Source organism: Jeotgalibacillus sp. R-1-5s-1 (genome assembly GCF_004405105.1).
Classification (GTDB): domain Bacteria; phylum Bacillota; class Bacilli; order Bacillales; family Jeotgalibacillaceae; genus Jeotgalibacillus.
The window spans coordinates 142,461-196,869 of the sequence record NZ_SORW01000053.1 but is presented as its reverse complement, the minus strand read 5'-3'; the positions used below and the strand labels follow the sequence as shown (position 1 = coordinate 196,869).

General features: G+C 43.7%; 57 protein-coding genes and 1 pseudogene. 53 read left to right on the top strand and 5 right to left on the bottom strand.

Annotated elements, in window-relative coordinates; genetic code table 11:
• Positions 1 to 88 precede the first annotated feature (88 nt).
• The 14 genes and pseudogenes from recD2 to E2491_RS16380 form a co-directional block, all read left to right on the top strand.
• Positions 89 to 2,185, top strand: a pseudogene (recD2, locus tag E2491_RS16445) (SF1B family DNA helicase RecD2); the annotation flags it as partial.
• 53 nt (positions 2,186 to 2,238) lie between these two features.
• Positions 2,239 to 2,418 (top strand): hypothetical protein, encoded by a 180-nt coding sequence (locus E2491_RS16440; protein ID WP_134376710.1) that lies wholly within the window; start codon positions 2,239 to 2,241, stop codon positions 2,416 to 2,418.
• Positions 2,415 to 3,482 (top strand): AI-2E family transporter, encoded by a 1,068-nt coding sequence (locus E2491_RS16435; protein ID WP_134376709.1) that lies wholly within the window; start codon positions 2,415 to 2,417, stop codon positions 3,480 to 3,482. The genes E2491_RS16440 and E2491_RS16435 overlap by 4 nt, the downstream gene beginning before the upstream one ends.
• Before the next feature lie 356 nt (positions 3,483 to 3,838).
• Positions 3,839 to 6,469, top strand: a complete 2,631-nt coding sequence (gene alaS, locus E2491_RS16430) for an alanine--tRNA ligase (protein WP_134376708.1) — start codon at positions 3,839 to 3,841, stop codon at positions 6,467 to 6,469.
• Between the two features lie 78 nt (positions 6,470 to 6,547).
• Positions 6,548 to 6,814 (top strand): IreB family regulatory phosphoprotein, encoded by a 267-nt coding sequence (locus E2491_RS16425; RefSeq protein ID WP_134376707.1) that lies wholly within the window; start codon positions 6,548 to 6,550, stop codon positions 6,812 to 6,814.
• A gap of 4 nt (positions 6,815 to 6,818) precedes the next feature.
• Positions 6,819 to 7,238: a Holliday junction resolvase RuvX gene (gene ruvX, locus E2491_RS16420; protein WP_134376706.1), complete on the top strand. Its 420-nt coding sequence runs from the start codon at positions 6,819 to 6,821 to the stop codon at positions 7,236 to 7,238.
• A gap of 10 nt (positions 7,239 to 7,248) precedes the next feature.
• Positions 7,249 to 7,530 carry a DUF1292 domain-containing protein gene (locus tag E2491_RS16415; protein ID WP_134376705.1) on the top strand — a complete coding sequence of 94 codons (282 nt, stop codon included), beginning with the start codon at positions 7,249 to 7,251 and terminating at the stop codon, positions 7,528 to 7,530.
• Positions 7,531 to 7,826: 296 nt separating this feature from the next.
• Positions 7,827 to 9,038, top strand: a complete 1,212-nt coding sequence (gene mltG, locus E2491_RS16410; RefSeq protein ID WP_134376704.1) for an endolytic transglycosylase MltG — start codon at positions 7,827 to 7,829, stop codon at positions 9,036 to 9,038.
• Positions 9,039 to 9,273: 235 nt separating this feature from the next.
• Positions 9,274 to 9,912 carry an O-methyltransferase gene (locus E2491_RS16405; RefSeq protein WP_134376703.1) on the top strand — a complete coding sequence of 213 codons (639 nt, stop codon included), beginning with the start codon at positions 9,274 to 9,276 and terminating at the stop codon, positions 9,910 to 9,912.
• 5 nt (positions 9,913 to 9,917) lie between these two features.
• The gene (locus E2491_RS16400) at positions 9,918 to 10,847 is read left to right on the top strand and encodes a peptidase U32 family protein (RefSeq protein ID WP_134376702.1); all 930 of its coding nucleotides are present in this window, start codon (positions 9,918 to 9,920) and stop codon (positions 10,845 to 10,847) included.
• 18 nt (positions 10,848 to 10,865) lie between these two features.
• Positions 10,866 to 12,143: a peptidase U32 family protein gene (locus E2491_RS16395; RefSeq protein ID WP_134376701.1), complete on the top strand. Its 1,278-nt coding sequence runs from the start codon at positions 10,866 to 10,868 to the stop codon at positions 12,141 to 12,143.
• Positions 12,143 to 12,778 (top strand): uridine kinase, encoded by a 636-nt coding sequence (gene udk, locus E2491_RS16390; protein WP_134376892.1) that lies wholly within the window; start codon positions 12,143 to 12,145, stop codon positions 12,776 to 12,778. The genes E2491_RS16395 and udk overlap by 1 nt, the downstream gene beginning before the upstream one ends.
• A gap of 127 nt (positions 12,779 to 12,905) precedes the next feature.
• Positions 12,906 to 13,382 (top strand): transcription elongation factor GreA, encoded by a 477-nt coding sequence (gene greA, locus E2491_RS16385; RefSeq protein ID WP_134376700.1) that lies wholly within the window; start codon positions 12,906 to 12,908, stop codon positions 13,380 to 13,382.
• Between the two features lie 238 nt (positions 13,383 to 13,620).
• A complete protein-coding gene (locus E2491_RS16380) occupies positions 13,621 to 14,298 on the top strand; it encodes a YrrS family protein (RefSeq protein ID WP_134376699.1) in 678 nt (225 codons plus the stop codon).
• Between the two features lie 391 nt (positions 14,299 to 14,689).
• Here the strand turns inward: E2491_RS16380 and E2491_RS16375 are convergent, their stop codons facing one another.
• Positions 14,690 to 14,893 (bottom strand): DUF2536 family protein, encoded by a 204-nt coding sequence (locus E2491_RS16375; protein WP_134376698.1) that lies wholly within the window; start codon positions 14,891 to 14,893, stop codon positions 14,690 to 14,692.
• 135 nt (positions 14,894 to 15,028) lie between these two features.
• On the opposite strand from E2491_RS16375, the gene mtnN reads away from it, so the two are divergent.
• Positions 15,029 to 15,724: a 5'-methylthioadenosine/S-adenosylhomocysteine nucleosidase gene (gene mtnN, locus E2491_RS16370; RefSeq protein ID WP_134376697.1), complete on the top strand. Its 696-nt coding sequence runs from the start codon at positions 15,029 to 15,031 to the stop codon at positions 15,722 to 15,724.
• 2 nt (positions 15,725 to 15,726) lie between these two features.
• Here mtnN and sigK read toward each other — a convergent pair whose 3' ends face one another.
• The gene (gene sigK, locus E2491_RS16365) at positions 15,727 to 16,410 is read right to left on the bottom strand and encodes an RNA polymerase sporulation sigma factor SigK (RefSeq protein ID WP_134376890.1); all 684 of its coding nucleotides are present in this window, start codon (positions 16,408 to 16,410) and stop codon (positions 15,727 to 15,729) included.
• Between the two features lie 357 nt (positions 16,411 to 16,767).
• Positions 16,768 to 16,887 (bottom strand): sporulation histidine kinase inhibitor Sda, encoded by a 120-nt coding sequence (gene sda, locus E2491_RS16360; protein ID WP_134376696.1) that lies wholly within the window; start codon positions 16,885 to 16,887, stop codon positions 16,768 to 16,770.
• A gap of 289 nt (positions 16,888 to 17,176) precedes the next feature.
• Between sda and E2491_RS16355 the strand changes: the two genes are divergently transcribed.
• The 11 genes from E2491_RS16355 to E2491_RS16305 all read left to right on the top strand — a co-directional run bounded on the left by E2491_RS16355 (position 17,177) and on the right by E2491_RS16305 (position 25,815).
• Complete coding sequence (locus E2491_RS16355; RefSeq protein WP_227396784.1) at positions 17,177 to 17,701, top strand: YqeG family HAD IIIA-type phosphatase; 525 nt, start codon at positions 17,177 to 17,179, stop codon at positions 17,699 to 17,701.
• Positions 17,698 to 18,804, top strand: coding sequence for a ribosome biogenesis GTPase YqeH (gene yqeH / locus E2491_RS16350; RefSeq protein WP_134376695.1), 1,107 nt, complete (start codon positions 17,698 to 17,700; stop codon positions 18,802 to 18,804). Before E2491_RS16355 ends, yqeH begins: the two co-directional genes overlap by 4 nt.
• Before the next feature lie 16 nt (positions 18,805 to 18,820).
• Positions 18,821 to 19,654 (top strand): shikimate dehydrogenase, encoded by an 834-nt coding sequence (gene aroE, locus E2491_RS16345; protein ID WP_166805918.1) that lies wholly within the window; start codon positions 18,821 to 18,823, stop codon positions 19,652 to 19,654.
• Entirely contained in the window at positions 19,654 to 19,953 is a 300-nt protein-coding gene (yhbY, locus tag E2491_RS16340) for a ribosome assembly RNA-binding protein YhbY (protein ID WP_134376693.1), read from the top strand. The genes aroE and yhbY overlap by 1 nt, the downstream gene beginning before the upstream one ends.
• Positions 19,953 to 20,528, top strand: coding sequence for a nicotinate-nucleotide adenylyltransferase (locus E2491_RS16335; RefSeq protein WP_134376692.1), 576 nt, complete (start codon positions 19,953 to 19,955; stop codon positions 20,526 to 20,528). Before yhbY ends, E2491_RS16335 begins: the two co-directional genes overlap by 1 nt.
• The gene (yqeK, locus tag E2491_RS16330; RefSeq protein WP_134376691.1) at positions 20,518 to 21,102 is read left to right on the top strand and encodes a bis(5'-nucleosyl)-tetraphosphatase (symmetrical) YqeK; all 585 of its coding nucleotides are present in this window, start codon (positions 20,518 to 20,520) and stop codon (positions 21,100 to 21,102) included. Before E2491_RS16335 ends, yqeK begins: the two co-directional genes overlap by 11 nt.
• Positions 21,089 to 21,442: a ribosome silencing factor gene (rsfS, locus tag E2491_RS16325; RefSeq protein WP_134376690.1), complete on the top strand. Its 354-nt coding sequence runs from the start codon at positions 21,089 to 21,091 to the stop codon at positions 21,440 to 21,442. Before yqeK ends, rsfS begins: the two co-directional genes overlap by 14 nt.
• Complete coding sequence (locus E2491_RS16320) at positions 21,442 to 22,185, top strand: class I SAM-dependent DNA methyltransferase (RefSeq protein ID WP_134376689.1); 744 nt, start codon at positions 21,442 to 21,444, stop codon at positions 22,183 to 22,185. Before rsfS ends, E2491_RS16320 begins: the two co-directional genes overlap by 1 nt.
• A gap of 191 nt (positions 22,186 to 22,376) precedes the next feature.
• Positions 22,377 to 22,997, top strand: coding sequence for a helix-hairpin-helix domain-containing protein (locus E2491_RS16315; RefSeq protein WP_134376688.1), 621 nt, complete (start codon positions 22,377 to 22,379; stop codon positions 22,995 to 22,997).
• A 32-nt stretch (positions 22,998 to 23,029) separates the two neighbouring features.
• Complete coding sequence (locus E2491_RS16310; protein WP_134376687.1) at positions 23,030 to 23,512, top strand: ComE operon protein 2; 483 nt, start codon at positions 23,030 to 23,032, stop codon at positions 23,510 to 23,512.
• Positions 23,509 to 25,815, top strand: a complete 2,307-nt coding sequence (locus tag E2491_RS16305) for a DNA internalization-related competence protein ComEC/Rec2 (protein WP_134376686.1) — start codon at positions 23,509 to 23,511, stop codon at positions 25,813 to 25,815. The genes E2491_RS16310 and E2491_RS16305 overlap by 4 nt, the downstream gene beginning before the upstream one ends.
• On the opposite strand, the gene E2491_RS16300 is transcribed toward E2491_RS16305, so the two are convergent.
• Positions 25,812 to 25,946 carry a YqzM family protein gene (locus tag E2491_RS16300; protein WP_134376685.1) on the bottom strand — a complete coding sequence of 45 codons (135 nt, stop codon included), beginning with the start codon at positions 25,944 to 25,946 and terminating at the stop codon, positions 25,812 to 25,814. The genes E2491_RS16305 and E2491_RS16300 overlap by 4 nt on opposite strands.
• Before the next feature lie 374 nt (positions 25,947 to 26,320).
• On the opposite strand from E2491_RS16300, the gene holA reads away from it, so the two are divergent.
• Positions 26,321 to 27,367, top strand: a complete 1,047-nt coding sequence (gene holA / locus E2491_RS16295; protein ID WP_134376684.1) for a DNA polymerase III subunit delta — start codon at positions 26,321 to 26,323, stop codon at positions 27,365 to 27,367.
• 46 nt (positions 27,368 to 27,413) lie between these two features.
• Here the strand turns inward: holA and rpsT are convergent, their stop codons facing one another.
• Positions 27,414 to 27,668, bottom strand: a complete 255-nt coding sequence (gene rpsT, locus E2491_RS16290) for a 30S ribosomal protein S20 (protein WP_134376683.1) — start codon at positions 27,666 to 27,668, stop codon at positions 27,414 to 27,416.
• A 286-nt stretch (positions 27,669 to 27,954) separates the two neighbouring features.
• Here rpsT and gpr point away from each other — a divergent pair, with 286 nt between their 5' ends.
• The 26 genes from gpr to recO all read left to right on the top strand — a co-directional run bounded on the left by gpr (position 27,955) and on the right by recO (position 54,238).
• On the top strand, positions 27,955 to 29,004 hold the full coding sequence (gpr, locus tag E2491_RS16285) for a GPR endopeptidase (RefSeq protein WP_134376682.1): 1,050 nt from the start codon (positions 27,955 to 27,957) through the stop codon (positions 29,002 to 29,004).
• Positions 29,005 to 29,066: 62 nt separating this feature from the next.
• On the top strand, positions 29,067 to 30,149 hold the full coding sequence (spoIIP, locus tag E2491_RS16280) for a stage II sporulation protein P (protein WP_134376681.1): 1,083 nt from the start codon (positions 29,067 to 29,069) through the stop codon (positions 30,147 to 30,149).
• A gap of 81 nt (positions 30,150 to 30,230) precedes the next feature.
• Positions 30,231 to 32,060, top strand: coding sequence for a translation elongation factor 4 (gene lepA / locus E2491_RS16275; RefSeq protein ID WP_134376680.1), 1,830 nt, complete (start codon positions 30,231 to 30,233; stop codon positions 32,058 to 32,060).
• Between the two features lie 78 nt (positions 32,061 to 32,138).
• Positions 32,139 to 33,272, top strand: a complete 1,134-nt coding sequence (gene hemW, locus E2491_RS16270; protein ID WP_134376679.1) for a radical SAM family heme chaperone HemW — start codon at positions 32,139 to 32,141, stop codon at positions 33,270 to 33,272.
• A gap of 91 nt (positions 33,273 to 33,363) precedes the next feature.
• Positions 33,364 to 34,404 (top strand): heat-inducible transcriptional repressor HrcA, encoded by a 1,041-nt coding sequence (hrcA, locus tag E2491_RS16265; protein WP_134376678.1) that lies wholly within the window; start codon positions 33,364 to 33,366, stop codon positions 34,402 to 34,404.
• 152 nt (positions 34,405 to 34,556) lie between these two features.
• Positions 34,557 to 35,123, top strand: a complete 567-nt coding sequence (grpE, locus tag E2491_RS16260; RefSeq protein WP_371414498.1) for a nucleotide exchange factor GrpE — start codon at positions 34,557 to 34,559, stop codon at positions 35,121 to 35,123.
• A 32-nt stretch (positions 35,124 to 35,155) separates the two neighbouring features.
• Positions 35,156 to 36,985, top strand: a complete 1,830-nt coding sequence (gene dnaK / locus E2491_RS16255) for a molecular chaperone DnaK (protein ID WP_134376676.1) — start codon at positions 35,156 to 35,158, stop codon at positions 36,983 to 36,985.
• A 124-nt stretch (positions 36,986 to 37,109) separates the two neighbouring features.
• The gene (gene dnaJ, locus E2491_RS16250; RefSeq protein ID WP_134376675.1) at positions 37,110 to 38,228 is read left to right on the top strand and encodes a molecular chaperone DnaJ; all 1,119 of its coding nucleotides are present in this window, start codon (positions 37,110 to 37,112) and stop codon (positions 38,226 to 38,228) included.
• A gap of 90 nt (positions 38,229 to 38,318) precedes the next feature.
• Positions 38,319 to 39,263: a 50S ribosomal protein L11 methyltransferase gene (gene prmA, locus E2491_RS16245; RefSeq protein ID WP_134376674.1), complete on the top strand. Its 945-nt coding sequence runs from the start codon at positions 38,319 to 38,321 to the stop codon at positions 39,261 to 39,263.
• A gap of 6 nt (positions 39,264 to 39,269) precedes the next feature.
• Positions 39,270 to 40,022 (top strand): 16S rRNA (uracil(1498)-N(3))-methyltransferase, encoded by a 753-nt coding sequence (locus E2491_RS16240; RefSeq protein ID WP_134376673.1) that lies wholly within the window; start codon positions 39,270 to 39,272, stop codon positions 40,020 to 40,022.
• Between the two features lie 5 nt (positions 40,023 to 40,027).
• Entirely contained in the window at positions 40,028 to 41,368 is a 1,341-nt protein-coding gene (gene mtaB, locus E2491_RS16235; RefSeq protein ID WP_134376672.1) for a tRNA (N(6)-L-threonylcarbamoyladenosine(37)-C(2))-methylthiotransferase MtaB, read from the top strand.
• Between the two features lie 384 nt (positions 41,369 to 41,752).
• Positions 41,753 to 42,424 (top strand): deoxyribose-phosphate aldolase, encoded by a 672-nt coding sequence (gene deoC, locus E2491_RS16230; protein ID WP_134376671.1) that lies wholly within the window; start codon positions 41,753 to 41,755, stop codon positions 42,422 to 42,424.
• A 237-nt stretch (positions 42,425 to 42,661) separates the two neighbouring features.
• Positions 42,662 to 42,835: a 30S ribosomal protein S21 gene (rpsU, locus tag E2491_RS16225; protein WP_039809800.1), complete on the top strand. Its 174-nt coding sequence runs from the start codon at positions 42,662 to 42,664 to the stop codon at positions 42,833 to 42,835.
• Positions 42,836 to 42,858: 23 nt separating this feature from the next.
• Complete coding sequence (locus tag E2491_RS16220; protein ID WP_134376670.1) at positions 42,859 to 43,305, top strand: GatB/YqeY domain-containing protein; 447 nt, start codon at positions 42,859 to 42,861, stop codon at positions 43,303 to 43,305.
• 183 nt (positions 43,306 to 43,488) lie between these two features.
• On the top strand, positions 43,489 to 44,796 hold the full coding sequence (locus tag E2491_RS16215) for an NfeD family protein (RefSeq protein WP_134376886.1): 1,308 nt from the start codon (positions 43,489 to 43,491) through the stop codon (positions 44,794 to 44,796).
• Positions 44,797 to 44,814: 18 nt separating this feature from the next.
• Entirely contained in the window at positions 44,815 to 45,807 is a 993-nt protein-coding gene (gene floA, locus E2491_RS16210; RefSeq protein WP_134376669.1) for a flotillin-like protein FloA, read from the top strand.
• Positions 45,808 to 45,834: 27 nt separating this feature from the next.
• The gene (locus E2491_RS16205; protein WP_134376668.1) at positions 45,835 to 46,305 is read left to right on the top strand and encodes a hypothetical protein; all 471 of its coding nucleotides are present in this window, start codon (positions 45,835 to 45,837) and stop codon (positions 46,303 to 46,305) included.
• Positions 46,306 to 46,362: 57 nt separating this feature from the next.
• Positions 46,363 to 46,650, top strand: a complete 288-nt coding sequence (locus E2491_RS16200; protein WP_134376667.1) for a YabP/YqfC family sporulation protein — start codon at positions 46,363 to 46,365, stop codon at positions 46,648 to 46,650.
• The gene (gene yqfD / locus E2491_RS16195) at positions 46,647 to 47,828 is read left to right on the top strand and encodes a sporulation protein YqfD (protein ID WP_134376666.1); all 1,182 of its coding nucleotides are present in this window, start codon (positions 46,647 to 46,649) and stop codon (positions 47,826 to 47,828) included. The genes E2491_RS16200 and yqfD overlap by 4 nt, the downstream gene beginning before the upstream one ends.
• Positions 47,825 to 48,787, top strand: a complete 963-nt coding sequence (locus E2491_RS16190; protein WP_134376665.1) for a PhoH family protein — start codon at positions 47,825 to 47,827, stop codon at positions 48,785 to 48,787. Before yqfD ends, E2491_RS16190 begins: the two co-directional genes overlap by 4 nt.
• A gap of 203 nt (positions 48,788 to 48,990) precedes the next feature.
• The gene (locus E2491_RS16185; RefSeq protein WP_134376664.1) at positions 48,991 to 51,147 is read left to right on the top strand and encodes an HD family phosphohydrolase; all 2,157 of its coding nucleotides are present in this window, start codon (positions 48,991 to 48,993) and stop codon (positions 51,145 to 51,147) included.
• A complete protein-coding gene (gene ybeY, locus E2491_RS16180) occupies positions 51,144 to 51,617 on the top strand; it encodes an rRNA maturation RNase YbeY (RefSeq protein ID WP_134376663.1) in 474 nt (157 codons plus the stop codon). The genes E2491_RS16185 and ybeY overlap by 4 nt, the downstream gene beginning before the upstream one ends.
• Positions 51,617 to 51,982, top strand: coding sequence for a diacylglycerol kinase family protein (locus E2491_RS16175; protein ID WP_371414497.1), 366 nt, complete (start codon positions 51,617 to 51,619; stop codon positions 51,980 to 51,982). The genes ybeY and E2491_RS16175 overlap by 1 nt, the downstream gene beginning before the upstream one ends.
• Before the next feature lie 128 nt (positions 51,983 to 52,110).
• On the top strand, positions 52,111 to 52,509 hold the full coding sequence (locus E2491_RS16170; protein ID WP_134376662.1) for a cytidine deaminase: 399 nt from the start codon (positions 52,111 to 52,113) through the stop codon (positions 52,507 to 52,509).
• Positions 52,502 to 53,410: a GTPase Era gene (gene era, locus E2491_RS16165; RefSeq protein WP_134376661.1), complete on the top strand. Its 909-nt coding sequence runs from the start codon at positions 52,502 to 52,504 to the stop codon at positions 53,408 to 53,410. Before E2491_RS16170 ends, era begins: the two co-directional genes overlap by 8 nt.
• Positions 53,411 to 53,446: 36 nt before the next feature.
• Positions 53,447 to 54,238, top strand: a complete 792-nt coding sequence (gene recO / locus E2491_RS16160; RefSeq protein WP_134376660.1) for a DNA repair protein RecO — start codon at positions 53,447 to 53,449, stop codon at positions 54,236 to 54,238.
• Positions 54,239 to 54,409: the final 171 nt, after the last annotated feature.

The following is a 54,409-nucleotide window of genomic DNA, read 5'->3' as shown; positions in this document are numbered from 1 at the left end:
CGCCCCCAATGATTAAATCTATTGAAACACAAAAAACCCCAGATAGGGGCACTTTTTTATCAGTGTCCGTTATCTGGGGTATAGTTCAACGAAACAGGGGATTATTCATTATCTTTCAAGTGATCTGTTTAACGGGGTCGGTAAAAAAACGGCTGAAAAGATCGTCGATGTGATTGGTGAAAATGCCATTTCGAAAATCATGGAAAATGAAGCCGTTCTTCACTCGGTCCCGAAGCTTTCTAAAGAAAAGGCAAAGCACATTCATGAGGTGCTGATGGAGCATCAGGGGCTTGAGCGGATCATGGTACTGTTAAATGACTGGGGGTTCGGTCCCCAGTTATCCATGAAGATCTATCAATTTTATCAGGAAAATACGCTTGATGTGATTGAAAAAAATCCTTACCAGCTTGTTCACGATATTGAAGGGGTTGGTTTTGGAAAGGCTGATGAACTCGGCAGGCATCTGGGGCTGTCCGGGAATCACCCTGACCGGATTAAGGCGGCGTGCCTGTATTGCCTGACTCAGATTTCCCTGCAGGAAGGTCATGTATATGCAGATTCCAAATCCCTGATGGTGAAGGTCAAAGAGCTTTTGCAGAAGCATCAGCCTGAACAGATTGAATACACAGATATATCAGCAAGCCTGATTGAATTGAACGAAGAAGGAAAAATCATTGGTGAAAATAAACGGGTCTATATGCCTTCCCTTTATTATTCAGAAGCAGGTATAGCCTCGAGTATTGAAAACATTCTAAGCCGGACTGAATATGAGGATGGATTTCCTGAAGCGGAATTTCTTTTGGCGCTTGGAGATCTGGAGGAGCGGATTGGTGTGACCTATGCGCCTTCCCAGAAACAGGCGATTCAAACGGCACTTTCATCGCCTTTGATGATTTTGACAGGCGGCCCGGGTACTGGGAAAACAACCGTGATAAAAGGGATCGTGGAACTTTACGCAGAACTTCACGGCGTTTCTCTTGATCCTGATCAATACTCCAAGGATGATCCGTTTCCGGTTGTGCTTGCTGCCCCGACCGGCCGCGCAGCAAAGCGGATGACGGAATCGACCGGATTAAAAGCGATGACGATTCACCGCCTTCTCGGTTTTACCGGACAGGAGGAAATGGAGGATGAGGATGAACGGATGATTACCGGCCGCCTCTTGATCATTGATGAAATGTCCATGGTTGATACATGGCTTGCCAACAAGCTTCTTCAGGCCGTTCCTGAAGGGATGCAGGTCATTTTAGTAGGTGACCAGGATCAGCTCCCTTCGGTTGGACCGGGCCAGGTGTTGCAGGATCTCCTTCAGTCTGAAAAAATCCCGTCTGTTGAACTGACGGATATTTACAGGCAGGAAGAGGGATCATCCATTATTGAGCTTGCCCATGACATGAAAAAAGGACAGGTTCCTGCAACGATCAGACAGTCCTTTCCTGACCGTTCCTTTATTCCGTGCAGGGCTGGACAGATGGATGATGTAGTTGGGAAGATCGTAAAAAATGCCGTTGATAAAGGATACAGTCCAAAGGACATACAGGTACTTGCACCAATGTACAGAGGACCTGCAGGTATTGATAAGCTGAATACGCTTTTACAAGAGCTTCTGAACGGGAACCCGGATGGATCGAGGAAGGAATTGAAATGGGGAGATATCACGTACCGGATCGGGGACAAGGTACTTCAGCTTGTCAACCAGCCTGAGAGTAATGTATTTAATGGCGATATGGGCGAGATCATTTCCATTTTTTACGCGAAGGAAAATACAGAAAAGCAGGATATGGTACTCGTTTCGTTTGATGGTGTTGAAGTGACCTATACAAGGCAGGATTTAAATCAGATCACGCACGCCTACTGCTGTTCTATTCATAAATCACAGGGTAGTGAATTTCCGATTGTGATCCTTCCAGTCGTCAAAAGCTATTCAAGAATGCTAAGGAGAAACTTGTTATACACCGCGATCACGCGAAGCAGCCGGTTTTTAATTCTTTGCGGTGAAGAAGAGGCTTTCCGTTACGGGGTTGAAAGGCAGGATGATCTTGTCAGGATGACGACACTGAAAGAACGTCTCGGCTATTCAGAAGGGAGTGCTGAGCAGAGTGTTCAGGAAAGATTTCCGGATCAGGTGGACCCGATGATCGGAATGGATGGAATCAGCCCTTACGATTTTATGGCTGAGGTATAGGAAATCTTTGGGCAGTCAATGATAATAAAAAACCTCAGACAGGAGGGATTTCATTGATATGTCCAAACTGCTCCAACCGTGAAGTCGGAATGCTGACTTCAAATCGCTACTTTTGTCATTCCTGTTGTGTTGAATTTACGCGGGCAAAAAATAAATGGAAGCTCTATGAAATTACTGAGGATGGACTGCTGACCCATACTCAAAAAATCGTATTTGAGAGTGCTGAAGGATGATTCAGTGGGTCAATAAGCGCTTCATCCTGAAGGCTGCAGGAGGAGTGCTTTTTTTATGGCTGCTTTTCTTTACTGAAGCCGGTCTCGTGGTCAGGGAAAGTGCTGTCACCGCAGTCGTCCCGCTTTTGATCAGTGCGGTGCTTGCCTATTTGCTATTGCCCGCCGTTCATTTTTTAAACAAAGCGCGATGCCCTGATTTGTTATCCATCTGGATCATCTTTATTTTGATTATCTGCTCAGTCATTTCACTTATTCAATGGGGCATCCCGTTTTTGATAGTGGAAGGACCTTCATTTATTACTTCTGCACAAACCGTAGCGAGAGAACTGTTCGCTGCAGGAAGAGAAATGGAGCAGCTGCTCACGGTCTTTCCGGAAGCGATTCAATTGAAGGCGGGGGAAACAGTCACTCATGTGACAGAGCAGCTGGACAGTCAGCTGTCGGCGGTTTTCCTCGGGCTCGATGACTCGATAAAATGGATTGTCATTTTAACGCTTGTACCGTTTATGACGTTTTATCTTTTAAAGGACAGAAGATCGATAAAACATTGGGTTTATGAGTGGATCCCGGGTGACAAAAAAGAAAAAATGAGGTTCTTTCTTCGGGAATCAGATAAAAGTCTCGGTGGTTATATCCGGGGGCAGGTACTGCTGTCAACGGCCATTGCAGTGTTAACGTATGTGCTGTTGTTGATTCTTTCAGTTCCTTATGCGCCATTTCTGGCGATCATCATGGGAATATTTAATGTCATCCCGTATGTTGGCCCAATTATCGGCTCGATACCTGCTGTCCTGATCGCCTCGACCATTTCAATTCCGACCGTTTTATGGATTGTAGCAGGTGTTTTTGTCATTCAAATGCTTGAAAGTCATCTCCTGTCTCCATGGATTATCGGAAACAGCGTGCACTTTCATCCAATCGTTATGATGGTGCTTTTACTCGCAGGAGGAGAGATCGGTGGGGTCCTCGGACTCATCGTGATCATTCCTTTCGCTATGCTGATCCGGCTCCTTTGGAAAACACTCCGATTAAATAAATTCGATCATGAATTGACAAAGGGCTGAGAGATTTCTATAATTTCAAGTAGAATTGTTCTGTCACGTTACCGGTTGCTTTACTTGCAATCGCGTGTATATGAAGAATAAATGATCATCTCGAAGATGGAATGAGTACACATTAACCATAGTTCTTTAAAAGAGAGGGCTCCCAGGGCTGAAAGGGGCTTACTGAACTGAAATGTGGAAAGCTGGTCCGGAGTGCAGGTAATCACTGCCGTATGCTGCGTTAAAGCAATGAAAGTGGTGGGTTTTCAATCCATAACCAGGGTGGTACCGCGAGTTTAAGCTCGTCCCTGTGTCGGATTGGAGGCCTTTTTCTGTTTTTTTGGACGCTTCGGGAATTATAAAGGAGGAACAGCCAGATGAAAAAATGGACAGGTGCAGAAATCAGACAAATGTATTTGGATTTCTTTAAGGAAAAAGGACATGATATTGAGCCGAGTGCATCACTCGTTCCACACGAAGATCCTTCTTTACTCTGGATCAACAGTGGCGTTGCGACGCTTAAAAAGTACTTTGACGGCCGTGTGATTCCGGCCAACCCGCGTATTACAAATGCGCAGAAATCGATCCGAACGAATGATATTGAAAACGTCGGAAAAACAGCCCGTCACCATACATTCTTCGAAATGCTTGGAAACTTCTCAATCGGAGAATACTTTAAAGAAGAGGCGATTGAATGGGCATGGGAATTCCTCACTTCTGAAAAGTGGATCGGCTTTGATCCTGAGAAGCTTTCTGTCACGATTCACCCGGAGGACGATGAAGCATTTGCGATCTGGAAGGACAAAGTAGGCGTGCCGGAACACCGCATCATCCGTCTTGAAGGGAACTTCTGGGACATCGGGGAAGGCCCAAGTGGTCCTAACTCTGAAATTTTCTTTGACCGCGGTGAGGAGTATGGCAACAACCCTGCGGATCCTGAATTGTATCCTGGCGGGGAAAATGACCGTTATCTTGAAATCTGGAACCTTGTATTTTCACAGTTTAACCATAATGCTGACGACACGTACACCCCGCTGCCGAAGAAAAATATTGATACAGGCATGGGTCTTGAGCGTATGGCATGTGTTGTTCAGGACGTTCCGACAAACTTTGAAACGGATCTGTTTATGCCAATCATTGAGGCAACCGAGCTTGTTTCAAAAGTACGCTATGGACAGAGTGAAAATGATATGGCATTTAAAGTCATTGCCGATCATATCAGAACCGTATCGTTTGCAGTAGGGGACGGTGCACTTCCATCGAATGAAGGTCGTGGCTATGTACTGAGAAGACTGCTGAGAAGAGCGGTCCGCTTTGCCAAACAGCTTGGCATCAACCGTCCATTTATGTTTGAACTTGTACCGGTTGTAGCGGATATTATGTTTGACTTCTATCCGGAAGTGAAGCAGAAGCAGGAGTTTATCCAAAAGGTTATTAAAAACGAAGAGGAACGCTTCCATGAAACGCTGAATGAAGGTCTTGCTATTTTAAATGAGCTGATGAAAGCAGCAAAAGAAAATGGCTCCAATTTGATTCAGGGTAAGGATGTATTCCGCCTTTATGATACATTCGGTTTCCCAGTTGAACTGACAGAAGAATATGCTGAGGAAAACGGTCTTCAAATCGATCAGGACGGTTTCCGTTCAGAGATGGAAGCACAGCGCTCCCGTGCCCGTGCAGCGCGTCAGGAGAGCGGCTCGATGCAGGTTCAGGGTGGCGTGCTTGGCGATATTAAAGTGAATAGTGAATTTGTCGGCTATAGCAGACTGAAGCATGATTCCGTTATTGAAGAGCTTGTCATCAATCAGGAATTTGCCTCTGAAGCATCAGAAGGCCAGGAAGTTCAGTTCATTCTTGCTGAGACTCCATTCTATGCTGAAAGTGGCGGTCAGATTGGTGATAAAGGGATTGTTTCTAACGACCAGGTGACCATTGAAGTGAAGGATGTTAAAAAAGCGCCGAATGGGCAGAATCTTCACACAGGAATTGTCACAGCAGGAACAGTGACTAAAGGTGTTGCTGTGACGGCGGAAGTGAAAACAGATTCCCGTAACCGCATTACAAAAAACCATACGGCAACACACTTGCTGCACCAGGCACTAAAGGATGTATTAGGAGACCACGTTAATCAGGCAGGTTCTCTTGTTGAACCGGATCGCCTGCGTTTTGACTTCTCTCACTTTGGTCAGGTGACTCAGGAAGAGCTTGAACAAATTGAAGAGATTGTAAACGCAAAAATTTGGACAAGCTATGAGGTAGACACAGCCATTAAATCACTGGATGAAGCAAAAGCAATGGGTGCGATGGCGTTATTCGGTGAAAAGTACGGCTCTGAAGTACGTGTCGTGTCAATCGGCGATTACAGTCTTGAACTTTGCGGTGGCTGCCATGTTGGCAATACAGCTGAAATCGGTTTGTTCCGTATTGTATCTGAAGGTGGAATCGGTGCAGGTACCCGTCGTATTGAGGCGGTAACAGGAGAAGCTGCTTACCGTCATATGAACGATCAGATCAACATTCTGAATCGTTCCGCGAAAAAGCTGAAAGCCAACCCGCGTGATCTGGAAACACGTCTTGAAGGTCTCCAGTCTGATGTAAAGGTCCTGCAGCGTGAAAATGAATCATTAAATGCCAAGCTGTCAAATATCGAAGCGAAAAGCATTCTCGATAAAATCGAAGATGTTGACGGTGTATCCGTATTGGCACAAAAGGTTCAGGCTGCAGATATGAACGCATTGAGAACGATGGCAGATGACGTGAAAAACAAGCTCGGTTCCGGCGTACTCGTGTTGATTTCTGTACAGGGAGACAAGGTTCAGATCATTGCAGGCGTCACAAAAGATTTAATCGAAAAAGGCTATCATGCCGGAAAACTGATTAAAGAAGTAGCCGGCATCTGTGGCGGAGGCGGCGGAGGCCGTCCTGATATGGCACAGGCAGGCGGTAAGGATCCATCGAAAGTGGAAGAGGCACTTCGATTTGTTCCTGAATGGGTGAAATCCGTTTGATTCTGATCCATTCTGGTGTACAATGAACAGTAGTTGGATAATAGGAATGCAGGTTGATTCCGTAGTGAGGTGTAGAAGATGAGCTCATTTGATAAAACGATGCGGTTCGATTTTGGGGATGAATCGGCTGACAGGGAGGTACAGCGAGTCCTGGTACAGGTATTCAAAGCTCTTGAAGAGAAAGGATACAATCCGATTAACCAGATAGTAGGGTATCTTTTATCGGGTGACCCCGCCTATATTCCACGCCACCAGGATGCGAGGAATATCATCCGTAAACTGGAACGGGATGAGATTATTGAAGAACTGGTGAAGTTTTATCTTCAGCAGCATAAAGAAGGATGATATCATGCGTACGATGGGTCTGGACGTAGGCTCTAAAACCGTTGGAGTAGCGGTTAGCGATGCTCTTGGCTGGACGGCCCAGGGCATCGAGACCATTAAGATTGATGAAGCCGCAGGGCATTTCGGCCTGAAGCGCATAAAAGAGCTCGTTCAGGAGCATGAAATCTCCAAAATTGTCATCGGCTTACCGAAAAACATGAACAATACCCTTGGTCCTAGAGCAGAAGCCAGCCAAAAGTATGGTGATATGCTGAAAAGCCGTCTGGATGTGGACATCATTTTCTGGGATGAACGGTTAAGCACGATGGCAGCTGAACGTGTACTGCTGGAAGCGGATGTCAGTCGCAGTAAAAGAAAAAAAGTAATTGATAAAATGGCGGCTGTCATGATCCTTCAGGGATATCTTGACAGCGCGTCAAAATGAGGTGACCATAATGGAGCATGGTGAAAAAAATATTACAGTCATTGATGAGCAGGGTAACGAGGTTCTATGTGAAGTCCTTTTTACATTTGACTCTGATGAATTCAAAAAATCATATGTATTGTACTACCCGGTAGGAGATACAGACGAGGAAGAGATCGAGATTCACGCTTCTTCTTTCGAACCTGACGATGAAAATGCTGAAGGTGAACTGAAGCCAATCGAAACAGAAGCAGAATGGGATATGATCGAAGAAATGCTCAACACATTCCTTGATGAGGAAGAAGAGGAATAATATCAGCATTAAAGGATGGAATGACTCCAAAAATGAGTTGTTCCATCCTTTTGTTTTTAAGTTAATCATATTAAGAGGAAAAATTATTAAGGGCTGGACTTACCCGGTAACTCCTGTCGCGGAAAGTGTAGGGTAGTCCAGCCCGACTATATCCCAATGAAAAAATGCAATATAGTTCAGACCTTCATGCATGAAAAAGGATGAATATTGTAAAATGCTCAAGGTTGCCCGGACATATTTTTAAGGTATAATGGGGTTAATTGAAAAAAAGAGCGTGCTTTTTGGAGGGAAATTGATTGAGTGATAAAAAATCTTTAATCGATCAGTGGAAACTGAACTTGCAGGAACGAAAAAAGGAAGCGAAAAAAGTAAGGAAAATTGTTTTTATCCTGTCTGTCATTTTGCTGTTTTTGACAGCCGGTTTAGTTCTTGGGGGATATTCTTACGTAAGTGCAGCACTCGAGCCGGTTGATCCGGAAAGTGAAGAGGCAATCCCGGTAGAAATTCCGATTGGATCATCTGTTGACAGCATTACTGCAGAGCTTGAAGAGAATGGTGTTATCAAGGATGCACAGGTCTTTAAATATTACCTGAAATTTAATAACGAATCAGAATTCCAGGCCGGAACGTATGAATTTACTCCGGCTATGACACTCGATGAAATTACGCAAAGCTTAAAAACCGGAAAAATCTATCATGAACCGATTTTCAATGTAACCATTCCGGAAGGTCTTACACTTGAACAGATTGCCGGTGTGATCGAGGAGAATACAAATTACACGGAAGAAGAATTTATGGAAAAGGTAACAGATCCGGCTTTTATCCAAACGTTAAAAGACACTTACCCGGAACTGATTACGGCTGATGTAGATAACGAAAATATAAAAATGACGCTTGAAGGATATTTATTTCCCGCGACTTATCCATTCTATGAGGAAAACCCTTCACTTGAAAGTATCATTACACAGATGGTAGATGCGATGTACAACAATGTTTCTCCATATCTTGCAACGCTGCCTGAATTTACAGCGGGTGATTATACTGGAGCGACTGATGGTGGAGAAGGTGAAAAGGTCATGGACGTTCATGACGTTTTGACAATGGCTTCGCTGCTTGAAAGGGAAGCAACTGCTTCAACGGACCGCAGTATGATCGCGGGCATTTTCTATAACCGTCTTGAAGAGGGGATGCCGCTTCAGACGGACCCGACTGTTCTCTATGCAAAAGGAGAATGGAACGATAGAGTATTATTTGAGGATCTGGAGATTCAGGATCCTTACAATACGTATCAGAATCAGGGGCTTCCACCCGGACCGATTGCAGCACCAGGGCTTGCGTCCATCGAAGCCGCTTTGAACCCTGAGGCTAGTGATTATTTTTATTTCCTGACTTCTGCTGAAGACGGGGCCATGTATTATTCTGAAACACTTGAAGAGCACGAGCAGAAGGCTGAACAATACATTTACAGTGTAAATGAGGAGCAGGCTTCTGAAGAGGAAGGCTCTTAAAAACCAACGGAGGAAAGTGTGATCATCTGCAGCTGATTAAAACGTGACAGTTTTTCAGCTTTCATAAAGATGATTCACTTTCCTCCTGTTTTTATGGTAGAATAGATAAAGTATTTTCAGGCGTCTATCACAAAGTCCGATGGCAGAAAGCATCATGCTTTCTTCTTTTCATGTCCGGAGGCTGTTTTGTGAGCGCTCTTTTTTATGGAAGCAGACTTGTAAAGGCGTGATAGAAATGGATGAAAAAGTCCATCAATACATTGAAAATCTTACAGCAGAGCGATCTGACTATCTGATGACTATAGAGCAGTACGCTAAAGAAAATGGAGTTCCGATCATGGAACTTGCAGGAATAGAAACACTTCTTCAATTCCTGCGGCTTCAGCAGCCGAAAAAACTGCTTGAAATCGGTACGGCAATCGGTTATTCCGCTCTCAGAATTGCTTCCGAGATTCATCAGGTGGAAATCGTTTCAATTGAACGGGATCAGGAACGCTATGAAAAAGCACAGCAATTTGTCCAGCAATCCGGTGTAGGCGACCGTATCACACTATTGTATGGAGACGCATTTGATCTAATTGATGAGGTGGCGACATACGGTCCTTTTGATGCGGTTTTTATTGATGCAGCCAAAAGTCAGTCTGACCGTTTCTTTGCAAGTTATGAGCCATTATTTGCAGAAAGTCCGGTCGTTTATACAGATAACGTCTTATTTAAAGGGCTTGTTGCCCATCAGACAGGTGATGAAAGCAGAAATGTAAGACAGATGCTTCGTAAAATTAACCGGTTCAATGAATGGATCATGGCCAGGGAAGACTACCACACCGTTATTATCCCGGTTGGTGATGGCCTGGCGATCAGTAAGAAGAGGTGAACAAAATGCACAAACCTGAATTATTAGTGACTCCGATGTCTGTTTTGCATATGGAACAGCTGATTGAAGCTGGTGCAGATGCTTTTGTGATCGGTGAACAGCGCTACGGCTTAAGACTTGCTGCTGAATTTTCCAAAGACGATGTAGCACAAGCCGTCAGCCTGGCTCATGAGCATCAGAAAAAAGTGTACGTAGCCATGAACGGGATTTTTCATAATGATAAAGTGGAAGAGTTGAATGATTACCTGTCATTCTGTCAGGAAATACAGGCAGATGGTGTTATTTTCGGAGATCCTGCTGTCTTGATGGCGGCAAGAGAATCCGCGCCGGACATGCCTCTTCACTGGAATACCGAAACAACAGCGACCAATTATTTCACCTGCAATTACTGGGGTGAAAAAGGAGCCAAAAGATCGGTCCTTGCAAGAGAACTATCAATGGATGCCATTGTTGAAATTAAGGAAAATGCCAACGTGGAAATTGAAGTGCAGGTTCACGGCATGACCTGTATGTTCCAGTCGAAGCGTTCACTGCTCGGTAATTATTTCCTTTACCAGGGTAAAGCGATGGAGATTGAAAACAGAAAGCAGAATAAAAACATGCTTTTACATGATGATGAGCGGAACAATAAATATCCGATTTTTGAAGATGAAAATGGTACACATATTATGAGTCCGAATGATATGTGTATAATTGATGAGCTGAGTGAGATGATGGAAGCCGGTGTGGATTCTTTTAAAATCGACGGAATTCTGCAGGAGCCGGACTATGTCACTGCCGTAACAGCTTTATACCGCAAAGCGATTGACCTTGCAGCCGATCAGCCGGAAGAGTATGAGGCACAAAAAGATGAGTGGCTTGAGCAGATTGAAAAAATGCAGCAGCCTCACCGGCCACTTGATACTGGATTCTTCTTTAAAGAAACGGTTTACTAAGCAGGAGGGGACAAGGGAATGACCAATATGATTGATAAAATTTCTGCAATCAAAGACGGCAAACGGGTGATTGTAAAGAAACCCGAGTTACTTGCGCCTGCAGGAAACCTTGAAAAGCTGAAGGTAGCGGTGCATTACGGAGCTGACGCTGTCTTTATCGGTGGTCAGGAATATGGATTACGGTCCAACGCCGGAAATTTCACGATTGAGGAAATGAAGGAAGGCGTCGAATTTGCGAAAAAATATGGCGCTAAAATCTATGTAACAACCAATATTTTTGCTCACAATGAAAACATCGATGGTCTTGAAGACTATTTACGCGGTATCGCCTCAGCCGGAGTGGCAGGAATCATTGTGGCGGATCCGCTTATTATTGAAACATGCAAGCGTGTTGCGCCGGAGGTTGAGGTGCATCTGAGTACCCAGCAGTCCCTTTCGAACTGGAAAGCAGTTCAGTTCTGGAAAGAGGAAGGGCTTCACCGTGTTGTGCTCGCCCGTGAAACGAGCGGCGATGAAATTCAGGAAATGAAAGAAAAGGTCGATATTGAAATTGAAACCTTTATTCATGGCGCAATGTGTATTGCCTACAGTGGTCGCTGCGTCCTGAGTAACCATATGACAGCGCGTGATTCAAACAGGGGCGGCTGCTGTCAGTCATGCCGCTGGGATTATGACTTATATGCCGTTGAAGATGGTCAGGAACAGGCGCTATATAGTGAAGGTGACGCTCCATTTGCCATGAGTCCGAAGGATCTGAAGCTGATCGAATCCATTCCGAGAATGATCGAGCTTGGCATTGACAGCTTAAAAATAGAAGGCCGGATGAAATCCATTCATTATGTGGCAACGGTTGTCAGTGTGTACCGGAAAGTCATTGACGCTTACTGTGAAGATCCTGAGAACTTTAAAATTAAAAAAGAATGGCTGGAAGAGCTCGATAAATGTGCGAATCGTGATACGGCAACGGCCTTTTTCGAAGGCGTTCCGGGGCATGAGGAGCAGATGTTTGGCGAGCACGGGAAAAATACAAAATTCGATTTTGCAGGTCTGGTTCTTGATTACAACGAAGAATCTAAAATGGTTACCTTACAACAAAGAAACTATTTTAAGCCGGGGCAGGAAATTGAATTCTTTGGCCCAGATATGGATAACTTCACACAGGTTGTCGAAACAATCTGGGATGAAAGAGGAAATGAGCTGGACGCAGCGAGACATCCGCTGCAAATTGTCCGTTTTAAGGTGGATCAGCCACTACGTCCGCTCAACATGATGCGAAAGGAGCTCTCGGCTAAATGATAAAAAATAAACCCGTAATTATAGGTGTAACAGGCGGTTCCGGATCAGGAAAAACGTCTGTCACAAAAGCGATCTATGACTATTTTAAAGATCAGTCGATTGCAATCATTGAACAGGATTATTATTATAAGGATCAAAGTAATATTCCTTATGAAGAACGATTAAAAACAAACTATGATCATCCGCTTGCTTTTGATAATGATTTATTAATTGAACACATCAGTCAGCTCCTTAAAAGAGAAGCTGTAGAGAAGCCGGTTTATGATTATACGGTTCATACACGATCTGAAAGAACGATTCCAGTGGAGCCGAAAGATGTGATTATCGTGGAAGGCATCCTTGTACTTGAAGATGAAAGGCTTCGCGATCTGATGGATATCAAACTATATGTGGATACAGATTCAGATCTGCGCATTATCAGACGTATGCTGCGTGATATTAACGAGCGTGGGCGTACGATTGATTCTGTAGTGGACCAGTATATAAACGTGGTTCGCCCGATGCATAACCAGTTTATTGAGCCGACTAAGCGCTATGCGGATATAATTATTCCGGAGGGCGGACAGAACCATGTTGCCATTGATTTAATGGTAACGAAAATTCAAACGATTCTTGAACAAAAGTCAATTGTGTAATATGATAGCAAAGAATGTAAAAGAGGGTTAAAAAATCCTCTTTTTAACATACTTCATAATTGAGGGTATGAATTCATAGCATGGAATAGAAAAATAGTTGACATGTATGTTAAAGGAGTGAAGGGCTTTGCCAAATGAAAAAGTTTATCCAATGACTCAGGAAGGAAAGCAAAAGCTTGAACAGGAGCTTGAGCATTTAAAATCAGTCAAAAGAAAAGAAGTTGTAGAACGAATTAAAATCGCTCGCAGCTTTGGAGACCTTTCGGAGAACTCTGAGTATGACTCAGCTAAAGAAGAACAGGCTTTTGTAGAAGGCCGTATTTCCACACTTGAATCCATGATCCGCAATGCGAAAATCATTGAAGATGATGGAGCACTTGATGGCGTTGTTTCCCTCGGGAAAACAGTAACATTTATTGAACTTCCGGATGGCGATGAAGAGTCATACACAATCGTCGGAAGTGCGGAAGCAGATCCGTTTGAGGGACGCATTTCAAATGACTCACCGATTGCGAAAAGCCTGATTGGCAAAGTGGTTGGCGATGAAGTGAAAGTGCAGACACCAGGCGGAGACATGGATGTCCGCATTACATCAATCAGCTAAAATGGTAATGAAAGCACCGGGACCAACAGTTCTGGTGCTTTTTTCTTACCGTTCATTCATATAAAAACCTGCTTATGTTGTAACCAAATTTATGATCAAACGTCTTATTTGTGTAGGTATTGAATCACTGCCGCTAAAAACGGTCTTCTTGTCACTTGCCGGAATGATAAGAATCCGTGTTATAGTAGTTTAGATTCTTTTAAGCAGGGAAAAAAGTGTGAGTGAGGAGTGAATAATCATGAACAAAAATTCCAGATCAACAATTCAGGGAAAAAAAAGAAAAACAAATATCATATACAATACTTCGATTGCGGTTGTATTCGGACTGATTTTAATTGTAGGTTCTCTTATATTTTTTGGCGGTAATGAGAACCAGGCTGCCTCTGATGAAGAGGAAAAAACAATCGCTGAACAGGTTCAGGAAAACAACGGTGTTGCTGATGAACAGGATTCAAACGACAATGAAGAACAGCAGGAAGAATCTGAATCAGCATCTTTAACCGCTGCTGAATCAGAGGAGCGGGAGAACAACGCTTCTGAGGATGAGCAGTCTGAAGAGCAGACTATAGCGTCTGAAGAAGAAAATGAAAAGAAAGAAAAAGAAGAAAAGAAAAAGAAAAAAGATGAAAAGCCTAAAGAAGGTGAGTTTAAGCCAATCGGTACGGAGCAGACAGGCGAGCACGTCTCTTCCTATGAAGAAGGCTCTGTAGACTGGAATGAAAAGGTAAAAGCAGCTGCTTATGCAACCGGTCTCGACGCTTCTACCATGACAGTATGGTGGATGGGTAACAATGGAGGACCAAACCTTTCATATGCTGACGTATCAGGTCCTGATGCCTCTGCAGAAGAATACCGCGTCCACCTTGAGTGGATTGATGGTGAAGGATGGAAGCCGGTTAAAGTTGACGAACTATAAAACAAACCCCCGTTCATTAGTGAACGGGGATTTATTTTATGGACATGTAATAACCGTGCCGGGCCATTCCTTCGCTTTCCTTTGTGTCTAGCTGCGGCGACTAGCCCCTCGAGGTCATAAGTCAAAGATGAACGAGGGCAAAGGTCAGCCCTCTTTTCATCTTCGCCTTATGCTTGTCGGGGCTGGACGAGTCACCTCCGCTTTTCTAAGGCCGCGCGGTGAGCCAGCTAGTGCTCCGCACTACGCTGTCTCACCTGTCGCTTCTATGCCGCAGGAGTCTACGGAATGGCCCGGCACTTTTTGTAAAGTATGCTGCTAATTGAATGAATAATCCGTCCATCTAAAACCAAAAAAAGCAATTCATACAACTGAATATTAAAATTGTTTAGTGTTATTCGGCCTTGAAATGAACGCAGGCTGTATAGAGTAATCGTCCATCATCCATTTTGGTTACTTCGTGTTCAACGGAATGAACCCGGAGCAGAATCGCCTGGTTGTTTTCGATCTGCTGTTGAATGGCGCGTTCCAGTTCTTTTAGACTCGAAGCCTCAAAAAATTCAATTTTATCTTTAATCATGTCCAGTTGAAAGCTCATCATAATCTCCCCTGACAACGTGTAGTGCTTGAGAAAAAGCATGCAATTAGTATAACATGAGGTGATTGAACTTTACGACTGGCTATGGTAAGTTCAAAGAAGTTTTGAATCAATTGCTCAGAAAGCAGGGATAGTATGAAAATCGGAATTATTGGTGCGATGGAAGAGGAAGTTGAGCTTCTGAGATCCAACATTGAAGATGCAAAAACCGAAACGATTGCAAATAGTGAATTTACATCCGGATTGATTGATGGAAAAGAAGTCGTACTTGTGAAAAGCGGGATCGGTAAAGTGAACGCGGCTATGACTACGACGATCTTACAGGAACGTTATCAGCCTTATTACATATTAAATACAGGTTCTGCCGGCGGTTTTGATCCAACTCTTGAGGTTGGCGATGTTGTAATTTCCACGGAAGTGAGACACCATGATGTTGATGTAACCGCATTTAATTATGAGTACGGACAGGTTCCGGGTCTGCCGGCTGCTTTTAAGGCTGAAGATCAGCTCAGACAGGCTGCACGTGAGAGCGCTGAGGAAATCGGGACTGTTAATACGGTTGACGGGCTTATTGCGACAGGAGATTCATTTATGAATGATCCTGCAAGAGTAAAAGCACTTGAAGATAAATTTGAAGGTCTTCAGGCACTTGAAATGGAGGCAGCGGCGATTGCCCAGGTCGCACATCAGTACGGAACACCTTTTGTCATCATCCGTTCCCTGTCTGATATTGCAGGAAAAGAGTCAGATCTGTCTTTTGACCAGTATTTGAAAAAAGCAGCTGTTAATTCAGCTAATCTGATTCTTGGAATCGTGAAAAGAATAAAGTGAGCTTAATGAAGCTCTTCCTGTGAGAATGCATGGAAGAGCTTCATTAATGCTCTTTTTTCAATCCGTGAAACATAACTTCTTGAGATCCCGAGCTCCTTGGCGATTTCGCGCTGGGTTTTTTCATCCTGTCCACTTAGACCGAAGCGTGCACTGATGACCTCGATTTCCCTTTCTTCAAGCGTCTGCAGTAATGTGCGAACCTTCTCCTCATTCATTTTTTGAAAGAGCTGATCATCGAGTGCTTCATCTTCACCCCGTAAAATATCAATGAGACTGATCGCATTACCATCTTTGTCTTCGCCAATCGGGTCATTCAGGGAAACATCTTTTTTTGTCTTTTTTAAGGAACGTAAAAACATAAGCAGTTCATTTTCGATACACCGGGCTGCATAAGTGGCCAGTTTAGTGCCTTTTTCGAAGGAGTAGCTTTCGATCGCTTTAATGAGTCCGATTGTACCAATCGAGATCAGATCTTCAGGCGACTCCCCTGTATTCTCAAACTTTTTTACAATGTGAGCCACCAGTCTCAGATTGTGTTCAATCAGGAGCTTTCGTGCTTCCTGATCACCTTGTAACACTTTTTCAATGGCCACTTTTTCTTCCTCTTTACCAAGCGGCTTAGGAAAAGCATTCTGTTTAAAGTATCCGGTCAGTGCAGGCAAATCGCATACAGTAGCAAGCATCATCAAAAAAATAGACAAGTTATCCCTCCTTTTTCCATTCGCCCTACTGCTACGATATGAAAAAAAGCTGGAAACTTGCCCGTCCTACTCATTCAATTTATATTCTCTCAATGATCTGGTCATTTTGCCGGTACCCTTACATGTCTGACATTTTCTGCTGAGAAATCCGGCTCTTCTGATTAAACCCTTACCCCGACATTCAGAACAAATGTTTACAACTTTCATAAGGATCCTCCTGTCCGAATATTCAGAATTCTTTATTCTATCGTATAGGATTCCGTGGGAAAATGCCACTAGTTCATTCTGAAAGTGCAGGTATGTAAAAAGTAAGGTAGTATAATAATGATCGTTTTTTTAGATTCAGCTTGCTTGTCGCTTGCTGATTTCGCGTTCAATCATCTGGATGAAGTCGGAAGCGAGGTTCAGGCGAATTGCCTCTTCAAGCGCTTTGATCAGAAGGGGAAGTGGAAGGTTGTTCATAAAAATATCTCCTCTCAGTTTTTTCGCTAAAATGATAGTAGCAAAATTTATTTGAAAGAACAAGCGTTCTGTTATCCACAACTTAAAGTGGATAACCTGTGTAAAACGTGTAGATAACTATCCTGATATAAAGAGTTTATAAGCAAGTCCTCGTTGATAAAGTTATCCACAAAACAAAGATGCGCATTATTTGTCGAACGAATTTTGAGATAATTTTCAAATTGAAGAATGCTTTTGAACTTACGCATGAGATCATGTATGATAAAGACTTGAAGTGAAGAGGTGAACGATGATGATAAAACTATTTTTGCCGAATGAATACGTAGACAGCGTATTTGAAATAACACCGGAAAAACTAAAAAAGCAGGGAATTAAAGCAATTATTACAGATCTTGATAATACGCTTGTTGAATGGGATCGTAAGAACGCTACTCCAAAACTGATTGAGTGGCTTGAAAATATGCAAAAGCATGATATTCTCGTGACCATTGTGTCTAATAATAATCAATTGAGAGTGGCTGCGTTCTCAGATCCGATTGGTGTACCGTTTATTTATCATGCCAGAAAACCGATGGGACGTGCCTTCAGACGTGCGCTGCGTGATATGAATGTAAAGAAGTCAGAAACAGTTGTTATTGGTGATCAGCTTCTGACAGATGTTCTCGGTGGGAATCTGAATAAGCTTTATACGATTCTTGTTGTGCCGGTTGCCAAAACAGACGGATTCTTTACAAGAATTAACCGTCTTATTGAAAGACGTCTTTTGAACTTCTTTAAGCGTAAAAAAATGATACAGTGGGAGGATAAAAAGTGAGCGATTTACACGTGACGTGTATTGGGTGTGGTGTTGAGATCCAGACAGAGGATAAAGAAGCGATTGGCTATGCACCACCTTCCAGTTTGAAAAGGGAGCAGATCATCTGTCAGCGCTGCTTCAAATTAAAGCACTATAATGAAGTGCAGGATGTTTCATTAACAGATGATGACTTCCTTAAGATTCTGAATGGACTGGGTGAAGTAGACGCGCTGATTGTTAAAGTTGTAGATATTGTAGACTTCAACGGCAGTTTCCTGAAAGGTTTGCACCGTTTTGTTGGAAAGAACCCTGTATTACTGATCGGAAATAAATCCGATATTCTTCCTAAGTCACTAAAGCCGAATAAGCTGATTAACTGGATGAAGTACGAAGCGAAGCAGCTTGGGCTGAAGCCGGTGGACGTGCTTTTATGCAGTGCCGATAAGGGTCACCGTATTCAGGAAGTGCTCGAAGCGATTGATCGCGAGCGAAAAGGCCGCGACGTTTATATTGTCGGTTGTACCAATGTGGGGAAATCCACGCTGATTAACCGGATCATCAAAGAGGTGACTGGGGAAAACGATGTAATTACGACCTCTCAATTCCCTGGTACGACACTTGATATGATCGAAATTCCTCTGGACGATGGTCAGGCAATTATTGATACACCGGGAATTATTAACCGCGACCAGATGGCTCATGTTATTAATAAGCAGGACTTAAAAATCGTTATGCCAAGAAAAGAATTGAAACCTAAAGTATTTCAGTTAAAAGAAGAGCAGGCACTTTTTGTTGCAGGTCTGGCAAGATTTGACTTTATCAGTGGAGAGAAAAATTCATTTACATGCTATTTTTCAAATGAACTGGATATCCACCGGACGAAGCTTGAAAATGCAGACAATCTTTATGAAAAGCATGTGGGAGAAATGTTATCCCCTCCGCGCAGTGAGGATCTTGCGGAATTTCCAAAGCTGAAAAGACATGAATTTATGGTTAAGGAAGCGAAAACAGATATCGTGTTTTCAGGTCTCGGCTGGATAACCGTTAACGAAGCAGGTGCAAAAGTTGCCGCGTATGTCCCTGAAGGCGTAAGCGCGATCGTGCGTAAATCTTTAATCTGACAGGAGTTGAATGATCATGAAGCTGGCCGTTATCGGACATCCTATTAAACAGTCAAAATCACCCTTTATGCATACGATCTGGCTTGGAGAGCTTGGGATTTCCGGTAGCTATGAAGCAAAGGATATTCTCCCTGAAGCACTAGCCGGAGAGGTTAAAGCACTTGTGAAGGGTGGATATGACGGCTGGAACGTGACCATTCCGCACAAAGAAGCCATCATCCCATTGCTGGATGAGGTTGATGAACAAGCAGCTGTACTCGGTGCTGTTAACACTGTCATTGTAAAGGATGGCAGACTGATCGGTAAAAACACAGATGGGACCGGGTTTATGAAATCTCTTTTATTGAAGAGAACAGCTGTTGACATTGCCGGTTCCCGCGTATGTATTATCGGGGCAGGCGGGGCTGCAAAAGGGATTGCAGGAGCACTCGTTCCTTATCAGCCAAAATCTTTATCAATTGCAAACAGAACAGTATCAAAAGGTGAAAGGCTTCTAAATAGTCTGATCATCAATGGTGAAAAGTCGGCTTTGACAATGGATGAAGCGGAAGCACAATTAGATGAATTTGATATTGTGATCAATACAACGTCAGTTGGCATGGTCCCGGATACAGATCAAACTCCGATCAATATGACAAGAGTCAAAAAAAACAGTCTGGCTGCAGATATAATTTATAACCCACTTCAAACAGCGTTTTTAAAACAGGCATCAGAAGGTGGTGCTGACACGCTGAACGGAGTGGGAATGTTTGTGTATCAAGGCGCAACCGCTTTTGAAGAGTGGACCGGGGAAAAGCCGGATGCTGAAAAAATGATAAAAAGGATTTCAGAATCAATAGGAGGAACATAATGCTTACAGGTAAACAAAAAAGATTTTTACGTGGTGAAGCGCACCACCTTTCACCTATTTTCCAGATTGGAAAAGGTGGCGTGAATGATAATATGGTGAAACAGATTGGCGAGGCGCTGGAAGCAAGAGAGCTGATTAAAATCAGTGTGCTCCAGAACTGTGAACAGGATAAGGATGAGGCAGCAGCTGTCATTGTAAAAGGAGCACGTGCCGAGCTTGTTCAAATTATCGGAAATACGATTGTTGTCTATAAAGAGTCAAGAGAAAATAAAAAGATTGAGCTTCCGAAAAAAGGCTGATGCAAAAAAAGAGGATTGGCCTGCTTGGAGGTTCATTTGATCCTGTTCATATTGGTCATTTGATCATGGCGAATGAAGCTTATCAATCCCTCGGGCTTGATGAAGTGAGATTTATGCCAAACGGCGCGCCACCACATAAGACATTGTCAGGAGAGGCAACGATTCAGCAAAGGGTCAAAATGGTAGAACTCGCAATTGCGGAGATCCCTTATTTTAAAATGGAATATGCAGAGGTCCATCGTGAGAATAAAGCGTATACGTATGATACAATAATGGAAATAAAAGAAAACGAACCTGGTCATGAATGGTTTTTTATCATTGGTGGAGATATGATGGATACATTAGGATCATGGTACAGAATGAAAGATCTAAAAAAACAGGTTCAGTTTATCGGGTTCCATCGCCCGGGTATTAGTCCTGCAGATGATGCTGATGTCAGGGTCATAGATGGACCCTCCATTCATTTGTCATCAACCTTTATACGTGATCGAATTAAATCGGGTCAAAATTGCAAATTTCTTCTTCCGTCTTCTGTAGAGGCGTATATCAGCAAGGAGGGATTGTATGAATCGTGAGGAAGCACTTTCTTATGTCCGTGAAATACTTCCTGCTAAAAGATATATTCACACGCTGGGCGTAGTGGAAACAGCAAAAGCACTGGCCGAATCTATTGGTGAGGATGCCGAAAAGGCTGAGCTTGCTGCCATTCTTCATGACATGGCGAAATATCAGAGCAGGGATAAACTGAAACAAATCATCATTGATCAGAATCTGGACATGCGCCTGCTTGATTTTCATCATGAGCTGTGGCACGGCCCTGTGGCGGCTCATCTGGCGAAAGCAGAACTTGGGATTGAATCAGAGGAAGTACTGCTCGCCATCCGGTATCATACAACAGGCAGAGCAAATATGACGAAGCTTGAACAAATCGTTTATTTAGCAGATTATATAGAACCGGGGAGAAAGTTTCCCGGCGTTGAAAAAGTAAGAGAAATAGCTTATACAGATTTTGATAAAGCGATGCGAAAAGCGGTAAAACAATCTATTTTATTTCTGATTGAGAAAAAACAGCGTGTCTTTCCTGATTCGCTTGATTGTTATAACGACTTAATGCTGCAAAAGGAGAAGTTAAAATATGAAAGAAACTGAACTGTTAGCCCTTGCCTACAACGCGGTTGATGACAAGCGGGCAGAAGATATTATTACATTAAACATGCAGGGGATTTCCCTGATTGCAGATTACTTTATGATCTGTCACGGTAACTCAGATAAGCAGGTACAGGCGATTGCGCGTGAAGTAAAGGATCGTGCAGAAGAAGCCGGTTTTTCAGTGAAGCGGATGGAAGGCTATGACGAAGCGCGCTGGGTACTTGTGGATCTTGGCTACGTTGTTGTTCACGTGTTCCATCGTGATGAGCGTGATTACTACAAGCTCGAGAAACTTTGGGGAGATGCTCCGATTGAAGATATGACGAGCAGCCTGAACTGATGTCTTATGAATCATTTGCCCTCGTCTATGACCAGCTGATGGCGGATGTACCTTACGATTCCTGGATGGCTTTCTTAGTTGAAGCAACAGGGGATCAGGGTTATTCTGCTAAAAGGCTTCTTGATGTTGGTTGTGGAACAGGTGAGTGGACGTTAAAGGCTTCAGAATATGGCTATGACGTAACAGGCATTGACCTGTCTTCATCCATGCTTGCCATTGCGCGTGAAAAGGCGGAAGAAGCAGGGCTGAAGGTTGACTTTTTAGAAATGAACATGACTGATGTACAGGGGTTTGAACCTTTTGACCGCATTACGATCTTTTGCGATTCACTCAATTATCTTGAGACAGAAGAAGAGGTTCAGAAAACTTTTGCCAATATGGCGGCCCTGTTAAAGAGCGGGGGTTATTTCCTGTTCGATGTCCATTCCGTTTATAAAATGAATCACCTGTTCATTGGCCAGTCCTATCATGATGACACAGGTGAAGCAGCGTACATCTGGGATTCCTTTGAAGGTGAATTTGAAAACAGTGTGGAGCATGAACTGAGCTTTTTCATTGAGGAAGAATCAGGGCTGTACAGACGATATGATGAGCTTCACAAACAGCGTACATTTACTGCTAAGCAGTATCAAAAATGGCTTGAAGAAGCCGGCTTTCAGGTGAAAACCATTTCAGCCGACTTTACGATGGATGCACCGGAAGAAACCAGCGAACGCATTTTCTTTGTGTGCATCAAACCATAACAAAAACACGAACAGCGCCTTTTTGAGGAGCTGTTCTTTTTTATTGAAAGAATGTCAGGAGTTGTATGAAATGAACTTTTTATCAATCAGAGGTTCGGTTTTACTGTAATTAAAAAATTCGTCTTTCCTTTTTAAAAATGGTATCATTAGGTAATCCTCTGAACCGGCCGCTGCTTCAGGAGGTATGAATCATGAAAAATTGGGTTTTAACTTACCGCAGACAGCTTCTATATACTTCTCCTTTTATCCTCATTATCTCTTTTCTTCTGTTTTTCAATCAATCCGATCAGGAACCCGTTGCCTCACCACTTACTCAACAATCAATGGAACAAAAGCCGGACCCTGTAACCGAACAGGTTGAAACGGACACTGCTACTGAGAGCGTTACAAATGAGATTCATGTTGATGTCAAAGGCCAGGTCAAACATCCCGGTGTTTATCGAATGAAAGAGGGGGACAGGGTGATTGATCTGATCGCGACAGCAGGCGGTGAAACAGCTTCGGCGGATATGACGTCGGTGAATCTTGCACAAAAACTTTCTGATGAAATGGTCATTTATATCCCGGTACCGGGTGAGCAGGACCTCGATATTCCTGATACTGTTGAAAAAGAACAGGGGAAAGTAAATCTGAATACAGCGGATCAGGCGGAGCTTGAGACTATTCCCGGAGTGGGACCTGCCAAGGCTCTGGCGATTATTGAATTCAGAGAATCGAATGGTGCATTTAAAGAAATCGAAGAAATTATGAGCATTTCGGGCATAGGGCAGAAAACTTTTGATAAACTGAAAGAGTCAATAACCGTAAAATAATCAGCAGCGGCTGGTATCAGGAGGTACTCGGAATGGAAAGAATTTCATGGGATCAGTATTTTATGGCTCAGAGTCATCTGCTTGCTTTGAGAAGTACGTGTACAAGGCTGGCAGTTGGTGCAACGATCGTCAGGGAAAACCGGATTATTGCCGGTGGATATAACGGGTCTATAAAAGGCGGAACACATTGTATCGATGAGGGATGTTACGTTATTGATAATCATTGTGTCCGCACGATTCACGCAGAAATCAATGCTTTGCTGCAATGTGCGAAATTCGGTGCAGCGACTGAAGGCGCACACCTATACGTTACTCATTTCCCTTGCCTCCAGTGTTCAAAAGCGATTATTCAGGCGGGGATTCAGAAGATTTATTACGCAACGGATTATAAAAATCATCCTTATGCTGAAGAATTATTTGAACAGGCTGGCGTTCAAATAGAGCACGTTGCATTCGAACCAAGCTCAATTGAAGCCTTATTCAGGTCTTCAGATCAAAATGAGCATATTAAATGAGGCCGTTCCTGCCGGCTGTCCCCGCCGCACTGATCGGTGTTCTGGCGGGGCACTTTCATCTATGGATGTATCTGGTCATTCCTCTGGTTATTCTTATGTTTATCAAAAAAATGAGATGGTCAACCTTTATACTCGTTGCAGTAGTGATGGTCTTTTTTTATATAAGATCTGATTTTTATTTTTCCACATTAACCTCTACGCTTGATCCTTCAGAAACATCCGCTTTGCTTAAAATAACCTCTCCATTTAAAAACTCCGGTGATTATTTAACCGCAGAAGCTCAAACGTCTGAAAAAGAAAAAGTGATTCTCCGCCTGTCAAAAAAACATACAGAAGCTGCTGATCTGTTCCCGGCTGAATGTGTATGGACAGGGAATTGGCGCGAACCATCTGAAGCGGTCAACTTTAACGGCTTTGATTATCAAAAACACCTCTATCTTCAGAATATACATTGGATTTTTCATGCGGAAGGTTTTTCAGAATGTGAGAAATTGTCCCCTTCGTTTATGGAGAAGCTCCTTTTAATGAGAGAGCGTGGCATTTCTCATATGAAAGATCACTTTCCGGAATCGCTGTACGGTATCAGTTACGCGCTGCTGTTTGGAGACAGGTCTTTAATGAAGGAGGAGCACCTTATTGCTTATCAGAAGCTAGGGATCATTCATTTGCTTGCAATTTCAGGTATGCACGTCGGGCTCGTCTGTCTGCTGATTTGGAAAGTGCTGCTCCGGCTGCAGTTGACACGTGAATCGATAACAATTTTATTGTTTATCCTCCTGCCGTTGTATGCTGTCATGACGGGTGCTTCTCCCCCGGTTTTGCGTGCTTCAGGCATTGTGTTAACGGTGTTGGCTGTCAGGATGATGAAGGGCAGGATGTCCCTTATAGAAGCATTCTCTGTTGTGATCTGTTTTCATCTTTTCCTTATGCCTGCGGCTGTGATGTCCCCAGGTTTTCAGTTGAGTTATGCAGTAAGTCTCTCCATTATTCTTTCTTCAAAACGCATCCTGCAGCAATCATCCTCCGTCATCGCCGTTTTAAAGGTAACGGGTGTTGCACAACTCGGTGCTCTTCCGTTTCTACTTTGGCATTTTTACGAGATCTCGATTGCTTCGTTCTTTGCTAACCTTATCTATATTCCTTTCTATACATTGTTTTTATTACCTGTCCTGTTACTGCTTTATGGGGTTAGCTTTGTTTTCCCTTCTGCTGTCTCAATTCTTCTTGTGATTCCGGATCAGGCTGTCAGGCTATTTGACCATACTGCTTTACTTTTTTCGGAATTTCCCTATGCAGTACTGGTGACTGGAAAACCTGCTGTGTTCATGCTTTTTATCCTTGTGATATCACAGGTTGTCATTTTTTCCTTTCTCGAGAAAAGAAAATACGGTGTCGTTTTTAGTTTTATCATGCTTTTATGTATATTCGTGTTTTTGCGGGATCAGATTAACCCGGATGGAACAGTTACATTTATTGATGTAGGGCAGGGTGACAGTATACTGATTGATCTGCCTTTTGATCAGGGGACGTATCTGATTGACACAGGCGGAGCAATGCCTTTTTCTGCTGAAGATGAGCCATTTAAAGTCGGGAAGGAAATAATTGTCCCTTTCCTGAAAAGTAGGGGAATCACATCGATTGATCTCCTTATTCTGACTCATCATGACTGGGATCACATTGGAGGTGCTGAAGATATCGCAGAGGAAATTCATATTAAGGAGGTTTGGACAAGTGAAGGATCGCCTGATAAAAAGGAGATGAAGGAGCTTCTTGACTATTTTTATGAAAAGAATATACCGGTTTTTGAACAGAGTGAAACATTCGCATGGAAGACTGGGGATGCAGAATTTAAGCTGATTCATCCAGGTGGCAATCTGGAGGGGAATAATAACTCGCTTGTTCTCCATGCTGTATTGGGCGGGGTCAGCTGGCTTTTTACGGGAGATATTGAAGAAGAGGCAGAACGGAGTTTAATCGGGCTGCCGATCCGGGCGGATGTTCTGAAAGTAGCGCACCATGGCAGTAACACATCCACTACAAGCGAATTTCTGAGCGCTGTTAATCCTGACATTGCCGTCATCTCAGCGGGTAGAAATAATCGTTATGGTCACCCGCATCCTGATGTTCTGACAAGGCTTGAGGATCAGGGAACACAAGTGATTGGCACTTATTCACACGGTGCGATTGAATTCCGCTACCGTAAAAACAATGGAACCTTTCACTGGATGCTGCCATACGCTAAGGGAGAAAGTGAAAAACAAAATAAAAAAGAGCCCAATCAGGCTCTTCATCAGGATCCTTAAGATCCAACCACCGATATAACGGTTCCTACAGTAAATAATAGTGCGAAAAATACGAATGAAACAACGAATGCTACACCGGAGTCAATTAAGTCGTTACGCTTCGACTGAACATTTTTTTCAAACTCGTTCATTTTTACCCCTCCTATATATACTTTTTCAGTATAGAGGATGCCAGAAAAAAAATCTATACTTACAAATTATTTTTCCTGCTATCCCATCGGTTATCACAAATATTTCACGATTTGTTGAAAATACTAACCGTGTAAACCACTGCTTAGAGAATATCCTAGGCTTCTCTTGGCAGAGTTTAAATACCCGCGCCGGTTATCCGGTGCGGCTTCCTATGTTGTCATCAGCACGCGATTTCTTTAGAATAAGATTATCTTCAGTTAAAGAATAGCTTTTTCAGTACGGCAGGTGCAAAACAAACCGTTGGTGAGAAGCAGCTTATATACATAAAATGAATCCCGTAAGCTCGGAAATACATTGAATTGAGGCGTTAATATTGATAGTCAAGGAATGGAATCAAATTAAAAACAAGCAGTTTGCCCCTTTTTATCTGCTTTACGGTGAGGAGGACTATCTCCTGCAGGAAACACGTCAACTGCTTATGAAGCATGTGGTGAATGAAGAAGAACTGGATTTTAATTTCTCCGTACACGATTTAAGTGATGGTGCGAGTCTGGAAGCAGCGGTGGAGGATGCGGAATCTTTTCCTTTTATGGGCGAAAGAAGACTCGTTTTTATTGATCATCCTGTTTTTCTAACGGCTGAAAAAAAGAAGGACGGGCAGGAGTCCACAGCAGCACTTGAAAAATACATAGCGTCTCCTGCACCCTATACCGTCCTTGTGTTATATATCCCTGTGGCAAAACTGGATGAAAGAAAGAAGATCACGAAGGCGTTAAAAAAATCAGGTGTTGTAATCGAAGCGAAAAACCTGTCTGAACATGACCTGAAAGGCTGGATTCAAAGCAGGGCTTCTGCGAGTCATGTAAAAATCGAGGACGATGCATTAGAGAAGCTTGTTTCACTCACCGGAGCCAATCTGTTTATGCTGTCGGCTGAAATTGAAAAGCTTGCGTTGTTTTCAAGGAATGAAGGCGTCATTTCGTTAAAAACGGTTTTAACATTAACGCCTAAATCTGTGGAACAGAATGTTTTTGACCTGATTGAATATGCGGTTGGAGGAAAAATTGATCAGGCGCTGGATTTGTATCATGACTTGTTAAAACAAAAAGAGGAACCTTTAAAAATACTCGCTTTACTGGCGGGGCAGTTCCGGTTAATTTATCAGGTGAAGAGCATGACGGAAAAAGGATTCAGTCAGCAGCAGGCTGCATCGAGATTAAAAGTGCACCCCTACAGGGTGAAGCTGTCTCAAAATCACGCAAGATTCTTTACGTATGATCAGCTTGCACAGATCATTCAGCTGCTTGCACAAAGTGACCTGGCACTTAAAACATCTTCAGGAAGAAAAGAAATGGTGCTTGAGCTATTTCTGACCAGGCTCCCGGGCATTATGAAAAGTAAATCAAATACCGGAAATTAAGCTCAATAAAAAACCCCTATTCCGTTTCAGGAATAGGGGTTCATTATTATGCGTTAAGCTTTCTCATTAGACGAGACTTTTGACGGGCTGCGTTGTTCTTGTGGATAAGACCCTTTTGAGCAGCTTTATCAAGTTGCTTAACAGCAGTAGATAGAAGTTCGTTTTTGTTTTCAGCATTGTTTTGAACAGCTGTTTCAAAACGCTTCACTGCAGTACGCATAGCAGATTTCTGTTGAACGTTTGCTTCGTTGCGAACTGCGTTTGTTTTAGTACGTTTAATAGCAGATTTGATATTTGGCATGTATGTCACCTCCCGAACTGAATCGAGGTATTTTGTTAAAACCCGATTAAAAGATCAGCCGACAATTGCGGCAGCCGGTTTACTTAAACCGGTAAGATTCATTTACATAAGAACAAGGGATATTTTATCAAACGGGGACAAGGAATGCAATACTCCTGTTGAAAATGGTTCAGGACTTTTTGAAAACGCGATGACGATCACCCTCCTGGCAGCATCGTGAATGGAAAACGGAATTTCGCTCATCCTACTAAAACAAACATTGTGAAATGAGAAAGGGGACACAATCATGTCCGGACGAACGGATCTTGCGCTGGAAGCTCTTGAGGCAGCTGAACAACTTCAGGAGATGGAGAAAGTGGAAATAATAGAAGAAGAAATCGATTCATTTGTGTTGAAAAAAGTTCATATTACTCAGCAGGCCGGCATAAAAATCGGAAAAAAAGAGGGGGAATACTGGACGTTTGAGGTACCCCAATTGAGAACACAAAATGAAATCTGGGTAAAAAAAGCAACGGACGGGCTGGAGAAAGTAATCAGACATTTCTTTGATGAAACGAAGATTCCTGAGGATGCGCCGGTTCTGATTGCAGGCCTTGGTAACTGGCAGATTACCCCGGATTCACTTGGGCCACAGGTTTGTCACAGAATCTATGTCACCAATCATTTGTTTGATTATGAACCGGAAGCTGTTGAGGATGGCTACAGAAGGGTCACCGCAATTGCGCCAGGGGTGATGGGTTTAACCGGTATGGAAACGGGCTCAATATTGAGTGGTGTCGTCAAGGAGTTTTCTCCGGGAGTTGTTGTCGTTGTGGATGCTCTCGCGGCTAAATCTGCGCTCCGGATACACTCAACCGTTCAAATCTCATCTGCAGGCATACAGCCGGGGGCAGGCGTTGGCAATAAAAGAAAAGAAATCAGCGTTGAAACGCTCGGTGTTCCGGTTATTTCAATCGGGATTCCAACGGTTGTGGATGCGGCGTCCATTACCCTTGATACGCTGGACTATACGGAAAAAACGCTAAGCAGCAAACGAACGAAGAGTATGCGCCCGTCAAATGCGCTGACAGGGTCCATTCCTAAAGATGAGCTCCAAACACTTGAGGTACCTGAAAAAGAAAAAGAAGTGTTTTTAGGTGTCCTCGGGACGCTCGATGAGGACGAAAAGAGGCAGCTGTTTTCAGATATACTGTCTCCTCTCGGACAGAATCTGATTGTCACACCAAAGGAAACGGATCTCTTCATTGAGCAGGCAGCCAACATGGTTGCATCAGCACTGAATTCTGCGCTTCACCCTGCGCTTAAAGGCGGCGAAGGTGAAAGCTTCACCCACTGATCAGTTCTGAACTGAGTGCTCCCGCATACACTAGGATCAGCCTATTTTGCGGGAGGTACATAATGAGGAAAGCATTATCACACGAATCAGTCTACCTGTTCTTGAAAACCTTTTTACTACTGCTCTCTGTAATGCTGACAGCTGTCTATATGCCCGTTATTAAATCGGGGGTACCTGACATTAAATGGTCTGTTCCTGATCAGCTTCCTGACCGCTGGATGACGTTTTTGCTACAAATGGAATTTTATCATTTTTCAAATGAAGATATAGCTGAACAATTTGGTTCTTATTTGAGAGGAGCGATATCCGATCCGGTTCATTGGCTGACGATGGAAGGTCTGTCGTTTACTTCTGCGTCTGCTGTGTCATCACAGGATTCATTCCCCGAACCATCTGAATCAATACCGCCTGAGGAATGGTTTCTGACTGGCATAGAAGATGACGCTGTTGAACCTGAAGAAATTGCTGAGACATCAGCTGCTGAATCGACAGGGTTGCCTGAACGTGTTCTAATTTACTTCACTCACTCTCAAGAGTCATTTTTACCTTATCTGCCTGGAACGAAGGATCCGAACAAAGCCCATCATTCCAAAGTGAATATTATGCAGACCGGTCCTGTGATTGAGCAGGCGCTTGAAAAAAGAGGCGTTGGCGCTGCTGTAAATAAAACAGATATTGTTCAGACGCTGAGAAATAAAGGTCTTGACTATTGGAGCTCATACGATGAATCAAGGCATGTTGTAGAAGCGGCGATGGGTGAAAATGGACAGCTGACCTATCTTGTAGATGTTCATCGGGATTCCCTTAGAAGAGAGGCAACCGTTCTTGATCATGAAGGTATCATCTATGCAAAAACGGCCTTTGTAGTTGGAGGTAATCATGCCGGAAGTGATAAAAATCAAGCGTTCTCTGAAGAAATTCATAAACGGATGAATGAGCGGATCCCAGGTATTTCACGCGGTGTCTATGTGAAAAAAGGGGAAGGCACAAACGGAAAGTTTAATCAGGATTTGTCTTCAAGATCTATTCTGCTTGAACTTGGAGGGGTAGACAATACATTTGAGGAGCTGAACCGTTCGGCAGAGATCTTTGCTGAGGTTCTCAGTGAAATGATTCTGCAGGCTGAGCCGGTGAGTGCTCCGTAGAATGCCTGATTGAAACACGCCTGTTAACCTGTTATACTTTACGCTAGAGTATTGTGTCGAAAAAACAGGAGTGGACATTGAATGAACCGAGAAGAACGATTAAAAAGACAACAGAACATCCGTAATTTTTCTATTATTGCTCATATTGACCATGGGAAATCAACGCTTGCTGACCGTATTCTAGAGCAGACTAAAGCGCTGACTTCACGTGAAATGAAGGCCCAGCTGCTTGATTCCATGGACCTTGAAAGAGAGCGTGGCATTACGATTAAGCTGAATGCTGTTCAGCTTAACTATACAGCTAAAAATGGTGAAGATTATACATTTCACCTGATTGATACACCGGGACACGTGGATTTCACCTATGAGGTTTCACGAAGTCTTGCGGCCTGCGAAGGGGCGATCCTTGTCGTTGATGCAGCCCAGGGGATTGAAGCCCAGACGCTTGCCAACGTTTATCTTGCATTGGATAACGACCTTGAGATTCTTCCGGTTATTAATAAAATTGACCTTCCGGCTGCGGATCCTGAGCGTGTGAAGCAGGAAGTAGAGGACGTGATCGGACTTGATGCATCAGAAGCCGTTCTTGCTTCAGCCAAAGCAGGAATCGGGATTGAGGACATTCTTGAACAGATCGTAGAGAAAGTCCCTGCTCCTCAGGGAGACCCTGAAGCACCGCTTAAAGCGCTTATCTTTGATTCTTTGTATGATCCGTACAGAGGGGTCGTTGCTTATATCCGTATCATGGAAGGTACCGTTAAACCAGGTGACAAGATCCGCATGATGGCAACTGGTAAAGAGTTTGAAGTAAATGAAATCGGTGTGTTTACCCCAAAATCAACGCCAAGAGAAGAATTGACGGTTGGAGACGTAGGCTTTTTAACTGCAGCGATCAAAAATGTGAGTGATACCCGTGTTGGTGATACGATCACAAGTGCTGTAAAGCCGACAGATACACCGCTTCCGGGTTACAGAAGACTTAATCCGATGGTATATTGCGGACTTTATCCAATAGACACAGCTAAATATGTTGATTTACGTGAAGCGCTCGAAAAGCTTGAACTGAATGATTCTGCCCTGCAATTTGAAGCAGAGACTTCACAGGCACTTGGATTCGGTTTCCGCTGTGGATTCCTTGGACTTCTTCACATGGAAATCATTCAGGAGCGGATTGAACGTGAATTTAACATTGACCTGATCACAACGGCACCAAGTGTAATTTATGATGTCTATCAGGAGGACGGCACTCAAATCCGGGTGGACAACCCATCTATGATGCCTGACGCACAATCTGTCCACCACGTGGAAGAGCCATATGTAAAAGCAACGATTATGGTACCGAATGATTATGTAGGTGCTGTTATGGAGCTGTCACAGGCAAAGCGCGGTAACTTCATCGATATGCAGTATATGGATGATTCGCGCGTGAACGTCGTCTATGAAATTCCGCTTGCTGAAATCGTCTATGACTTTTTCGACCAGTTGAAATCAGGTACAAAAGGATATGCATCTTTCGATTACGAGCTGATTGGCTATCGCGAATCCAAGCTTGTGAAAATGGATATTCTTTTAAACAGCGAAAAGGTAGATGCACTCAGCTTTATCGTGCACAAGGACTTCGCCTATGAGCGCGGGAAACTGATTGTTGATAAATTAAAGGAATTGATCCCTAGACAGCAGTTTGAGGTTCCGGTTCAGGCTGCGGTTGGCAATAAAGTTGTGGCCCGCTCCACGATTAAAGCCATTCGTAAAAACGTACTGGCGAAATGTTACGGGGGAGATATTTCCCGTAAACGAAAGCTCCTCGAAAAGCAGAAGGCCGGTAAGAAACGGATGAAAATGGTCGGCTCTGTTGAAGTACCGCAGGAAGCCTTTATGGCGGTTCTTCAGATGGATGAAGGGGAAAAATAAGCCCATTATAAAAAAGAAGGGGAAAAGAGGCTGGGAAATCAGCGCTCATCCCCTTTTTGCGTGAAAAGAGGAATGATTATGAGCTCGTCAATTTATATTCACATTCCATTTTGTCATCACATCTGTCATTACTGTGATTTCAATAAGGTATTTATGAAAGGTCAGCCCGTTGAAAAATACATTGATATGCTGATCCGTGAGTTCTCTATGAAAACGAACGAGGGACACCGGGTGAAAACAGTGTTTGTCGGTGGAGGAACACCGACCGCTCTGACAGCGGCTCAGCTTGAACAGCTTTGTGAAGGAATAAGCCGTCATTTTCAACTCGAAGAAGGAGCGGAATATACGTTTGAAGCCAATCCGGGTGATTTGACACCGGATAAAATTCAGGTGCTGAAAAATCATGGCGTTAACCGGCTGAGCTTTGGTGTGCAGTCGTTTAACGACCGGCTGCTCGAGAGAATCGGCCGGGGTCACCGCTCGTCTGACGTTTACAGGTCCATTGAAGACGCTCAGAAGGCCGGTATTACAAACCTCAGTGTGGATTTGATCTACGCTCTTCCGGATCAGACACTCGAGGATTTTGAAGACACTTTAAAGAAAGCCATTGAGCTGGATTTACCGCATTATTCCGGTTACTCATTAATTGTTGAACCGAAAACAGTTTTCTATAACCTGATGAGAAAAGGGAAGCTGCCACTGCCTGGTGAGGATGCTGAGGCGGCGATGTATGAGCTGTTGATGAAACAGATGGAGGCAGCCGGACGGAACCAATATGAAATCAGTAACTTTGCACTCCCGGGGTTTGAAAGTGAACATAATAAGGTGTACTGGAAAAATGAGTCCTACTTTGGTCTTGGAGCGGGTGCTCACGGATACGTTGACGGCGTGCGCTACTCGAATATCGGGCCAGTGAACAAATATATTCAATCAGTGGAAGAAGCCAAGGAGCCGGTTTTACACTCTGCTGCTGTCACGCTCGCTGAGAAAATGGAAGAGGAGCTATTTCTCGGACTGAGAATGTCAGAGGGAGTGTCCGGTGACACTTTTCTTCAGAAATACGGGAAAGAAATGGATCAGGTATTCAGAGGACCGATTCAGGAAATGACAAAAAGGAACCTTTTACAGTACGATCAAAACCGGTTGAAGCTAACAAAGGAAGGGCGCTTTTTAGGCAATGAAGTTTTTCAGGCTTTTCTTGGGATAAATTAATGCGAACTCGTTGACAGTGAAAACATCATTTGATAACTTTATGTTAGATTTAGCACTCGAAATTAAGGAGTGCTAACAGGGGTGATGAAACATGCTGACAGATCGACAATTACTTATTCTTCAAGTGATTATTGATGATTTCATTCGTTCTGCCCAGCCGGTAGGCTCGAGAAGCCTGTCCAAAAAGGAGGAAATCCCTTTCAGTTCAGCCACGATCCGCAATGAAATGTCGGACCTCGAGGAAATGGGACTGATAGAGAAAACACATACTTCATCAGGAAGAGTGCCTTCTGAAAAAGGATACCGGTTTTATGTAGATCATCTTTTAGCGCCTCATGCTCTGAGGAAAAAAGATATGTCTCAAATCCAGTCGATTTTTGCGGACCGGATTATGGAGATGGAAAATATCGTACAGCGCTCAGCTGAAATTCTTTCAGAACTGACCAGCTATACTTCGGTTGTGCTCGGACCCGAGCTGCAGGAAAACAGGGTGAAAAATGTTCAGATTGTGCCGATCACACGTGAAAGTGCGATTGCCATCATCGTGACGGACACAGGCCATGTTGAAAGCAGAAGGTTCTCCATCCCTTCAGGACTGAATCCGGATGACATTGAACAAATGGTGCGGGTTTTGAATGACCGTCTGAGCGGAACGCCGTTAGTGGAGCTTCAGGATAAGATGTATAAAGAAGTGGCACTGTTTATTAAGCGGCACATTGCCAACTATGACCTGATGATTGAAGCGATTGCTGAAATTTTGAACATACCAGTCCATGATAAACTGTTTTTTGGCGGCAAAATGAATATGATGAACCAGCCCGAATTCAGCAATATCGAAAAGCTGCGTGTGTTTATGGATGTGATTGAAAGAGAGGACTCTCTCTATCCGATTATTAAGAATAGTTCAGGATCGGGTATTCAGGTGAAAATTGGTACCGAAAATAATGATAAAGCGCTCAGCGACATTTCACTGATTACAGCAACGTTCCCTGTCATAGGCGGACAAAGCGGAGCACTGGCGATTCTTGGTCCGAAAAGAATGGAATATGCAAGAGTGATCAGTCTGTTGAACGTGCTGAGTATGGATCTTTCAAAGGCTTTATCAAAATTTTATGAAACGGAACAGGATTAAATCCGTTATATAGATTCGGGAGAAAAATCCCCCGCAATCCGTTATATAAAAAACTGCCGGGTATCAAAACCTGATTACCGGCAGTTCATTATGTGGTTTAGCTGTTTGTGAACAGGGAAAACCACTACCGTATTTCAAGGAGGTGAATGAGTGTGTCTGAAAAAGAAAACAGTCAGGAATTCACGGAAACTGCTGAAGAGACAAAGCCTGAAACTGAGGCGGTCGAAGCGGAAGTGAAATCTGAAGCAGAAGGCGAAGAAGTAACACAGGAAGCTGCAGAAGAGAACTGGCAGGAAAAGGCGGAGGAAGCTGAAAACCGCTATCTGCGTCTGCGTGCTGATTTTGATAACTACCGCCGCCGTATTCAAAAAGAAAATGAAACCCTTCAAAAATACCGTGCTCAAAATGTTGTAACAGGAATTCTTCCTGCACTCGACAACTTTGAACGCGCGCTTAACATAGAAGTGACAAATGATGAATCAGAATCTCTTCTTAAAGGGATGAAAATGGTCCATGCGAGTCTGTTAGAAGCCCTGAAACAGGAAGGGGTAGAAGTCATTGAATCTGTTGGACAGGAATTTGACCCTAATCTTCACCAGGCTGTCATGCAGTCTTCTGAAGAAGGAGTCGCATCCAACATCATTACAGAGGAACTTCAAAAGGGATATAAACTTAAGGATCGTGTCATTCGTCCTTCAATGGTAAAAGTGAACGAATAACGAAAAGACTTGAAACAGGAGGCTGATTTGGAATGAGTAAAATTATTGGAATTGACTTGGGAACAACGAATTCATGTGTGGCCGTTCTTGAAGGCGGAGAGCCTAAAGTAATTGCCAATCCGGAAGGTAACCGCACATCACCATCTGTTGTATCGTTTAAAAATGGTGAAAAACAGGTAGGGGAAGTGGCGAAGCGTCAGTCGATCACTAACCCGAATACAATTATGTCTGTTAAGCGTCACATGGGTACGGCTCATAAGGTAGAAGCAGAAGGTAAGGAATATTCTCCTCAGGAAATTTCCGCAATGATCCTTCAGTACTTAAAATCATATGCTGAAAGCTATCTTGGTGAAGAAGTAACAAAAGCAGTTATCACCGTACCTGCTTACTTCAACGATGCTGAGCGTCAGGCAACAAAGGATGCAGGAAAGATTGCAGGCCTTGAAGTTGAGCGTATCATTAACGAGCCAACAGCTGCAGCACTAGCCTACGGTCTGGATAAGATGGAAGAAGATCAGACGATTCTTGTATACGACCTTGGTGGCGGTACATTTGACGTATCGATTCTTGAACTTGGAGATGGCGTATTTGAAGTGCGCTCAACTGCAGGTGACAACCGTCTTGGAGGAGATGACTTTGATCAGGTCATCATCGATCACCTTGTAGCTGAATTCAAAAAAGACAACGGCATTGACCTTTCTAAAGATAAAATGGCTCTTCAGCGCTTAAAAGATGCTGCTGAAAAAGCGAAAAAAGACCTTTCTGGTGTCACATCCACTCAGATTTCACTGCCATTTATTACAGCAGGAGAAGCTGGACCGCTTCACCTTGAACTGAACCTTACACGTGCAAAGTTTGAAGAGCTTTCTTCAGGCCTTGTAGAACGTACAATGGGACCAACGCGTCAGGCGATTAAAGATGCAGGTCTTTCAGCTTCTGAAATTGATAAAATCATCCTTGTAGGTGGATCTACACGTATTCCTGCTGTTCAGGAAGCGATCAAGAAAGAAACAGGTAAAGAGCCGTCTAAAGGTGTTAACCCGGATGAAGTAGTAGCAATGGGTGCTGCGATCCAGGGTGGCGTACTGACTGGTGATGTAAAAGACGTTGTACTTCTTGACGTAACGCCATTATCACTTGGCATTGAAACAATGGGTGGTGTATCTACTGTTCTGATTGAGCGTAATACAACGATCCCGACATCAAAATCACAAACATTCTCAACAGCTGCTGATAACCAGAATGCGGTTGATATTCACGTGCTTCAGGGTGAACGCCCAATGGCAGCGGATAACAAAACGCTTGGCAGATTCCAGCTTGGAGATATCCCGCCGGCACCTCGTGGCGTACCTCAAATCGAAGTAACGTTCGATATTGATAAAAACGGTATTGTCAACGTAAGTGCAAAGGATCTCGGTACAGGAAAAGAGCAGAAGATTACAATTAAATCTTCTACAGGCTTATCTGATGAGGAGATCGACCGTATGGTAAAAGAAGCAGAGGAAAATGCTGATGCAGACAAGAAGCGTAAAGAAGAAGCGGAAGTTCGCAATGAAGCAGACCAGCTTGTTTTCCAGACAGACAAGACCCTTTCTGACCTTGGTGAAAATGTCGATGAGGAAGAAAAGAAAAAAGCAGAAGCTGCACGTGATGAGCTGAAAGAAGCGATCGAGAAAAACGAGATCGAAGAGATCAAAGCGAAAAAAGATGCGCTTCAGGAAATTCTTCAGGCTTTATCAATGAAGCTGTATGAAGAAGCAGCAAAAAAAGCAGAAGCTGAACAGCAAAATGCTGAAGGCAATTCTTCTGATGACAATGTTGTCGATGCAGAGTTTGAAGAAGTTGACGACGACAAGAAATAATTAAAGAGCTCAGAAAAAGCCAAAGTCACGGATGTCAGTGCTTTGGCTTTTTCTTTGTCATTGCGAAAAGAAGCGATTTAGTGATAAAATAACCTTTATGCTAAAGGACCCGGGGAGTGTAAAAATGAGTAAACGAGATTACTATGAGGTGCTCGGTTTATCAGAAGGAGCAACCAAAGAAGAAATCAAAAAAGCATACCGCAAGCTCTCTAAAAAATATCATCCCGATATTAATAAAGAAGAGGGTGCGGATGAAAAATTTAAAGAAGTAAAAGAAGCATACGAAGTGTTAAGCGACGATCAGAAGCGTGCGCACTACGATCAATTTGGTCATACAGATCCGAACCAGGGCTTCGGCGGCGGAGCAGGCTTCGACGGCTTTGGCGGATTTGAAGATATATTCAGTTCATTTTTCGGTGGAGGCGGGAGACGCCGTGACCCGAATGCACCACGCCAGGGTAATGACCTGCAGTACACCATGACGATTAAATTTGAGGAAGCGGTTTTCGGTAAAGAAACGGATATCGAAATTCCAAAAGAAGAGACGTGTGAAACTTGCGGCGGTGATGGCGCGAAGCCCGGAACGAAACCTGAAACGTGTCATCATTGTAAGGGGTCAGGCCAGCTCAATGTAGAGCAGCAGACGCCGTTTGGCCGTATTGTGAACCGTCGTGTCTGCCATCATTGTGAAGGCTCCGGAAAGCTTGTAAAAGACAAGTGCACCACGTGTGGTGGAAATGGAAAAGTGAAGAAACGCAAAAAAATCCACGTGAAAATTCCTGCCGGAGTAGACGATGGTCAGCAGATGAGAGTGGCAGGTCAGGGTGAGCCGGGCTTTAACGGTGGTCCTCCTGGAGACCTTTATGTTGTATTCCGCGTGCGTCCGCATGAGATCTTTGAGCGTGAAGGTGATGATATCTTCCTTGATATGCCAATCACATTTGTTCAGGCAGCACTTGGAGATGAGCTTGAAGTACCGACTGTTCACGGCAAGGTGAAATGGAAGCTTCCTGCAGGAACACAATCAGGGACAGCATTCAGATTAAAAGGAAAAGGTGTCAAAAATGTTCACGGCTATGGTACAGGGGATCAGCATATCCGGGTTAAAGTCATTACTCCGAAAAAGCTGACAGACAAACAAAAGTCACTCCTTCGTGAATTTGCTGAAGTAAGCGGAGATGTACCGGATGAACAGCATGATAATTTCTTTGATAAAGTAAAACGCGCATTTAAAGGCGACTGATCAAAAACAATACATGACCCGCATGACTTTAACAGGAATGCGGGTACATATATGACATGATACGGTTAAACATGAAATGGAGCTGGTCTGATGAAGTGGTCAGAAATTAGTATTCACACAACAAATGAGGCAATAGAGCCAATTTCCAATATCCTGCATGAATCAGGTGCAAGCGGAGTCGTCATTGAGGATCCGAAGGAACTTCACAAAGAACGTGAAGATCAGTTCGGTGAAATTTACGATTTAAATCCCGATGATTACCCTGACAGCGGCGTTATTGTAAAGGCTTATCTGCCGGTCAACAGCTTTCTTGCTGAAACAGTCGATGGAATCAAACAGGAAGTCAGCAATCTTGTCTCGTTTGATATTGATATCGGTGCCAACAAGGTCGAAATCAGTGAAGTCAATGAAGAGGAATGGGCAACTGCGTGGAAAAAATATTATAACCCTGTCAAGATTTCCTCCACTTTTACCATTGTCCCGACGTGGGAAGATTACGAAAGAGTCTCAAGCGATGAACTGATTATTGAACTCGACCCGGGAATGGCTTTCGGTACAGGGACACACCCGACAACCGTGATGTGCATTCAGGCACTAGAACGCACCGTTAAAGAGGGGGATTCTGTCATCGATGTTGGCACAGGGTCCGGTGTATTAAGTATTGCAGCTGCACTTTTAAAAGCCGATAAAGTGCTGGCACTTGATCTTGATGAAGTCGCGGTCAGAGCAGCAAAAGAAAATGTTGAATTAAACAAAGTGGAGAACATTGTGACCGTTCAGCAGGGCAACCTCTTGGACCAGCTGCAGGAAACATACGAAGTCATCGTTGCCAACATTCTTGCAGAAGTCATTTTAACGTTTACCGATGATGCTTTTAAGCTGACAGCTGAAGGCGGTACATTTATTACTTCCGGCATTATCAAACAGAAAAAAGAAATGGTGAAAGATGCTCTTATCCAGTCAGGGTTTGCCATTGAAGAAGTGCTGTCAATGGAAGACTGGGTAGCGATCATCGCTAAAAAGCCGAAAGAGTGATCAGCTATGCAACGATACTTTACAGATATTCTCTGTCCTGAAGATAAACGATTTACCTTGAGTGGCGATGATGCGAGACATATGACCCGCGTCATGAGAATGAAAGCAGGGGATTCATTCATAGCTGTATTTAAAGATCAAACCGCCTATCGATCCGTCATCACTGATTCAGGTGAGACAGATGTTGAGGCAATTGCAGAAGAAAAGCTGGATCAAACGCCTGAGCTGCCGATTCATGTAACGATTGCCCAGGGTTTGCCGAAAGGCGATAAGCTTGAACTCGTCATCCAAAAAGCGACTGAACTTGGCTTTTCACGCATGATACCTTTTAAAGCAGACCGCTCCATTGTAAAATGGGATGATAAAAAGGGACAGAAGAAAACGGATCGCTGGCAGAAAATTGCGAGGGAAGCAGCTGAACAGAGTCATCGAACGGTGATTCCCGACATTGCAACGCCAGTCAGCTTTCATGACCTGGTCGAATCATTTTCAAACTATGATGCCGTCATTACAGCTTATGAAGAACAGGCAAAATCAGGAGAAAAATCGAACTTTTCTTCAGTCCTTTCCCGCTTACCGGAGGGTAGTAAGCTCCTTGTTATTGTGGGACCGGAAGGCGGATTGTCAGAAAAGGAAATAGACATCCTTGAACAACATCAGGCTGTCAGCTGCGGCTTTGGTCCGCGGATTTTACGTACGGAAACCGCTCCGCTCTATGCGCTGGCAGCGATTTCGTACCATTATGAATTAATGAGGTGAACAAAATGGCAACAGTCGCATTTCATACATTGGGCTGTAAGGTGAACCATTATGAAACAGAAGCGATTTGGCAGCTTTTCAAGTCAAATGGCTATGAGCGCGTTGACTATGAACAAACGTCTGACGTTTATGTAATTAACACGTGTACCGTTACAAATACAGGAGATAAAAAAAGCCGTCAGGTGATCAGAAGAGCGATCAGAAAAAATCCTGATGCCGTGATTTGTGTTACAGGCTGTTATGCACAGACTTCTCCTGCAGAAATTATGGCGATCCCGGGAGTTGACATCGTAGTCGGAACACAGGACCGCACAAAAATGCTCGATTACATTGATCAGTACCGCGAAGAGCGCCAGCCGATCAACGGCGTAACGAACATTATGAAAAACCGCACGTACGAAGAGCTTGATGTGCCTGCGTTTACAGATCGTACGAGAGCTTCTCTGAAAATTCAGGAAGGCTGCAACAACTTCTGTACGTTCTGCATCATTCCATGGGCGCGCGGCCTTATGCGTTCACGTGACCCTGAAGAAGTCATCAAACAGGCACAGCAGCTTGTTGATGCAGGCTACAAAGAAATTGTTCTGACAGGTATCCATACTGGTGGTTACGGTGAAGATATGAAGGATTATAATCTTGCGATGCTGCTGACAGACCTTGAAGCACGTGTCAAAGGCCTTAAGCGAATCCGGATTTCTTCAATCGAGGCCAGCCAGCTGACAGACGAAGTAATCGATGTCATCGACCGATCCAACATGGTCGTAAGACACCTCCACATTCCGTTGCAATCCGGATCAAACACAGTTCTGAAACGGATGAGAAGAAAATATACGATGGAATTTTTCGCAGAGCGTCTTGAAAAGCTCAAGAAAGCACTTCCGGGACTGGCAGTTACATCTGATGTCATCGTTGGATTCCCAGGTGAAACGGAAGAAGAATTCATGGAAACCTACCGTTTCATTCAGGAACAGAAATTCTCAGAGCTGCACGTATTCCCATACTCTAAACGTACAGGCACACCGGCAGCAAGAATGGATGACCAGGTTGACGAGGAAGTGAAAAACGAGCGGGTTCACCGCCTGATTTCTCTTTCAGATCAACTTGCCAAGGAATACGCGTCTGATTATCAGGACGAAGTACTTGAAGTCATTCCTGAAGAACAATATAAAGAAGATCCAACAGGTTCACTTTACGTAGGGTATACAGATAACTATCTCAAAGTGATTTTTCCTGCCAATGAGGAAATGGTTGGTAAGCTTGTCAAAGTGAAAATTACGGAGTCGGGTTATCCATATAATAAAGGCGAGTTTGTCCGGGTGATGGCGGATGAGCATATGCCGGTATAACCATTAGATGAAAGGGTGGGACATATTTGTGTCTCACCCTTTTGGTATTTATTGTGCAAACTGTGCCAGGTCAATCGTTCGTGTTGGCGTCTGCGCTGTGTTGAGGATGGAAGCTTCTGATTCAAAAGTCACTGAATTCACAAATTCCAGTCTAAACTCACAAACTCACCGCCTAACCTGACGAACTCCGCGTCTAACCTCACAAAGTCATGGCCGAAACTCACGAATTCCCATGGTAACCTGACGAACCGGTTCCACCATCCCAATCACAACGAACACTAAAATCATCAAATTCAAATAACATCCTCCACCAGAAAGAAAAAATAGCGCTTCCTCATGATTAATGTTAGAATAGGTACGTACATCTGACAAAAAGGAGACTTAATCATGACATCTATCGCAAAAATGATCGATCATACATTACTAAAACCAGAAGCAACAAAGGAACAAATCACAAAGCTTTGTGAAGAAGCTGCAGAACACGGCTTTATGTCTGTATGCGTAAATCCTGCATGGGTAAAGCTTTCAAGTGAATTGCTTTCAGGAACTGATGTGAAAGTTTGTACAGTTATCGGATTCCCTCTTGGAGCATCTGCTTCTGAAACAAAAGCATTTGAAACGAAGCAGGCGATTGAAGACGGAGCAACTGAAGTTGACATGGTCATCAATATTGGCGCACTTAAAAGCGGAGATACTGAGACAGTGAAGACAGACATTCAGGCTGTCACAGCAGCTGCTAAAGGTAAAGCATTAACAAAAGTTATTATCGAAACATCACTTTTAACTGAAGAAGAAAAAGTAAAAGCATGTGAGCTTTCAGTTGAAGCAGGTGCTGACTACGTTAAAACGTCTACCGGATTTAATGGGGGCGGTGCAACACCTGAGGATATCGCTTTAATGCGTAAAACAGTAGGGCCGGATCTCGGTGTGAAAGCCTCAGGCGGTGTGCGCTCTGCTGAAGATGCAAAGGCAATGATCGAAGCGGGAGCAACACGTATCGGAGCAAGCTCTGGTATTCAGATCGTTCAGGGACAGGTTGCAGACAGCGACTACTAAACACAATTTAAAAACCTCCTTTCAGATGCCTTTTCTGTCAGGAGGTTTTTTCATGCTGAATCTTCTGAATGGGTGTTGACCGGTGGAAATTGTTATATTATACTGTATAAGTACATGGGAATTCCCATGAATGCCAGTAAGTATCCCTATCTTACTGCATGCAATGAAGAATAATATATTATTATTCTCTTTGCCTGAATATGTAAGCGTAGTGTGTTCGGAGGGAGGGAATTAGAGATGTCAAAAACGGTCGTTCGCAAAAACGAATCACTCGAAGATGCTCTTCGCCGCTTTAAAAAGACTACATCAAAGGCTGGTACTCTTCAGGAGTTCAGAAAGCGTGAATTTTATGAGAAGCCAAGCGTAAAGCGTAAGAAAAAGTCTGAAGCTGCAAGAAAGCGCAAGTTCTAATATAGGAATAGAAGGTGCATGAAGTGAGTTTAGTCAATCAGCTTAATCAGGATATGAAAACGGCTATGAAAAACAAAGAAAAAGATCGTCTTTCCGTCATCCGTATGGTGAAGTCTGCTCTTCAGAATGAAGGCTACAGACTGAATCGTCAGGAACTGACTGAGGAAGAGGAGCTTACTGTGTTGAGCCGTGAACTCAAACAGCGAAGAGATTCCGCTCAGGAGTTTCAAGCTGCTGGCAGAGATGATCTGACTGAAAAGCTTCAGCAAGAAATCGCCCTGCTTGAAACCTATATGCCAAAGCAGTTAACAGAAGAAGAGCTTGAATCTGTTGTCATCGAGACGATCAAAGAGACGGATGCTTCCTCTAAAGCTGATATGGGCAAGGTAATGAGTGCAATTATGCCGAAAGTTAAAGGTAAAGCTGATGGAGCGCTTGTTAATAAAAAGGTTCTTCAGCACTTATCATAAAACTGATTTTTATTACATGAATCAGTTCGGTACACAAATCAAGCCGCGACAAAACATGTCGCGGCTTGATTATTTTTATCCGATCTGCACAAAATGTAATAAGAATCAGTTTTTTTGAAACTTTTTTAAAGTACATACGTATACAAGTCAAAGCTATATTTTAGGGAAAGGGGGATCTCAGTGATTCGTAAAGGAGTTGTACTGCTTTTAGCTGCTGCAGTCATCTTCTCGCTTATTTCTTTTGTTCATCCTGCCTCAGCATCCGGTCGTACCGTTTTTGTGGCACCGATTGAAAACGAGGTGGAACGGGGGCTTGCTTCATTTCTGCAAAGAACCATCAATGAAGCAGAAGAAAGCGGTGCAGAAACAATTGTATTTGAGCTTGATACGCCAGGTGGGCTTGTGGACGCCGCAGAGGATATAGGAGAAATTTTTTCTGATACTGATCTTGAAATTATTGCCTACGTCAATCCGAACGCCATTTCAGCAGGGGCATATATCGCTTTAAATGCAGACAAAATATTTTTTTCTGATAACGGAAAAATGGGTGCTGCAGCGGTGATCACATCTTCTGGTGGTGACGCTGACCTTAAGGCTCAGAGCAATTGGCTTGCCGCGATGACAAATGCCGCGGTCAATGCCGGCAAGGATCCTGAAATCGCTGCAGCAATGGTAGACTCATCCGTGGCGATTCCTGGTATTGTAGAAGATGGCGAGCTTCTAACATTGACGCCTTCAGTTGCTGAAGAAGTTGAATATTCAGAAGGTACGGTTAATAGCATTGATGATTTATTGACCGCGCTTGGGTATGAGGATGCGGAAGTAATTAATTTGGAACCTACATTCCTTGAGAATGTTGCCCGGTTCATAACCAATCCAATTGTCGTACCGATCCTGTTGTCCATTGCAAGTATTGGACTGGTGGTAGAGCTTTATTCACCGGGCTTTGGCGTTGCAGGCACCATGGGATTTGTAGCGTTGATGATGTTTTTCTTTGGACATCTAGTTGCAGGACTGGCCGGTCTTGAGGTCGTCATTTTACTGCTGATCGGGATTGCCCTGATTATTGCAGAGTTCTTTGTCCCCGGTGGAATCCTTGGAATAGCAGGGATAGCAGCGGTTATTGCAAGTATCTTACTTGCCGGTAACAGTATTGTGTATATGGGTATCGCTCTTTCTATCGCAATACTTGCCGGAGTGATTGGGATGGTGATTATGGTGAAATTTTTAGGGAAAAACCTTCACCTGTTAAAGAAAATTATTTTAAGTGATTCAACGAGTACTGACAGCGGCTACGTTTCCAATGTGAACCGTCATGAACTGATCGGTCAGATTGGTAAAACGAGAACAGCCCTCAGACCATCCGGTACAATCATTATTGCAGATGAACGCATAGATGCCGTATCGGAAGGCAGTTACATCGATAAGGATAAGGATGTAAAAGTCGTAAAAGTTGAAGGTTCAAGAATTGTTGTGAGAGAAGTTAATTAAATTTAGGGAGTGAATGGAATGGGAACAGAAGCAATTACATTAATTATTATCGTTGTTGCTGCAGTAATTGCCCTTAGTGTGCTGTTTACGTTTGTACCGGTTACACTATGGATCTCGGCATTGGCTGCAGGTGTTAAAGTCAGTATCTTTACGTTAATCGGGATGAGATTAAGAAGGGTAATTCCTAGTCGCGTCATTAATCCGATGATTAAAGCACATAAAGCTGGTGTGGATGTCAGCATTAATCAGCTTGAAAGTCACTATCTTGCAGGTGGTAACGTAGACCGCGTTGTTAACGCACTGATTGCTGCCCAGCGTGCGAATATTGAACTTGCCTTTGAACGCTGTGCTGCGATTGACCTTGCGGGTCGTGATGTATTACAGGCTGTTCAGATGAGTGTAAACCCTAAGGTAATCGAAACACCATTTATCGCCGGTGTGGCAATGGATGGGATTGAAGTAAAAGCAAAGGCGCGTATTACGGTACGTGCAAATATTGACCGTCTTGTCGGTGGTGCGGGTGAAGATACAGTTGTGGCCCGTGTTGGTGAAGGGATTGTCAGTACAATCGGTTCAAGTGATAACCATAAGAAAGTGCTTGAAAATCCTGATCTGATTTCACAAACGGTTTTAGGTAAAGGTCTTGATTCAGGAACAGCGTTTGAAATTCTGTCGATTGATATTGCGGATGTTGACATCGGCAAAAACATCGGTGCTGAACTTCAGACTGAACAGGCTGAGGCTGACAAGAATATTGCCCAGGCGAAAGCGGAAGAGCGTCGTGCCATGGCCGTAGCGCAGGAACAGGAAATGAGAGCCCGCGTTGAGGAAATGAAGGCGAAGGTTGTGGAAGCGGAAGCAGAGGTACCACTTGCTATGGCTGAAGCGCTTCGTGAAGGGAATATTGGTGTAATGGATTACATGAATATTAAAAACATTGATGCTGATACGGGGATGCGCGATTCTATCGGAAAGATCTCCGGCGGCAAAGATGACAGCAAGAAAAAATAAGGCCGGGAATGAAAGGAGGCCTGCTCCATGGAACTGATTATCATGGCCATTATTGCTGGGGTCATCAGTCTCATCAATAATCAGAAGAAAAAAGAGGAGCCGAATGAAAAGCCTAAACCTGCTCCTGTGCCGCAAAGCAATCAGCAACAGCCTCAGAAAAAAGCAAAAAATCTGCGTGAAACGTTCGATCGTCATGCAAAAGAACTTGCGAGTGAGTATGAGAAGCAACGTGCTGAGATTGAAAAATCAAAAACAGGCAGACAACCTGTAAAAAGACCTGATCGGGTGAAACAGGCGGCTGCAGCAAAAATAGAAGTCGAAAAACCTGCTTCAGCGCCAAGAGTTTCATCATTAAAACCGAAAAAAGATCCAATAAAGGAATCGGACCTCACGATCAATGATGGTCTGGATTCAAAGGACCTCGTGAACGGAATCATTTTCTCGGAGGTTCTGGGACCGCCGAGATCTAAGCAGCATTACCGAGGAAATAAAAGATAAAGTTTTTCATTGCCCTCCCTCTGTTTACATATAGTAAACAGAGGGAGGGCTGTTTTTATGAAAACAAAGTGGATGGAGTCTGCACAAGCTCTGCTCAGATTGCCTGAGGATATCATTTACGATATCCCGAAGATCGTCTGGATTGGGAGACAGCTTTTATTTATTGAAAATCATAAGGGGTTACTGTTTTACTCAGACAGAAATATTGCTTTTTCTTCCGGTTGCGGAAAAGTACTGATTGCCGGACAGGATCTGCTCATTTCAGCTATGACGAATGAACAGGTGACAGTAAGGGGTATTGTTGAAGATGTGAGAATTGAGTATCACAAGGAACATCCTGAATGAACAGAACATTACCCGGATACGTCCATGTTCGTGTTAAAGGGGAAGGAAGGCAGCTGCTGATTGCAGAGTTGTCATTAAAAAAAGTTGAAATCAGAATGCTGCAGGAAACAGGACCGGAGGAAATTACTTTTCTGATCCGTCTGCAGGCAATCAGCAGTCTCAGGCGCGCGGCATTTAAAAAAGGGTGCGCTGTGTCTCTATCGCAGGGAGGTGGCGTTTATTACTACCTCCTGAAAATGCAGAGCCGCATCAGTATTATACTTGCATTATGTATTGCGTGTCTGATGTTTTATGGAAGTCTACAGTTTTTATGGGGAATTAATGTTGAAGGCGGCAGTCCTGAGGTTCGGACAGAGGCAGAGGAGCTTCTCCGTTTGAATGGGTACCAGAGTGGTGCACTGATGAGGCAGTTATCATCTGAAAAAGAGGTCATCTCCAGCCTGTATCAATCCATTGAACAGATTTCGTGGGCGGGTTTTGAATGGAATGGAACGAGACTGACCGTACATATTAGAGAAAAGAAAGAGCTTCCCCCGACTGCGAAAGATGAAGCTGCACATCTTGTCGCTTCAAAAACCGGGACCGTACAGAGGATGCTGATCGATGCCGGTACACCAGTCAAGGAACGGTATCAGGTTGTGAAAAAAGGAGAGCTTTTAGTGTCCGGATTTATCGGTGCTGAGGGGAAGGAAAAAGCGATTCATGCTTCCGGTGAAGTGTACGCCAATACCTGGTATGAAACAAATGTTACTATTCCTGTTGATACCATGATCTATACTTTAACGGGGAAACAGTACAGCTCCTATGCACTGCAGACAGGAGATGTTAAAACGCCTGATATCCACATTAACCGGGCGTCATTTTCTATACATCAGAAGGACCGGGTGGTAAAGACATTTGATGTATTTGGCTGGAAAGTGCCTATTGAAGTGATCCATACAAATCATAAAGAAGTAAAAAAAGCAAAAAAGAAATTGACCATGGAACAAATAAAAGAGGCAGGGATTAAAATCGGTGCCAAACAAGTATTGGCACAGACTGGGGGAACCGGCACAATTACAAAGGAAAAAATTTTGCATGAACAAATTGAGAATGGTAAAGTAAAGCTAACAATCTATTACCAAGCATTAGAAGAAATTGCTGAAGTTAAACCTTTTACTGAGGAGACACGCGAATGATTGAACAGCGAATTACTGTGGATTACCCACTCGAAGACCCTAATGAAGCAGTTGCTTTATTTGGGACATCAGATGCTCACCTGAAAACCATTGAAGAAGACCTGGATGTATCGATTGTGTCGAGAGGCGAATCATTACGTATTACGGGTACAGAAGAAGGTATTGAACGTGCCGGAAAAGTCATTAACGAGTTATTGACTGTCATCAGAAAGGGCATTCAAATCAGTCAGCGGGATGTCATTTATGCTGTGCAGATGGCTTTAAGAGGAACGATTGAGTACTTTAACGAGCTCTATAACGAAGAAATCACCAAAAGTGCAAAAGGCAAATCAATCCGGGCCAAAACGATGGGCCAGCGCCAGTACATTACTGAAATCCGTAAAAAAGATCTTGTATTTGGAATTGGTCCTGCAGGGACAGGGAAAACATACCTGGCTGTCGTTATGGCCGTCCATGCATTGAAAAATAATAAAGTTAAAAAGATTATTTTGACCCGTCCTGCTGTCGAAGCAGGGGAGAGCCTAGGCTTCCTGCCGGGAGATCTGAAGGAAAAAGTGGACCCTTATCTGCGTCCATTGTACGATGCGCTGAATGATGTGCTTGGACCCGATCAGACTCAGCGGTTCATTGAAAGAGGCATTATCGAAATTGCACCTCTTGCCTATATGAGAGGGCGCACACTCGACGACGCTTTTGTCATTCTTGATGAAGCGCAGAATACAACCAATGCACAGATGAAGATGTTTCTGACGCGTCTTGGTTTCGGTTCGAAAATGGTCATTACCGGAGACCAGAGTCAGGTTGACCTGCCGAAGGGAATGGAGTCGGGCTTAGTGGCAGCACAGAAACGGCTTCGCAATGTACCGGGGATCGGGTTTCAATATCTCGAAAAGACCGATGTAGTGAGACATCCACTCGTTTCAAAAATTATTGGTGCGTATGAAGGCGGAACAGAATAAAGGAGTTAAGCCTTAAAGATACCATGCTGAAGGTCCTTATCGGACTGCGGCATGGTGTCTTTTTTCTTGTATTGACAGAGTCGGTATTTTCACCCGGGAAATACCGACTTTTTATTTTCCAGCTGGTTTTTTCTGCTATACTGTACTAAAAGTAATATCGTGTCTTATTTACATACATTTTGTTTCATCCGGGAGTGAATGGAATGGAAAATTGGATCCAGCGTACAAAAAACATACTCAGTTATACTTTTTTTAAATGGATCCTGCTGAGTCTTGTTGCGGTTTTTGTGTTTATCCTGCTGATCAGTCATGTCAGAACAGAGACATACAATATCAGCCTGTTTTCGGTTGCTGAAGAAACGATACGGTCCCCTAAAACGATTGTTGATGAAAGAAGAACAGAAATTGAACAGGAGCGTGCTGCGTCAGAAGTGGAAGAAGTGTATGTCTATCGTCCTGAGGTGGTCGATAACCGCACTTCGCTGACCTCCTCCATATATGACTTTGCCATGGACTTTAATTTGGATACTCCGAGCTCTGAGCCGACAGAGCCGTCTTCTGATGCGGGGGTTAACGAAGAAAGGCTGGCCTCTTTAAAGTCAGCGCTTTCTGAGGACGTGTCTGAAAACGTAACCGAAAATATTAGCGATGATATACTCATCCAGCTTTTATCCTCCAGTGATGAAGCGTTGGAAGAAGCGAAAATCCTGACAGTCCGCCAGATTGAGCAGATTATGGAGGAGCCGATCAGGCAGGATGAAGTCAGTGCAGCAAGAACGGAAGTGCAGAATAATTTGTCGTCACTGTCCTTCAGTGAAGGCTTAAGAAATGCCTCAATTGAACTTGCCCGTTTTGCCATTATAGAAAATAATCTGTTTGATCCTGAGCAGACAGAAGCAAGAATTCTGCAGGCCCGCGAATCCGTAGAGCCGGTACAGATTCTTGAGGGACAGGTAATTGTTCAGGAAGGTTACCTGATTGATCGTGATGTATACAGACAACTCGAGGCACTTGGGCTTACGACGAATGACGCGTCGGTATTACCGTATATTGGTCTCATTATTTTTTCACTGCTGATCATTTTTGTGATCCATTTTCTGTTTTCTTCATGGAAAATCTCGCGTGATAAAAAGCAGACCTACCTTGTACTGGTCAGTATGATCTTTCTATTATCTCTCGGACTGATGAAGGTGACAGAACTGGTGAGGGAGCTCGATATTCTCCAGATCGGATATCTGTTTCCTGCAGCAATGGCTCCGATGTTGCTGAAAAGTATGATTAATACGAGAGTGGCTTTAACCATAACCATGCTCCAGGCTGTATGTGCGAGTATTGTGTTTAATGATACGATCACAGGGTCTGTTAATGTGGAAGTATCTTTATATTTCTTATTCAGCGGATTGGCAGGGATCCTGTTTTTATCGAACAGCAGAAGACGTACTCATCTTCTGAGAGCCGGATTGTTTGTATCAACAGCGAATATTTTGTTCCTTATGTCACTGATGCTCATAGAAAACGCTCAGTTTTCGACTGTTGACTATGCGCTATTTGCAGTGTTTGCAGTTGTTTCCGGGATTCTTGCGTCTATTTTGACGATCGGGCTGTTACCGCTTTTTGAAGCCGGATTCGGGATTCTTTCTACGATGAAGCTGGTTGAACTGTCAAATCCGAATCATCCTTTGCTAAAAAAGATATTGACAGAAGCACCCGGCACCTATCATCATAGCGTCATGGTAGCGAACCTGGCTGAAGCGGCATGTGAAGCAATCGGGGCGAACGGGTTACTTGCCCGTGTCGGCTGTTATTATCATGACATCGGGAAAACGAAACGTCCTCATTACTTTATTGAAAACCAGATATCCAACCAGAACCCACATGACCGGCTGTCCCCTGAAACGTCAAGGGATATCATTATTGCCCACGCAGTTGAGGGGGCTGAAATGCTTAGAAAATATAAGCTGCCTCAGGAATTTATCGATATTGCAGAACAGCACCACGGCACCACGCTGTTAAAGTTTTTTTATTATAAGGCAAAAGAGAATGGATTTGACCCGAAAGAAGCAGAATACCGATACCCGGGGCCAAAGCCTCAATCCAGAGAGGCGGCAGTAATTTCGGTTGCCGACAGTGTGGAGGCTGCAGTAAGATCCATGAAGGAGCCGAACGCAGAGAAAATCCGTCAGCTTGTTCAGTCAATCGTTCAGGATCGGCTTCAGGATGGCCAGTTTAATGAGTCAGACTTAACATTGAAAGAGCTCGAAATTATTAAGCGGGTGTTCTGTGAAACCCTGAACGGGATCTTTCATTCAAGGATTGAATACCCGGAATTTAAAAAAGAAGAAAGGAAGAAGCAGGCATGACACTACACATAGATTTTATCGACGAAACAGAGGGTCTCACTGAGGATGATAAGAGCCTTGTAAGCAGGCTTCTGACCTTTGCAGCTGAAAAAGAAGGTGTTGAAAACGGGGAATGCTCGGTCACCTTTGTAACAGATGAGCGCATTCAGGAAATTAACCGTGAATACCGTCAAAAGGACCAGGCGACAGATGTCATCTCATTTGCCATGGAAGAACTCGGTGAGGATGAAATGGAAATCACGGGAGAATCAGATCTTGAAAGAATCCTTGGAGACATCATCATTTCTGTACCGAAAGCAAAAGAACAGGCAGAGGAGTACGGACATTCCTTTTCAAGAGAGCTTGGATTCCTGGCTTTACACGGATTTTTGCATCTTTTAGGATATGACCATATGAAGGAATCGGATGAAGCAGTGATGTTTGGTCGACAAAATGACATTTTAGAGGAATTTGGCCTGTCGAGGTCCTGATGATGGACGTGAGAAAATTGATCCGCTCGTTTCGATATGCTGCAAGCGGTGTAAAAGACGTGTTTCTTAACGAACAAAATTTTAAAATTCATACCGTTGCCGGTCTGGCCATGATCGTATTGGCTTTTATATTAAAGCTGAATGGGACTGAGTGGCTGATTTTACTTCTATTCATCGGGGGCGTACTTGCTCTTGAACTAATGAATACAGCGATTGAGCGTACGGTCGATCTTGTCACAGAGGAGCTTCATCCTCTTGCAAAAAAAGCAAAGGATGCGGCCGCCGCATCTGTCCTGTTTTTTGCCATTGCAGCCGCGATTGGCGGGTTAATTTTATTCGTTCCAAAACTGTTCGCAATTTTATGAGGCTGTGGAAACGTTTTAACTTAAAAATGCTCAGTTTTATAGTATAATGATAAAAGCAGGGAGAATCACTTAACGGTTGTTAAGTCTTCTCCTTTTTTTAACCTCTTGATATTAAAGGAGCTAATGAGATGAACCGTGAACAATTAATGGCTGAAGCAAAGATCGCACGTGAAAAAGCATACGTGCCTTATTCTAAATTCCAGGTGGGTGCTGCCCTTCTGACAGAGGACGGTAAAGTACACCATGGCTGTAATATTGAAAATGCGGCCTACAGCATGTGTAACTGTGCAGAGAGAACTGCTCTTTTTAAAGCGTATGCTGAGGGAGACCGTAAGTTTAAAGCGATTGCGGTCGTTGCAGATACAAAAAGACCTGTACCACCATGTGGGGCTTGCAGACAGGTCATTGCAGAGCTATGCCCACAGGATATGATGGTTTACTTAACTAACCTTCAGGGGGATGTTCAGGAGCTGACTGTAGCCGAACTTCTGCCTGGAGCATTTATGCCGGAGGATTTAAATGGATAATCAAAAACACAAATCAGGCTTTATCTCGATTGTTGGACGCCCTAACGTAGGAAAGTCAACTTTCCTTAATCGTGTCATCGGTCAGAAAATCGCCATCATGAGTGATAAGCCCCAAACGACCCGAAATAAAATTCAAGGGGTCCTCACAACAAATGAAAGCCAGATGATCTTTATTGATACACCTGGTATTCATAAACCAAAACACAAGCTTGGCGACTTTATGATCAAAATGGCAACGAACACGTTCCGTGAAGTGGACCTTATTTTATTTATGGTCAACGTAGACGAAGGTTATGGACGTGGGGACGAGTATATTATGGAGCTGCTGAAAGATGTGAAAACACCTGTATTTTTAGTACTCAATAAAATCGATACGCTTCATCCGGATGAGTTACTTCCAATGATTGATGAGTACCGTAACCGTTTTGATTTCACTGAAACGATTCCTATCTCTGCACTTGAAGGAAATAATGTTGATACATTGTTAAATCAGATTTCATCTTATTTGCCGGAAGGACCGCAGTACTATCCTGCTGATCAGGTTACAGACCATCCTGAACGCTTTATTATTTCAGAGCTGATCAGGGAAAAGGCACTGCATCTGACGCGAGAAGAAATTCCTCACTCCATTGCTGTTTCTATCGAACAGATTAAAAAAGAGGAAGGCCGGGACCTGATCGATGTCATGGCAACGATTGTGGTAGAGCGCGATTCACAAAAAGGGATCGTGATCGGAAAACGTGGTGCCATGCTGAAAGAAATCGGACAGCGCGCACGTGAAGATATTGAAAATCTGCTCGGTTCAAAAGTCTACCTTGAGCTGTGGGTAAAAGTTCAGAAAGACTGGCGTAACAAAGCCAACAGCCTGCGTGACTTCGGGTTTAATGAAAACGAATATTAATCGCCGGCAGAACGCACGCTAAAAGGAGACCTTACCATGCTTCAAAAGTGTGAAGGGATTGTTATACGGACAAAGGATTACGGTGAAACAAATAAAGTGGTGACTCTTTTTACAAGAGAACTTGGCAAAACAGCCGTCATGGCACGGGGAGCCAAAAAAACCAATAGCAGACTGTCTTCAGTCTCCCAGATGTTCACACACGCACAGTACCTGATTCAGGGCGGTTCGGGTATGGGTTCACTCCAGCAGGGGGAAATGCTCCAATCCAGCCGTGTGCTGAAAGAAGACCTTTATAAAGCAGCTCACGCAAGCTTCATGGCAGAACTGCTCGATAAAGCAACCGAAGACAGAAAACCTAATCCATTCCTGTTTGAATTAACGAGACAATGCTTCAGTTTGATCAATAGTGGTTACGATGAAGAAGTCATCTGTTACATTTATGAACTGAAGCTGCTCCCTCTGTTTGGCGTAGAGCCGGTTCTGAACCGCTGTGTCAATTGCGGGCAGGGAGAGGGGGATTTCTCATTCTCCTTCAGAATGAACGGCTTTTTGTGCCATCGCTGCAGCTCAGTGGACGACTACAAACTGCCTTTATCTGCAAAAGCAGTCCGTCTCCTCAGACTGTTTTACTTTCTGGATCTTGACCGTCTCGGTAAGTTATCAGTCAGCGATTCGACTAAACTGGAGCTGAAAAGGGTGATCAGGACTTACTACGACGAGTATGTAGGCGTATTCCTGAAATCCCGGTCATTTCTCGACCAGCTCGACCGCATGAAGCAGACCATCGGCGACATTCATAAAGACGAAAAAACCCCTCCGGAATCATGATCCGGAGGGGTTTTAATATTTCGTATTTAGTTGAATAAGATGAAAACCGGCCCATATTCCCCTTTGCTTTCCGCTGTCTAGCTGCGACGGGCAGGGACTATTAAACTTCCCGTCCCCTCGTTCGATAAGTCAACATCAGCTCACTCCGTTCACTGTGTTTGCTATATCTCC

What these genes read in the sequence shown, in the direction of transcription:
- E2491_RS16435 (WP_134376709.1), top strand. Translation starts at nt 2,415, where the DNA reads ATGATTCAGTGGGTCAATAAGCGCTTCATCCTGAAGGCTGCAGGAGGA.
- alaS (WP_134376708.1), top strand. Translation starts at nt 3,839, where the DNA reads ATGAAAAAATGGACAGGTGCAGAAATCAGACAAATGTATTTGGATTTC.
- E2491_RS16425 (WP_134376707.1), top strand. Translation starts at nt 6,548, where the DNA reads ATGAGCTCATTTGATAAAACGATGCGGTTCGATTTTGGGGATGAATCG.
- ruvX (WP_134376706.1), top strand. Translation starts at nt 6,819, where the DNA reads ATGCGTACGATGGGTCTGGACGTAGGCTCTAAAACCGTTGGAGTAGCG.
- E2491_RS16415 (WP_134376705.1), top strand. Translation starts at nt 7,249, where the DNA reads ATGGAGCATGGTGAAAAAAATATTACAGTCATTGATGAGCAGGGTAAC.
- E2491_RS16405 (WP_134376703.1), top strand. Translation starts at nt 9,274, where the DNA reads ATGGATGAAAAAGTCCATCAATACATTGAAAATCTTACAGCAGAGCGA.
- E2491_RS16400 (WP_134376702.1), top strand. Translation starts at nt 9,918, where the DNA reads ATGCACAAACCTGAATTATTAGTGACTCCGATGTCTGTTTTGCATATG.
- E2491_RS16395 (WP_134376701.1), top strand. Translation starts at nt 10,866, where the DNA reads ATGACCAATATGATTGATAAAATTTCTGCAATCAAAGACGGCAAACGG.
- E2491_RS16380 (WP_134376699.1), top strand. Translation starts at nt 13,621, where the DNA reads ATGAACAAAAATTCCAGATCAACAATTCAGGGAAAAAAAAGAAAAACA.
- E2491_RS16375 (WP_134376698.1), bottom strand. Translation starts at nt 14,893, where the DNA reads ATGAGCTTTCAACTGGACATGATTAAAGATAAAATTGAATTTTTTGAG.
- mtnN (WP_134376697.1), top strand. Translation starts at nt 15,029, where the DNA reads ATGAAAATCGGAATTATTGGTGCGATGGAAGAGGAAGTTGAGCTTCTG.
- sigK (WP_134376890.1), bottom strand. Translation starts at nt 16,410, where the DNA reads ATGATGCTTGCTACTGTATGCGATTTGCCTGCACTGACCGGATACTTT.
- sda (WP_134376696.1), bottom strand. Translation starts at nt 16,887, where the DNA reads ATGAACAACCTTCCACTTCCCCTTCTGATCAAAGCGCTTGAAGAGGCA.
- E2491_RS16355 (WP_227396784.1), top strand. Translation starts at nt 17,177, where the DNA reads ATGATGATAAAACTATTTTTGCCGAATGAATACGTAGACAGCGTATTT.
- aroE (WP_166805918.1), top strand. Translation starts at nt 18,821, where the DNA reads ATGAAGCTGGCCGTTATCGGACATCCTATTAAACAGTCAAAATCACCC.
- yhbY (WP_134376693.1), top strand. Translation starts at nt 19,654, where the DNA reads ATGCTTACAGGTAAACAAAAAAGATTTTTACGTGGTGAAGCGCACCAC.
- E2491_RS16335 (WP_134376692.1), top strand. Translation starts at nt 19,953, where the DNA reads ATGCAAAAAAAGAGGATTGGCCTGCTTGGAGGTTCATTTGATCCTGTT.
- yqeK (WP_134376691.1), top strand. Translation starts at nt 20,518, where the DNA reads ATGAATCGTGAGGAAGCACTTTCTTATGTCCGTGAAATACTTCCTGCT.
- rsfS (WP_134376690.1), top strand. Translation starts at nt 21,089, where the DNA reads ATGAAAGAAACTGAACTGTTAGCCCTTGCCTACAACGCGGTTGATGAC.
- E2491_RS16320 (WP_134376689.1), top strand. Translation starts at nt 21,442, where the DNA reads ATGTCTTATGAATCATTTGCCCTCGTCTATGACCAGCTGATGGCGGAT.
- E2491_RS16315 (WP_134376688.1), top strand. Translation starts at nt 22,377, where the DNA reads ATGAAAAATTGGGTTTTAACTTACCGCAGACAGCTTCTATATACTTCT.
- E2491_RS16310 (WP_134376687.1), top strand. Translation starts at nt 23,030, where the DNA reads ATGGAAAGAATTTCATGGGATCAGTATTTTATGGCTCAGAGTCATCTG.
- E2491_RS16305 (WP_134376686.1), top strand. Translation starts at nt 23,509, where the DNA reads ATGAGGCCGTTCCTGCCGGCTGTCCCCGCCGCACTGATCGGTGTTCTG.
- E2491_RS16300 (WP_134376685.1), bottom strand. Translation starts at nt 25,946, where the DNA reads ATGAACGAGTTTGAAAAAAATGTTCAGTCGAAGCGTAACGACTTAATT.
- rpsT (WP_134376683.1), bottom strand. Translation starts at nt 27,668, where the DNA reads ATGCCAAATATCAAATCTGCTATTAAACGTACTAAAACAAACGCAGTT.
- gpr (WP_134376682.1), top strand. Translation starts at nt 27,955, where the DNA reads ATGTCCGGACGAACGGATCTTGCGCTGGAAGCTCTTGAGGCAGCTGAA.
- spoIIP (WP_134376681.1), top strand. Translation starts at nt 29,067, where the DNA reads ATGAGGAAAGCATTATCACACGAATCAGTCTACCTGTTCTTGAAAACC.
- lepA (WP_134376680.1), top strand. Translation starts at nt 30,231, where the DNA reads ATGAACCGAGAAGAACGATTAAAAAGACAACAGAACATCCGTAATTTT.
- hemW (WP_134376679.1), top strand. Translation starts at nt 32,139, where the DNA reads ATGAGCTCGTCAATTTATATTCACATTCCATTTTGTCATCACATCTGT.
- hrcA (WP_134376678.1), top strand. Translation starts at nt 33,364, where the DNA reads ATGCTGACAGATCGACAATTACTTATTCTTCAAGTGATTATTGATGAT.
- dnaK (WP_134376676.1), top strand. Translation starts at nt 35,156, where the DNA reads ATGAGTAAAATTATTGGAATTGACTTGGGAACAACGAATTCATGTGTG.
- dnaJ (WP_134376675.1), top strand. Translation starts at nt 37,110, where the DNA reads ATGAGTAAACGAGATTACTATGAGGTGCTCGGTTTATCAGAAGGAGCA.
- prmA (WP_134376674.1), top strand. Translation starts at nt 38,319, where the DNA reads ATGAAGTGGTCAGAAATTAGTATTCACACAACAAATGAGGCAATAGAG.
- E2491_RS16240 (WP_134376673.1), top strand. Translation starts at nt 39,270, where the DNA reads ATGCAACGATACTTTACAGATATTCTCTGTCCTGAAGATAAACGATTT.
- mtaB (WP_134376672.1), top strand. Translation starts at nt 40,028, where the DNA reads ATGGCAACAGTCGCATTTCATACATTGGGCTGTAAGGTGAACCATTAT.
- rpsU (WP_039809800.1), top strand. Translation starts at nt 42,662, where the DNA reads ATGTCAAAAACGGTCGTTCGCAAAAACGAATCACTCGAAGATGCTCTT.
- floA (WP_134376669.1), top strand. Translation starts at nt 44,815, where the DNA reads ATGGGAACAGAAGCAATTACATTAATTATTATCGTTGTTGCTGCAGTA.
- E2491_RS16205 (WP_134376668.1), top strand. Translation starts at nt 45,835, where the DNA reads ATGGAACTGATTATCATGGCCATTATTGCTGGGGTCATCAGTCTCATC.
- E2491_RS16200 (WP_134376667.1), top strand. Translation starts at nt 46,363, where the DNA reads ATGAAAACAAAGTGGATGGAGTCTGCACAAGCTCTGCTCAGATTGCCT.
- yqfD (WP_134376666.1), top strand. Translation starts at nt 46,647, where the DNA reads ATGAACAGAACATTACCCGGATACGTCCATGTTCGTGTTAAAGGGGAA.
- E2491_RS16190 (WP_134376665.1), top strand. Translation starts at nt 47,825, where the DNA reads ATGATTGAACAGCGAATTACTGTGGATTACCCACTCGAAGACCCTAAT.
- E2491_RS16185 (WP_134376664.1), top strand. Translation starts at nt 48,991, where the DNA reads ATGGAAAATTGGATCCAGCGTACAAAAAACATACTCAGTTATACTTTT.
- ybeY (WP_134376663.1), top strand. Translation starts at nt 51,144, where the DNA reads ATGACACTACACATAGATTTTATCGACGAAACAGAGGGTCTCACTGAG.
- E2491_RS16175 (WP_371414497.1), top strand. Translation starts at nt 51,617, where the DNA reads ATGATGGACGTGAGAAAATTGATCCGCTCGTTTCGATATGCTGCAAGC.
- E2491_RS16170 (WP_134376662.1), top strand. Translation starts at nt 52,111, where the DNA reads ATGAACCGTGAACAATTAATGGCTGAAGCAAAGATCGCACGTGAAAAA.
- era (WP_134376661.1), top strand. Translation starts at nt 52,502, where the DNA reads ATGGATAATCAAAAACACAAATCAGGCTTTATCTCGATTGTTGGACGC.
- recO (WP_134376660.1), top strand. Translation starts at nt 53,447, where the DNA reads ATGCTTCAAAAGTGTGAAGGGATTGTTATACGGACAAAGGATTACGGT.